The 57,336-nt window shown below is 70.5% G+C and carries 51 protein-coding genes (1 of these 51 only partly in view); 24 read left to right on the forward strand and 27 right to left on the reverse strand.

The window, feature by feature from the left end; all coding sequences use genetic code 11:
- Positions 1-198: the 5' portion of a cell division ATP-binding protein FtsE gene (gene ftsE, locus IPN03_09090; protein MBK9373866.1), read on the reverse strand. It extends 540 nt beyond the left edge of the window; 198 of the gene's 738 nt are visible here — the first part of the coding sequence; the start codon lies at positions 196-198; its stop codon lies beyond the left edge, outside the window.
- Positions 195-1,655 carry an Asp-tRNA(Asn)/Glu-tRNA(Gln) amidotransferase subunit GatB gene (gatB, locus tag IPN03_09095; protein MBK9373867.1) on the reverse strand — a complete coding sequence of 487 codons (1,461 nt, stop codon included), beginning with the start codon at positions 1,653-1,655 and terminating at the stop codon, positions 195-197. The genes ftsE and gatB overlap by 4 nt, the downstream gene beginning before the upstream one ends.
- Positions 1,656-1,764: 109 nt before the next feature.
- Here gatB and IPN03_09100 point away from each other — a divergent pair, with 109 nt between their 5' ends.
- The 3 genes from IPN03_09100 (at position 1,765) to IPN03_09110 (ending at position 4,608) form a co-directional block, all read left to right on the forward strand.
- A complete protein-coding gene (locus IPN03_09100; protein ID MBK9373868.1) occupies positions 1,765-2,727 on the forward strand; it encodes a lysophospholipid acyltransferase family protein in 963 nt (320 codons plus the stop codon).
- Between the two features lie 79 nt (positions 2,728-2,806).
- Positions 2,807-3,610, forward strand: coding sequence for a gamma-glutamyl-gamma-aminobutyrate hydrolase family protein (locus IPN03_09105; GenBank protein ID MBK9373869.1), 804 nt, complete (start codon positions 2,807-2,809; stop codon positions 3,608-3,610).
- Entirely contained in the window at positions 3,607-4,608 is a 1,002-nt protein-coding gene (locus IPN03_09110) for an MBL fold metallo-hydrolase (protein ID MBK9373870.1), read from the forward strand. The genes IPN03_09105 and IPN03_09110 overlap by 4 nt, the downstream gene beginning before the upstream one ends.
- Positions 4,609-4,840: 232 nt before the next feature.
- Here IPN03_09110 and queF read toward each other — a convergent pair whose 3' ends face one another.
- Positions 4,841-5,239, reverse strand: a complete 399-nt coding sequence (gene queF / locus IPN03_09115) for an NADPH-dependent 7-cyano-7-deazaguanine reductase QueF (GenBank protein MBK9373871.1) — start codon at positions 5,237-5,239, stop codon at positions 4,841-4,843.
- Between the two features lie 56 nt (positions 5,240-5,295).
- Here queF and lepB point away from each other — a divergent pair, with 56 nt between their 5' ends.
- Together lepB and IPN03_09125 are read left to right on the forward strand one after the other, a co-directional pair.
- Positions 5,296-6,000: a signal peptidase I gene (lepB, locus tag IPN03_09120; protein ID MBK9373872.1), complete on the forward strand. Its 705-nt coding sequence runs from the start codon at positions 5,296-5,298 to the stop codon at positions 5,998-6,000.
- A gap of 137 nt (positions 6,001-6,137) precedes the next feature.
- Positions 6,138-6,485: a transcriptional repressor gene (locus IPN03_09125; GenBank protein ID MBK9373873.1), complete on the forward strand. Its 348-nt coding sequence runs from the start codon at positions 6,138-6,140 to the stop codon at positions 6,483-6,485.
- Between the two features lie 675 nt (positions 6,486-7,160).
- Here IPN03_09125 and IPN03_09130 read toward each other — a convergent pair.
- Complete coding sequence (locus IPN03_09130; protein MBK9373874.1) at positions 7,161-8,453, reverse strand: citrate synthase; 1,293 nt, start codon at positions 8,451-8,453, stop codon at positions 7,161-7,163.
- A gap of 157 nt (positions 8,454-8,610) precedes the next feature.
- Here IPN03_09130 and IPN03_09135 point away from each other — a divergent pair, with 157 nt between their 5' ends.
- The 3 genes from IPN03_09135 to IPN03_09145 all read left to right on the forward strand — a co-directional run bounded on the left by IPN03_09135 (position 8,611) and on the right by IPN03_09145 (position 12,383).
- Positions 8,611-9,339, forward strand: coding sequence for a rhodanese-like domain-containing protein (locus tag IPN03_09135; GenBank protein MBK9373875.1), 729 nt, complete (start codon positions 8,611-8,613; stop codon positions 9,337-9,339).
- Positions 9,336-9,806, forward strand: coding sequence for a DoxX family membrane protein (locus tag IPN03_09140; protein ID MBK9373876.1), 471 nt, complete (start codon positions 9,336-9,338; stop codon positions 9,804-9,806). Before IPN03_09135 ends, IPN03_09140 begins: the two co-directional genes overlap by 4 nt.
- Before the next feature lie 72 nt (positions 9,807-9,878).
- Positions 9,879-12,383: a diguanylate cyclase gene (locus IPN03_09145; protein MBK9373877.1), complete on the forward strand. Its 2,505-nt coding sequence runs from the start codon at positions 9,879-9,881 to the stop codon at positions 12,381-12,383.
- Between the two features lie 13 nt (positions 12,384-12,396).
- Here IPN03_09145 and IPN03_09150 read toward each other — a convergent pair whose 3' ends face one another.
- Positions 12,397-13,227 (reverse strand): radical SAM protein, encoded by an 831-nt coding sequence (locus IPN03_09150; GenBank protein ID MBK9373878.1) that lies wholly within the window; start codon positions 13,225-13,227, stop codon positions 12,397-12,399.
- A 44-nt stretch (positions 13,228-13,271) separates the two neighbouring features.
- Between IPN03_09150 and IPN03_09155 the strand changes: the two genes are divergently transcribed.
- Entirely contained in the window at positions 13,272-15,404 is a 2,133-nt protein-coding gene (locus tag IPN03_09155) for a serine/threonine protein kinase (GenBank protein ID MBK9373879.1), read from the forward strand.
- A gap of 66 nt (positions 15,405-15,470) precedes the next feature.
- On the opposite strand, the gene IPN03_09160 is transcribed toward IPN03_09155, so the two are convergent.
- Entirely contained in the window at positions 15,471-16,376 is a 906-nt protein-coding gene (locus IPN03_09160; protein ID MBK9373880.1) for a hypothetical protein, read from the reverse strand.
- Positions 16,377-16,577: 201 nt separating this feature from the next.
- Between IPN03_09160 and IPN03_09165 the strand changes: the two genes are divergently transcribed.
- Positions 16,578-17,657, forward strand: a complete 1,080-nt coding sequence (locus IPN03_09165) for a ketoacyl-ACP synthase III (protein MBK9373881.1) — start codon at positions 16,578-16,580, stop codon at positions 17,655-17,657.
- A 24-nt stretch (positions 17,658-17,681) separates the two neighbouring features.
- On the opposite strand, the gene IPN03_09170 is transcribed toward IPN03_09165, so the two are convergent.
- The 9 genes from IPN03_09170 to IPN03_09210 all read right to left on the reverse strand — a co-directional run bounded on the left by IPN03_09170 (position 17,682) and on the right by IPN03_09210 (position 26,911).
- Positions 17,682-18,242 (reverse strand): DJ-1/PfpI family protein, encoded by a 561-nt coding sequence (locus IPN03_09170; protein ID MBK9373882.1) that lies wholly within the window; start codon positions 18,240-18,242, stop codon positions 17,682-17,684.
- A 70-nt stretch (positions 18,243-18,312) separates the two neighbouring features.
- A complete protein-coding gene (locus IPN03_09175; GenBank protein MBK9373883.1) occupies positions 18,313-19,536 on the reverse strand; it encodes a hypothetical protein in 1,224 nt (407 codons plus the stop codon).
- 89 nt (positions 19,537-19,625) lie between these two features.
- Complete coding sequence (locus IPN03_09180; GenBank protein ID MBK9373884.1) at positions 19,626-20,294, reverse strand: SOS response-associated peptidase; 669 nt, start codon at positions 20,292-20,294, stop codon at positions 19,626-19,628.
- Positions 20,295-20,298: 4 nt separating this feature from the next.
- Entirely contained in the window at positions 20,299-21,453 is a 1,155-nt protein-coding gene (locus IPN03_09185; protein MBK9373885.1) for an AI-2E family transporter, read from the reverse strand.
- 86 nt (positions 21,454-21,539) lie between these two features.
- On the reverse strand, positions 21,540-22,889 hold the full coding sequence (locus IPN03_09190; protein MBK9373886.1) for an OmpA family protein: 1,350 nt from the start codon (positions 22,887-22,889) through the stop codon (positions 21,540-21,542).
- A gap of 462 nt (positions 22,890-23,351) precedes the next feature.
- Entirely contained in the window at positions 23,352-24,245 is an 894-nt protein-coding gene (locus IPN03_09195; GenBank protein MBK9373887.1) for a DUF4388 domain-containing protein, read from the reverse strand.
- A 49-nt stretch (positions 24,246-24,294) separates the two neighbouring features.
- Positions 24,295-24,831, reverse strand: coding sequence for a crossover junction endodeoxyribonuclease RuvC (ruvC, locus tag IPN03_09200; GenBank protein ID MBK9373888.1), 537 nt, complete (start codon positions 24,829-24,831; stop codon positions 24,295-24,297).
- Between the two features lie 13 nt (positions 24,832-24,844).
- Positions 24,845-25,588, reverse strand: a complete 744-nt coding sequence (locus IPN03_09205; GenBank protein ID MBK9373889.1) for a YebC/PmpR family DNA-binding transcriptional regulator — start codon at positions 25,586-25,588, stop codon at positions 24,845-24,847.
- A 69-nt stretch (positions 25,589-25,657) separates the two neighbouring features.
- Positions 25,658-26,911, reverse strand: a complete 1,254-nt coding sequence (locus IPN03_09210; protein ID MBK9373890.1) for a MiaB/RimO family radical SAM methylthiotransferase — start codon at positions 26,909-26,911, stop codon at positions 25,658-25,660.
- Between the two features lie 164 nt (positions 26,912-27,075).
- On the opposite strand from IPN03_09210, the gene IPN03_09215 reads away from it, so the two are divergent.
- From IPN03_09215 to IPN03_09260, 10 genes are all read left to right on the forward strand, one after another.
- On the forward strand, positions 27,076-29,919 hold the full coding sequence (locus IPN03_09215) for a TonB family protein (protein ID MBK9373891.1): 2,844 nt from the start codon (positions 27,076-27,078) through the stop codon (positions 29,917-29,919).
- Between the two features lie 88 nt (positions 29,920-30,007).
- Entirely contained in the window at positions 30,008-30,229 is a 222-nt protein-coding gene (locus IPN03_09220) for a hypothetical protein (protein MBK9373892.1), read from the forward strand.
- A 94-nt stretch (positions 30,230-30,323) separates the two neighbouring features.
- Positions 30,324-31,178, forward strand: coding sequence for an ABC transporter substrate-binding protein (locus IPN03_09225; GenBank protein ID MBK9373893.1), 855 nt, complete (start codon positions 30,324-30,326; stop codon positions 31,176-31,178).
- The gene (locus IPN03_09230) at positions 31,175-32,164 is read left to right on the forward strand and encodes an iron ABC transporter permease (GenBank protein ID MBK9373894.1); all 990 of its coding nucleotides are present in this window, start codon (positions 31,175-31,177) and stop codon (positions 32,162-32,164) included. The genes IPN03_09225 and IPN03_09230 overlap by 4 nt, the downstream gene beginning before the upstream one ends.
- Positions 32,161-32,964: an ABC transporter ATP-binding protein gene (locus IPN03_09235; protein ID MBK9373895.1), complete on the forward strand. Its 804-nt coding sequence runs from the start codon at positions 32,161-32,163 to the stop codon at positions 32,962-32,964. The genes IPN03_09230 and IPN03_09235 overlap by 4 nt, the downstream gene beginning before the upstream one ends.
- Before the next feature lie 60 nt (positions 32,965-33,024).
- The gene (locus tag IPN03_09240; protein MBK9373896.1) at positions 33,025-33,828 is read left to right on the forward strand and encodes an acetyl-CoA carboxylase carboxyltransferase subunit beta; all 804 of its coding nucleotides are present in this window, start codon (positions 33,025-33,027) and stop codon (positions 33,826-33,828) included.
- Between the two features lie 44 nt (positions 33,829-33,872).
- Positions 33,873-35,027 (forward strand): bifunctional folylpolyglutamate synthase/dihydrofolate synthase, encoded by a 1,155-nt coding sequence (locus tag IPN03_09245; protein ID MBK9373897.1) that lies wholly within the window; start codon positions 33,873-33,875, stop codon positions 35,025-35,027.
- Positions 35,028-35,052: 25 nt separating this feature from the next.
- On the forward strand, positions 35,053-36,417 hold the full coding sequence (gene dgt / locus IPN03_09250) for a dNTP triphosphohydrolase (protein MBK9373898.1): 1,365 nt from the start codon (positions 35,053-35,055) through the stop codon (positions 36,415-36,417).
- A gap of 9 nt (positions 36,418-36,426) precedes the next feature.
- Positions 36,427-36,885: a ribose 5-phosphate isomerase B gene (rpiB, locus tag IPN03_09255; GenBank protein MBK9373899.1), complete on the forward strand. Its 459-nt coding sequence runs from the start codon at positions 36,427-36,429 to the stop codon at positions 36,883-36,885.
- Between the two features lie 29 nt (positions 36,886-36,914).
- A complete protein-coding gene (locus IPN03_09260) occupies positions 36,915-38,165 on the forward strand; it encodes a serine hydroxymethyltransferase (protein ID MBK9373900.1) in 1,251 nt (416 codons plus the stop codon).
- A gap of 236 nt (positions 38,166-38,401) precedes the next feature.
- Here the strand turns inward: IPN03_09260 and elbB are convergent, their stop codons facing one another.
- From elbB to IPN03_09285, 5 genes are all read right to left on the reverse strand, one after another.
- Complete coding sequence (gene elbB, locus IPN03_09265) at positions 38,402-39,067, reverse strand: isoprenoid biosynthesis glyoxalase ElbB (GenBank protein ID MBK9373901.1); 666 nt, start codon at positions 39,065-39,067, stop codon at positions 38,402-38,404.
- Between the two features lie 85 nt (positions 39,068-39,152).
- Positions 39,153-40,601, reverse strand: coding sequence for a glycosyltransferase (locus tag IPN03_09270; protein MBK9373902.1), 1,449 nt, complete (start codon positions 40,599-40,601; stop codon positions 39,153-39,155).
- The gene (locus IPN03_09275; protein ID MBK9373903.1) at positions 40,598-42,277 is read right to left on the reverse strand and encodes an NAD+ synthase; all 1,680 of its coding nucleotides are present in this window, start codon (positions 42,275-42,277) and stop codon (positions 40,598-40,600) included. Before IPN03_09275 ends, IPN03_09270 begins: the two co-directional genes overlap by 4 nt.
- Positions 42,278-42,309: 32 nt before the next feature.
- Complete coding sequence (locus tag IPN03_09280) at positions 42,310-42,951, reverse strand: RDD family protein (GenBank protein MBK9373904.1); 642 nt, start codon at positions 42,949-42,951, stop codon at positions 42,310-42,312.
- Positions 42,952-42,961: 10 nt separating this feature from the next.
- Positions 42,962-45,031 (reverse strand): hypothetical protein, encoded by a 2,070-nt coding sequence (locus tag IPN03_09285; GenBank protein ID MBK9373905.1) that lies wholly within the window; start codon positions 45,029-45,031, stop codon positions 42,962-42,964.
- A gap of 101 nt (positions 45,032-45,132) precedes the next feature.
- On the opposite strand from IPN03_09285, the gene ftcD reads away from it, so the two are divergent.
- On the forward strand, positions 45,133-46,053 hold the full coding sequence (gene ftcD / locus IPN03_09290; protein ID MBK9373906.1) for a glutamate formimidoyltransferase: 921 nt from the start codon (positions 45,133-45,135) through the stop codon (positions 46,051-46,053).
- 7 nt (positions 46,054-46,060) lie between these two features.
- Here ftcD and IPN03_09295 read toward each other — a convergent pair whose 3' ends face one another.
- From IPN03_09295 to IPN03_09305, 3 genes are all read right to left on the reverse strand, one after another.
- Positions 46,061-47,746, reverse strand: a complete 1,686-nt coding sequence (locus tag IPN03_09295; GenBank protein MBK9373907.1) for a serine hydrolase — start codon at positions 47,744-47,746, stop codon at positions 46,061-46,063.
- Positions 47,743-49,290, reverse strand: coding sequence for an amino acid carrier protein (locus IPN03_09300; GenBank protein MBK9373908.1), 1,548 nt, complete (start codon positions 49,288-49,290; stop codon positions 47,743-47,745). The genes IPN03_09295 and IPN03_09300 overlap by 4 nt, the downstream gene beginning before the upstream one ends.
- Positions 49,291-49,363: 73 nt before the next feature.
- On the reverse strand, positions 49,364-51,226 hold the full coding sequence (locus IPN03_09305) for an ABC-F family ATP-binding cassette domain-containing protein (GenBank protein ID MBK9373909.1): 1,863 nt from the start codon (positions 51,224-51,226) through the stop codon (positions 49,364-49,366).
- Positions 51,227-51,363: 137 nt separating this feature from the next.
- Between IPN03_09305 and IPN03_09310 the strand changes: the two genes are divergently transcribed.
- Positions 51,364-52,413 carry an NAD(P)-dependent alcohol dehydrogenase gene (locus IPN03_09310; GenBank protein ID MBK9373910.1) on the forward strand — a complete coding sequence of 350 codons (1,050 nt, stop codon included), beginning with the start codon at positions 51,364-51,366 and terminating at the stop codon, positions 52,411-52,413.
- Positions 52,414-52,479: 66 nt separating this feature from the next.
- Positions 52,480-52,851, forward strand: coding sequence for a 5-carboxymethyl-2-hydroxymuconate Delta-isomerase (locus IPN03_09315; GenBank protein ID MBK9373911.1), 372 nt, complete (start codon positions 52,480-52,482; stop codon positions 52,849-52,851).
- A 13-nt stretch (positions 52,852-52,864) separates the two neighbouring features.
- Here the strand turns inward: IPN03_09315 and IPN03_09320 are convergent, their stop codons facing one another.
- Positions 52,865-53,704 carry a carbohydrate kinase gene (locus IPN03_09320; protein ID MBK9373912.1) on the reverse strand — a complete coding sequence of 280 codons (840 nt, stop codon included), beginning with the start codon at positions 53,702-53,704 and terminating at the stop codon, positions 52,865-52,867.
- A 123-nt stretch (positions 53,705-53,827) separates the two neighbouring features.
- Here IPN03_09320 and IPN03_09325 point away from each other — a divergent pair, with 123 nt between their 5' ends.
- Entirely contained in the window at positions 53,828-54,346 is a 519-nt protein-coding gene (locus IPN03_09325) for a DinB family protein (protein MBK9373913.1), read from the forward strand.
- Between the two features lie 69 nt (positions 54,347-54,415).
- On the opposite strand, the gene IPN03_09330 is transcribed toward IPN03_09325, so the two are convergent.
- Genes IPN03_09330 through IPN03_09340 form a run of 3 tightly spaced genes read right to left on the reverse strand, consistent with a single transcriptional unit; the run spans position 54,416 to position 57,307 of the window.
- Positions 54,416-55,381 carry an FAD:protein FMN transferase gene (locus tag IPN03_09330; protein MBK9373914.1) on the reverse strand — a complete coding sequence of 322 codons (966 nt, stop codon included), beginning with the start codon at positions 55,379-55,381 and terminating at the stop codon, positions 54,416-54,418.
- Positions 55,382-55,386: 5 nt separating this feature from the next.
- A complete protein-coding gene (locus IPN03_09335; GenBank protein ID MBK9373915.1) occupies positions 55,387-56,601 on the reverse strand; it encodes a DUF3570 domain-containing protein in 1,215 nt (404 codons plus the stop codon).
- Positions 56,588-57,307, reverse strand: a complete 720-nt coding sequence (locus tag IPN03_09340) for a redoxin family protein (protein MBK9373916.1) — start codon at positions 57,305-57,307, stop codon at positions 56,588-56,590. The genes IPN03_09335 and IPN03_09340 overlap by 14 nt, the downstream gene beginning before the upstream one ends.
- Between the last annotated feature and the right edge of the window lie 29 nt (positions 57,308-57,336).

Consider the following 57,336-nt stretch of genomic DNA (forward strand, 5'->3'; position numbering starts at 1 on the left):
CCCGACGTTCCTCCCGTTGACGAGGATCTGACCTTCGCCGGGTCCCTCGGCGCGGTAGAGGAGCTTGAGGACGGTCGTCTTGCCGGCGCCGGAAGGGCCGGTGAGGAAGACGAACTCTCCCTGCGCCACCTTGAAGGAGAGGTTCCTCAGGACGCGCCGCCCGTGGTACTCCTTCGAGACACCGTAGAACTCGATCACGCGTCGAGCGTCTCCCTGAGGAGGCGGTTCACGAGCGTGGGGCTCGCCTTCCCGCCGGTCGACTTCATGACCTGGCCGACGAACCAGCCGAACGCGGCCGCCTTCCCGCCGCGATAGGCCGCGACCTGCGCCGGGTTGGCGGCGACGACCTTCTCGACGGTGCCGCGGATCGCCCCCTCGTCCGTCACCTGGACGAGACCCTTCTCGCGGATGAGGGCGTCGACGTCGGCGCCGTCCTCGCACAGGAGCGGGAAGAGATCCTTGGCGATCTTCCCCGAGATCGTCCCGTCGTCGATCCGCGCGACGAGGCGCGCGAGGACGGCCGGCGCGACGGGGAGGCGCCCCTCCTGCCGGTCGGCGTCGGTCATCCGCGCCAGCAGGTCGCCGAGGAACCAGTTCGCGAGGCCCTTCGGGTTCGAGGGGTGGAGGGCGACGGCCTCCTCGAAGGCGTCGGCGAGGGGCCGCGTCGTGCAGAGGGTCGCGGCGTCGGACGGCGGGAGGCCGAGCGTGGAGGCCAGCCGCGCGGCCCTCGGCTCCGGCAGCTCGGGGAGCGCGGCGGCAACCTGGGCGCTCCAGGCCGCGTCGACGACGAGAGGGCCGAGGTCGGGATCGGGGAAGTAGCGATAGTCCATCGCCTCCTCCTTCGACCGCATCGGGCGCGTCGCTCCGCTGCCCGGGTCGAAAAGGCGCGTCTCCTGGACGATCTCGCTTCCCCGCCGGAGCGCCTCCGTCTGGCGGGAGATCTCGTGCTCGAGCGCCTTCTTCACGTGGGCGATGGAGTTGAGGTTCTTGATCTCGACCTTCGTCCCGAGCGTGGCGGCTCCGGCCGGGCGCAGCGAGACGTTCGCGTCGCAGCGCAGGGACCCTTCCTCCATGTTGCCGTCGGAGGCGCCGACCCAGCGGACGAGCCGGCGAAGACGCACGAGGAAGTCGTAGGCCTCCTCGGGCGAGCGCAGGTCGGGCTCGGTGACGATCTCGGCGAGCGGCGTGCCGGCGCGGTTCAGGTCGACGAGGGAGACGCCCGTCGGGACGTCGTCCCAGGGGACCTCGTGCATCGACTTGCCGGCGTCCTCCTCGAGGTGGATCCGGTTCAGCCGGATCGCGCGGGGCGCTCCATCCTCGCCGCGCACCTCGACGACGCCGCCGGTGGCGAGCGGCCGGTCGTACTGCGAGATCTGGTAGCCCTTCGGAAGGTCGGGGTAGAAGTAGTTCTTTCGCGCGAAGACGGACGTCTCGTGGATCTCGCAGGCGGTCGCGAACGCGAGGCGCAGGGCGAGGCTCACCATCTCGCGGTTGAGGACGGGGAGGGCGCCCGGGTAGCCGAGGCAGACGGGGCAGACGGCGGTGTTGGCGCTCGCGCCGAAGACGACGGGGCACGCGCAGAACGCCTTCGTCCGCGTCTTCAGCTGCGCGTGGACTTCCAGCCCGATGACCGTTTCGAACGCGTGTGCGGACATTGGCGGACCAGTCTAGCCGAGCCGGCTTCGGGCGCGCCGCGCTTCGGAGGGGTCCCGCATGCGGAGGAGTCTAGAATCACGGCCCCCGCGTCGCGAGGCGCCGCGTCTCATGCCGTCGAATCCCGTACATTCCCCGCACGCGCCCGGCCGAGCCACCGACGTCCCGCCGATCGTCTCGCGCATAACGCACCTGACGTTCGGTCTCTGGTTCCCGTTCTTCCGCTGGCTGGTCCTGCGCTTTCCGCCGGAATGGGTGGCCCGCCTCGCCGCGGCGACCGCGGAACGGGCGATCTGGGCGCGCGAGCCGGTACGCGAGGCGATCCTCGAGAACCACGCTGCCGTCCTCGGGCTCCCGCCGTGGCGGCGCGAGGTCGAGGAGTCGGCCCGGGCGATGCTCGGGCACCACTCGCGCTCCTGGATCGACCTCCTCCGCTTCTCCGCGCGGCCGCCGACGGACCTCGAAGCGATCGTCCCGCGGCGCGTGGGGACCGAGCACCTCGTCGCGGCGCGTGACGCCGGGAGGGGAGCGATCCTGCTGACCGCGCACGTCGGGAACTTCGAGATCGGCGGCTTCTTCCTCGGGGCGCTCGGCCTGAAAGTGGCGGTCGTCTACCTGACCGACCCGTCCCCCGTCGTCGAACGCGACCGGACGGCGGCGCGCGACCAGCTCGGTATCCGGTCGCTGGCGATGACGTCGGACTTCTCCGCGGTGAAGATCCTCCGGAGCCTGGAGGAGGGGTACTTCGTCGCGATCCAGGGAGACCGCGACTACGCCGGGACGGGGCGGACGCTTCCGTTCCTCGGCCGGGACGTGTCGTTCCCGGTCGGCCCGTTCCGGATCGCCGCGGCTTCCGGCGTGCCGCTTCTCCCGGTCTTCGTTCTCCGGGAGGAGGACGGGACCTATCGCACGGTGGTCGAGGCGCCGATTCACGTCGTGGCTTCTCCTCGCGGGCAGCGCGAGGGGGCGGAGCGAGCCGCCATGATGGAGTTCGTCTCGATCCTGGAGCGGACGGTCCGGGAGCACGGCGAGCAGTGGTACATGTTCTCCCGCTTCTGGGAGCCGCCGGTCTGAGGCCGGCCGGTCCCTGGAATGCCTCTTGCTAGACTGGGTTCCCTCCGGTGAAACCCGCCGGAACGACCCTTCTCGAAACATGAAGATCGTCCTCGCCATCGACCCCGGACAGCCGCACGCCGGTTACCGGGGCGCCCTTCTCGCCGCCGGGGCCCTCCCGGACGAGGTGGAGATCGTCCAGCCGGGGGACGCCCTTCCCGGGGAGTTCGACGGGCTCCTCCTGTCGGGCGGGAGCGACGTCGACCCGTCCCGCTATGGCGAGTGGCCGGTGAACGGCTCGGTCCACGTCGACACCGGGCGCGACGCGCTCGATTTCGATCTCCTCTCGCGGGCCGTTCGCCTCGAAGCTCCCGTCTTCGGCATCTGCCGGGGGCTCCAGGTCGTCAACGTCGCGTTCGGCGGGACACTCTGGCAGGACCTTCCCTCCCAGCGCGCGCGCGGCATCGAGCACTCCTTCCCGAGCCGGGAAGGGCACGATCGGGCCTACCCCGCGCACGTCGTGCGGGTTTCCCGCGACCTGCCGGGCACTCTCCCGTTGGCCGCGGTCCTCACCGCGGCGGACGGCGTCTTCGTGAACTCCCGGCACCACCAGGCCGTCAAGGACCTCGCCCCGGGCCTCGTGGCGCTCGCCGCCTCTCCCGACGGCCTCGTCGAGGCGTTCGCTCGCGAGGGCGGCCCGTACCTCGCCGCCGTGCAGTGGCACCCGGAGAACCTCGTCGACAGGCCGGACCAGAAAGCCCTCCTGGTGGAGTTCCTCGCCGCGTCCCGACGGCGTGCGACCCGCAACGACCATCACGACGAAACCCAGCTCGGAACCCTCGACGCCGGCGCGTCCTCCTCGACGCCGGGTCACGGTTCCGACGAGAAGCCGGAGCCTGCATGACCATCCGCACCGTCCTTTCCGCCGCACTGCTCTCCGTCACCGCCCTCGCGCACGTCGCCTTCTCCCAGACGCCGGTCGCGGTTCCGACCCCACCCCCTCTCCCGGAAGGCGTTCCGGCTTTCGAGGTGGCGCAGTACAACTCCTTCACCTGGTACGGCCGATTCGGTCTCACGAACTGCGCGTTCATCGACACGGGGGACGGCGTTCTCGTCATCGACACGGGCTGGACGAAGCAGGATGCCGAGAACCTCAAGGCGCAGATCAAGGAGAAGACGAAGGGCAAGCCCGTCCGCTGGATCGTGCTGACGCAGACGGACATCGACTCCAACGGCGGGATCGAGGCATTTCTACCGACGGACGCGACGATCTTCGTCCACGCGCGCGCCGCGGACGTGCTCTCGGGCAGCCTGTTCCGCTCCGCCGCGGGCCAGAAGCGTCCGACCGTCGTCGGGGTGACCGACCAGCTCGTCGTGAACGCGGGAGAGCGCCGGTTCGAGCTCGTCGCCGCTCCGGGCTCCGCCCACTCGGCCTACGACCTCGCGATCCTCTGCAACGACAACGCTCTCGCGTTCGTGGGCGATCTCGTGACGCCGGGCCGCTGCGTCAACCTCCAGGGGGCGGCGGCCGACCCCGTCGGCTGGCTGGAGATGCTCGATCGCGTCGGCAAGCTCAACCCCGCGGGCCTCGTTGCGTCCCGGAGCGAGCCGACGAAGCTGGTGTTCCAGGAGCTGGAGCAGGCGAGGAGCTACCTCGAACGGGTCGTGAGTTTTCTCGGCGAGCAGAAGGCGAAGGACGCGGCGGAAGCTCGCGTCGCCGGTGAGCTGTCCCTCAGGAAGCTGGGCGACTACTGCCCGGCCCGGGCCGACAACGCCAATATCCTGGCGCTCTATCGCCGGATGCGGCCCGACGGCACGTTCGCTCCACCGGCGTCGGCTGCGGCGAGCAGGCCGGTTCCGGCCATGCTCCCGCCGCCCGCTCCGTCCCAGGCACCGCGCTGAGCCCTGCGGGGTACCGAAAACGAGAATCCCGGCCGGTTGATCACGCCGGCCGGGACGTTACCTGAGAGCGACGGGTCCTCCGAACTCACGATCGCCCTCGTTCGATTGAGCCGCGTCCGCGGCCCGTCTTCCCTTCGCGGGGTCGATCTCGGATCGCCCCGGAAAGAACCTCTTCTCGCGGGAAAGAACCCCCTCGACCTGCTTGAGAATCTGGGCTCCCAAACGGGCCCTGTCAACCCCCGGAAGCGCGTGGCCAGCGCGCTTCGACCGTCGTCTGGATCCCTCCGCGTGGCGTGAAGACGCCGCGAACGGTCATCCGCCGCGGGTGTGTCGCGGCCACGAGATCGGCGAGGACCCGGTTCACGACGTTTTCGTTGAAGATCCCGAGATTCCTGAAGGCCAGGAGGTACTCCTTGAAGGACTTCAGCTCGACGCAGTGGGCGTCGGGCACGTACGTCACGACGAGCGTCGCGAAGTCGGGAAGGCCGGTCTTCGGGCAGATCGAGGTGAATTCCGGGATCGTGATGGCGACCTCGTAGTCGTCGCCGTACTGGGAGGGCCACGTCTCGAGGTCCGGGAGCGTTACCTTCGTTCCGGCGGCGGCGTGGTCGTCGGTGTAACCGGTCGTCATGGCGGGAGGATAGCCCGCCCTGCCCCTGGCCCGGAATGTGCGACACTCCGCGGCCGATGGCCATTTCGCCCGAGAAACGCAAGCAGATTCTGAAGGACATCCGCCAGCTCGTGTTGATGGCAGCGGTCATCCTGACGGGGCGGTCGGTCCTCGCCGACTGGTACGTCGTCCCGACCGGCTCCATGAAGCCGACGATCCTCGAAGGGGACCGGGTCTTCGTCTGGAAGTCGGCGTACCAGATCCGCCTGCCGTTCTCGAAGGTCCGGCTGATGAAGACGGGAGTTCCCCGGCGCGGCGACGTCGTCGTCGTGAGGAACCCCGACGGCGGAAGCGTTCCGTTCGTGAAGCGGCTCATCGGGCTCCCGGGTGACGTCGTGGAGCTGCGGAACGAGGCGCTCCTGGTCAACGGAAAGCCCCAGAAGGTGGAGTTCCTCCCCCCGCGGACCCTCGAGGACGGCGAGATCGAGATTCTGGGGACGGAGGGCATCGACGGGAGGACGCACCCGATCCGAATCCTCCCCGAGAAGCCCGCGCTCCGGAACTTCGGCCCGATCACGGTGCCCGAGGGCGAGGTCTTCCTGATGGGGGACAACCGGGACGAGAGCCGCGACGCGCGCTTCTTCGGCACCCGGCCCGTCGTCGACCTCCTGGGCCGTGCCGTCGGCGTGATGTGGAGCTGGAAGCTCCCCTTCATGGACGGACCGCGCTTCTCGCGGTTCGGCCGGGCGTTCATCACGTCGGCCACCGAAGCGAAATCCTGAACCTTTCCCCCACGGGGAGGGAACGCCGGTATTTGCGCTTTCGCTCGTTTGGAACTATTCTAAATCTCGTGAGGGCCGATTCCGAGACTCTGAAGGGGCTGTTGCGTGCACGCGGGCTGCGCGTAACGGAGCCCCGGGTGGCGGTCCTCGCCTACCTCGCCTCGACGGACCGGCACCCGACGGCTGAAGACGTCGAGACCGCCGTCAACGCCGGCGGCCCGGTCCTCTCCCGCGCGTCGGTCTACAACGTCCTCCACTCCCTCGCGCGCGCGGGGCTCGTGGCCGGGATGAGCGTGAAAGACGGCGCGACCCGCTACGACGCCTACGTCGTCCCGCACCACCACCTCCTCTGCCGCGCCTGCGGCCGGGTGGAGGACGTGGCGTGGCAGGACTTCGGCGTCGCGGAACGGGGAGTTCTCCCCGACGGCCGAGCCGTCCGGACCCTCGCTCTGACGCTCGACGGCGTCTGCACCGACTGCGGCTGAGCCCGCCGGGAGATCGGGGAACCGGGGAATCAGGGAACCGGGGAATCAGGGAACCGGGGAGAACCAGCTTCACCGTCACGTCGCTTCGACAGGGGGCCGCGGGCGGTGCGGTACGTCTCACGGCCGCCTGCTGCGCGCCGCCGACCCGCTTCCGACTTCGCTGCGGCCGGGCGGGGGGCCCGCGCGAACTCGCTTCGCTCAAACACGCGCGCGGGCCTGATCCCCGCCCGGTCCTCGCGAACTCGAGCGGGTCCCCGCCGGTGCTCGGGGGCGGCTCGCGAGACGCACCGCCCCGCCCGCGGCCGGCGAGCTTCACGAACCAACGGGGTCCAACCAACGGGGTCTGGTCTACGCTTTACACTCTGCGCGAGCCATAATATAAAATCAAGACCGACCCGGAAAGGAACCCCTGCTGGGCTGAGGGGGGAGGGTGTCCGGCGGGGGGGGGGGGGGGGGGGGGGGGGGGGGAGCGGGGGGGGGGGGGGGGGAGGCCCCGGCGAGCGCCGCCGTGGGACGCCCCTCCCCCCCGCGACTCGTGCGGCACGGTGAGGTGAACTGGAGTGCCCTCGGGTCCTCGGGTCCTTCGGTTCTTCGGATGCGCCGCGGGAAAAAAAGAAAAGGGAGAGGCGATTCCGCCTCCCCCTTTGAACGGACCGTGTTCGTTCGAGTTCGAGATCAGCGGCTCTCGAGCGGGACGTAGTCGCGCCGCGCGGGCCCGAGGAAGACCTGCCGGGGGCGGGCGATCTTCTGGTCGGTGTCGTTGACCATCTCGTGCCACTGCGCGAGCCAGCCCGCGGTCCTCCCGATCGCGAAGAGGACGGTGAAGTAGTCGGGCGGGAATCCCATCGCCTCGTAGATGAGGCCCGAGTAGAAGTCGACGTTCGGGTAGAGCTTCCGCTTCACGAAGTAGTCGTCCTGCAGGGCGATCCGCTCGAGCTCGACGGCGATCGTCAGGAGCGGGTTCTTCCCGGTCACCTCGAAGACCTGGTCGGCAAGCCCCTTGATGACCTTCGCGCGCGGGTCGTAGTTCTTGTAGACCCGGTGCCCGAAGCCCATCAGCTTCTTCTCGCCCTGTCCCTCCTTGACCTCCTTGACGAAGGCGGGGACGTTGTTGATGGTCCCGATCTCGCGGAGCATCGTGAGGACCGCCTCGTTCGCGCCGCCGTGGAGCGGCCCGTAGAGCGCGGAGATGGCGCCGGAGAGGCTCGAGTAGGGGTCGGTCTGGGCGGAGCTGATCGCCCGCATCGCGTTCGTGGAGCAGTTCTGCTCGTGGTCCGCGTGGAGGATGAACAGGACGTCGAGGGCCCGCTCGAGGACCGGGTTCACCTTGTACTTCGGCTCCGACATCTTCCGGAGCATCGAGAGGAAGTTGCCGACGTACGAGAGCTCGTTGTCGGGGTAGACGTACGGGAAGCCGATCGTGTGGCGGTAGGCGAACGCGGCGATCGTCGGCATCTTCGCGATGAGACGGATCGTGTGGTGGGCGCGCTGCCGAGGGTCGTTCACGTGCTTGGCGGTCGGGTAGAACGTCGAGAGCGCGCCGACCGTCGACTGCAGCATCCCCATCGGGTGCGCGTCGTGCCGGAACCCCTCCATGAACTTCTTGATGTTCTCGTGCAGGTAGGTGTGGTGCGTGACGTGGCGGGTGAACTCGGCGAGCTCGGGCTTCGTCGGCAGCTCGCCGTTCCAGAGGAGCCAGGCGACCTCGAGGAAGCTCGACTTCTCGGCGAGCTGCTCGATCGGGTAGCCGCGGTACTCGAGGATTCCCTTGTCGCCGTCGATGAAGGTGATCTTCGACTTGCACGACGCGGTGTTGAGGAACGCCGGGTCGTACGTCATCAGGCCGAAGTCGTCCGGGTTGACCTTGATCTTCCGGAGGTCCATCGCCCGGATGGTGTCGTTCTCGACCGGAACGACGTACTCTTTGCCGGTCCGGTTGTCCCGAATCGTCAGGCTGTTCTCGCTCATCCTTCTCCCCTTCCTTGGCACGCTGGACTGGACCGGCAATTCTAGCCCCGGAAGGGCCTGTATCGCGGCCCTTGCGCGCCTTTCCGGCGCAGCCGGGCAGGGCGAGGGGCTTGCATAGACCTTCCGGCGGGCCCGATCGCCCCCACGGAGACGCTGAATGAACCTTCGACGTTTTCTCGCCGAGGCCGGAACCCTCGTCGGTCTCTCGGTCGCCTGTGCGCTCGTGTCCAACGCTCTCGCCGGCAAGGAGCGCCGGCTGGCGATCCCGGGCGACTACCCGAACGCGACGACGGTCACAGCCCGGCCCGAAGCGCGGCCGCTGGCCACGTTCGAAGAGCCTCCCGCCCCGCCGGTGCCGGCCGCAGTGGCACCCACGCCCGCAGAAGGGGTCCCGGCGAGCGGCACCGCGCAGGCTCCCGCCGCCCGTCCGACCCCGATCGCCGCCGTGCCGGCAACCGTCCGGGACGTACCGCCGGACCCGGGGTCGCAGAGTCCCTCCGCCGAGCTTCTCGGCCGGTTTCCCGTGCACGGCCAGCCTTTCGTCGAGATCACGGGAGAAGCGGCGGCCTGGCTCCACGCCCGCGGCGCCCTCTTCCTCGATGCACGCCGTACGAAGGACTTCGCAGAGGGACACGTTGCCGGGGCTCGTTCCTTTCCGGTCTGGGAGTCGGAGGTCGTGAGGGAACGGGTCGCGGAGCTCGTCGCCCAGGGCCGCGATCCCTCTCTTCCCGTCGTCCTCTACTGCTCCGGAGGCGACTGCGAGGACTCGCACATGCTCGCCCAGACGCTCTTCGGTGCGGGCTTCGAGAACCTCCTCGTCTACAGGGATGGCTTCCCCGACTGGGTGAAGAGGGGCGGGGCGGCTCGTACCGGGGGCCCGGCGTGACGGTCCGGGAAGCCCTGACCCATCCCTGGCTCACGGTGCGGACCCAGATCGCGCTGGGAATCTTCTTCGTCGTCGCGGCGCTCCCGAAGATCGCCGACCCGCCCTCCTTCGCCCACATGGTCTACAACTACCGTCTGCTTCCGGGCCCCCTCGTGAACCTGGCGGCTCTGACGATGCCGTGGGCCGAGCTGCTGATGGGGATCGCCCTGATCTGCGGAATATGGCGAAGGACGGCGGCGTGCCTCGTCGGCGCGCTGCTCGCCGTTTTCATCCTCGCCATCTCGATCAACCTCCTCCGGGGTAACGCCATCGACTGCGGCTGCTTCGACGTCGCGGCGGCCGGGCTGAGCGTGGAGGAGCGGCTTCACGAGATGTGGATGGTGATCGTGCGGGACGTCGGAATGCTCCTTCTCGTCGCGCAGGGACTCCTCGGGGCGGACCGGGCGGAGGGGGACCCTGCAGCCTGACGCGCTCCGCCCCTGGTGCACGGAACCCGGCTATGATCCGGGCCAGAGCAATATCCGGAGAACGTCGAAGCCGTGCCGACCAATCGTGACCTCGCCCTCCTGAAGGCGTTCGAAACCGTTCTCACCGAGGGGCGGTTTCTGGACGAGTCGATCGGGACCATCCTGGACACCGCACTGCGCTTCTTCGACGCGGTCGCCGTCGCGCTCCAGCCGGCCGGGGGAGCGCCGCCGATCAGCCGGGCGGGTTCCTCCATCGTCGCGACGGCTGCCGAGCAGCGGCTCGGCCGCGTCCTCGAAGGGCTCCTCGCGGAAGGGCGCGAGAAGCGCGTGGCCGAGTCGGGACTCATCTTCGTCTGCGCCCCGGTGAAGGTGGGAGAACAGGTGAGCGGCGCCTTCGGCGTCTCCCTTCCCCTGTCGGCGGGGAAGGGGGTCGACGTCGACGAGGGCATCCGCTCCTTCGCGCAGATCTTCGGACGGATCCTGGAACGCGAGCGGAGCGTCGCGACGCTCGTGAAGCGGCGCGAGGAGGCCGTCGCCCTCTTCGAGCTCGCGTCCGGTGCCCTTCACACGCTCAACGCGGACGAGGTCGTCCGTCTCACGGCGGCCTCGCTGCAGCGACAGCTCGAGTTCGACCAGGTCCAGGCCTACCGTTACCACGCCGAGCAGAAGGAGATCGAACACATCCTCGGGCAGGGCACGTCTCCGGGTTCCGGTGGCGGGTTCGTCCCCGGCCAGCGCCGGCCGATCGACGCCGACGGCATTCTCGTCCGGGCGCTCGCGGCGCACGGCCCCGCGTTCGACGACGATGACGATGACGACGACAGCAAGGGCCCCCGCCGCCGCCGCCGGCTGGCCATACCTCTCGAACAGGGAGACGTCGTCTTCGGCTTCCTGACGATGTCGCGCCGGGGCGCCTTCGTCCTGACCCCGCAGGAGATGCGCCTCGTCCAGGAGCTCGCCCGCCTCGCCGCCGGAGCCCTCGAGAAGGCGCGCCTCATCGACGCCGAGCGGCGCAACGCCGAACGGGTCGCCTTCGTGAATCGCGTCCACGCCGCCCTGGGCGGCCTGACGGAGCTCGACGCAATCCTGGAGAGGACCGTCCAGGAGATCGGTTCCCACTTCGACCTCGACCTCTGCGCCGTTCAGCTCCACCCGCTCGACCAGCTCGCAGGGCCTTCGGCCTTCTGCTGGAAAGGGGGGGCGCCGCCCGGGCGGGGCCGCGATGAGATTCCGAAGGCGCTGTTCGAGGTCCTCTCGGCCGAAGGGTCCTACGCCCTCCTGCCCGACGTGGCATCCGGAGAGCAGGGGCTCGACCTCGTGCCGGTGCCCGACGCGGCCAAGGACCTGCCGCGGCCCCTCAGCCTCGTCGCCGTACCGCTCGCGTCCCGGGGCGAGATCGTCGGTGCCCTCGTCGGGTTGGGCGCCGGCCGTCCCTGGGCCTTCGGCCCTCCGATGCTCCGTTCGTTCCAGGCTCTCGCGGTCGAGGTCTCGCTCGCCGTGACGTCGGCCCGCCTCCTGCAGCGGGAGCGCGAGTCCTACCGGTTTCTCGACCGCCTGCGCGAGGTCGGGCGCTCCTTCACGACGACCTTCGACGGCGCGCGCATCAAGCAGACCCTCTGCGAGCAGGCCGTCGCGCTCCTCGCCGGCACGAGCGCCCAGTTCTGGGACGCCGACGCCCAGACGAAATCGCTTCGCGTCCTCGCGCACTGGGGCGGCGACGGAGGCGCCGAGGGGCATCGTGCCGTCCCGACCGAGAGCACCGAACACCCCGTCGTCCGCGCCTGGCTCGAGAAGGCGCTCGTCCTCGTCGGAGAGACGGAGGTCGCCGCGCTCTACCCGCCTGCGTCGGGCGCGACGTCCCCGGCGACCCTGCGCGCCGCGGCCGTCCCGCTCCTCTACCAGGACGAACAGATCGGCGTCCTGACGTTCACGTTCCGCTCGCCCGGCAACACCTGGCCTTCGGAGCTCGGCGGGAGGCTCTCCCTCCTCGCCGACGCCGCCGCCGTCGCTCTCCACAACTCGCGGCTCATGAAGATCATCGAGCAGCAGACCGAGCGCGACGGCGTCACCGGTCTCTACAACCAGGGGGCGATCCTGAGGCGGCTCGAGTCGGAGCTGAGGCGCGCGGAGCGGAGCGGACAGCCCCTTTCCGTGGCGCACATCCGTGTGGACGGGCTCGCCGAGGCGGGCCAGCGTTTCGGCGTTCCCTACGGCGATTCGCTCCTGCCGAAGGTGGCGGCGCAGCTCGTCCGGGCGACGCGGTCCGTGAACATCGTCGGACGGGGAAAGGGCGACCGCTTCTGGATCCTCGTCTTCGAGGCGAACAAGGCGACGGCGCAGCGCGCCGCGGAGGCGATCCAGAAGAACTTCATGTCGGCTTTCGACCCGAGGCTCGAGGCGACCGGCCTGAAGTTCTCCCTGACGATCGGGCTCGCGGCCTACCCGGAGGACGCGTTCGACACCGCGAGCCTCCTCTCGCGCGCCGAGGAGGCGCTGGACGACGCGAACCGCGCCGGTCCCGGAACGATCTCCCAGTACGGGGCCCTCGCCGAGGCGGACCTCGGCGACGCGTTCTAGCGCCGAAACCGTTTCACGCGAAGACTTCGACGGGAACGGCGTGCACCGTGAGGCGCGCGACCCGGGCGATGTCCTCGAGGGCATCCGTCGAAAGCGGATGAACTCCCGCTTCCATCGTCTCCCGCGCCACCGTGTAGACCTGCACCGCCGCGAGCGAGCCGCCGGCCCGGACGACGTCGGCGAGCCGGCCGGCCCAGGCCGCGACCTCCGCGGTTGAAGGGATCCCGAGCGCGTCCGAACGGAAGAACATCGACTGGACGACGACGGGGTGCCGGCGCGCGGCGGCGGTGAGGTTCGCCAGGACGCGCGCGAAGGGAACCGACGTGCGGCAGACGGCGCGGTAGAACGGCTCGGTTCCCGCGTCGAGCTTGACCCAGAAGCGGCCGCCGCGGGAGGCGAAGAGGTCGTGGGCCTCCCGCATCTCGGCCCGGCCGAGCCCGGAGCCGTTCGTGATGAGGATCACCGGGACGCCGGAGAGGCCTGCCGCATCCCGCGCGTCGAGCACCACGCGTGCGAGCGGGAGGAACCCGCGGAAGGTGGACGGCTCGCCGTCCCCGGCGAAGGCGACGTCGCGAGGGGCCTCGCCGCCGCCGCGAAGAGCGACCAGCACCGTCGAGAGCTCGGCCGTCACCTCGGAAGCCACGATCGCCGGGCGTCGCACGTGGCGGGCGATCGCGCGCCGGTCGATCACCTCGCAATAGACGCAGTCGAAGTTGCAGGTCTGCTGCGGGTCGAGGTTGATCCCGACGGAAAGACCTCCCGACCGTCGCGAGCGGACGACGTAGACGAAGCGCCGCCCGTTGGCGGCGCGATCGTGACGGTGCGTGACGCGCTTCTCACTCACGAGGGCCCCCGGGTCGTATGCTAAGGCCGAGAAACGAGGACGCCATGGCCGTAACCCCCGGAACCCTCCTGGGTCGATATCGCCTACTCGAGCGCGCGGGCGCCGGCGGAATGTCGGAAGTCTGGCGGGCCGAGGACCAGACCCTCCACCGCACCGTCGCCGTCAAGGTCATCCACGATCCGATCGCCGCGGACCCGACCTTCGCGGAACGCTTCCTCCGGGAAGCGCGCCTCGTGGCGGGGCTCGAGCACCCGAACATCCTCTCCGTCTACGATTTCGGGACGGCGCCCCTCGGGGGCAAGGACGTTTCGTACCTCGTCATGCCCCTGGTCTCCGGGGGCTCGCTGAAGGAGCGGATCCGGGGGCCCGTGCCACCCGCCGAGGCGGTGCCCTGGCTCGCCGCGATCGCGGCCGCCCTCGACCACGCTCATTCGAAGGGGATCCTCCACCGCGACGTCAAGCCGGGGAACGTCCTCCTCGACGCCTCGGGACGACCGCTCCTGGCCGACTTCGGCCTGGCGCGCAGCGCCGACTCGGTGTCGGGGCTCACGGCCACGGGCACGGTGATGGGGACGCCGTCGTACATGGCGCCGGAACAGGCGATGGGGAAGGCGCTCGACGCGCGGGCCGACCAGTACGCCCTCGCCTGCATCGCCTTCGAGATGCTGACGGGGCGCGTTCCCTTCAAGGCGGACACGCCTCTCGCGGTTCTCCACCAGCACGTCAGCGTCCCGCCCGAGCCGGTGACCTCGTTCATCGGAGGGTTGCCCCCGGGCGTCGACGACGTCCTCTCTCGCGGGCTCTCGAAGAACGCCGCCCAGCGCTACGGCAGCTGCACGGAGCTCGTGTCGGCTCTCGCCGCCGTCTTCGGGCTCTCCCTCGGATCGATCGCCGCGACCTCGGCTCCGGTGCGCGCGGTCCCGCCGCCGCCACCGGGAGCGCCCACGATCCACGGCGCGCCGACGTTCCTCGAGGGCCGCCGGGACGCGGCCGTCGAGAGTCTTCCGACGGTGGTTTCCAGGCCCGCCAACGTCGTCTCGGGCGGGAACCTGTCGTCGCCCGAAGCGAAGATGGCCGCCGCGGCCTCGCTTCCGCCACCGCCGCCGGCTGCCCGGCCGAAAAAAGGGCCGAGCCCCGCCGTGCTCGCCGTGGCAGCGGCTCTCGTCCTCGCGGTGCTCGGCGGCGGCGGCTGGTTCGCGTGGTCGCGCCTGGCGCCCGGGAAGGACGGCGACGCCCCGCCCGCGACGGCGTCGACGCTCGCGAGCGTCGAAACGTCCACAGCGCCGGCAGAAGCTCTGCCGTCGGGCGGCGGGGCGAGCGGGGTAGCGGGAACGGTCACGGAAGCGGGGACGGCGGGCTTCGCGTCGGCCGGGTCCGACCCGGCGAAGCCGCCGGACGCCCCTGAATCCCCGGCTGACGCCGGGTCGCCGATGGGGCAGGTCGCGGATACGGGCTCGACGGCCGCTACGACCACGACGGACCCCGCCGAGGGGCGGCCGCCGGCGGCCACGGGAGGCTCGACGATGTCCCGCGGCGAGGACCGGCCGCGGCGTCCTGGCGTGGCGGAGCGCGAGATGACGCAGGCGGATGGAGGAGAGCTGGCGCTTCCGAGGCGCGAGGCTCTCGTGGACGGGGGAAGCTGGTCCCTGGACTCCCGGGTCGAGCGGGCCTACGTCGCCCTCGACACGACCCGGACGAAGGGAACGCTGACCCGGGAGGCCCTCGCCGAGGCCGGGGGTGCGGCACGTGAGATCTCCGCCACCAGCGACGAGCCGGAGGCGTTCTTCATCGATCTCTACACGCGGGCCGGGAGCGCCTTTCTCAACGGTGACAACGCCACGGCGTGGCAGCAGCTCGCCGAGGCCTTCAGGGTCGACGCCGCCGGGGCCGCCGGAGGGCGCGTCCTGCGATTCGTGAGGAAGGTGATGCGCGGGAAGGGGCGGAACCCGGGACCGGACGCGAACTGGATCCTGGGCCTCGCGTTCGGAGACGTGCGGGGCGATCTCGACGAAGAGCTCGAGGCGGCCGCCGAGCGGGCGCCCGGCAACAGGATGGTCCTCTTCGCGCGGGCGCTCCGGGCCGTCGAGGTCCGCGACAGCCGAAAGGCCACGGCGCTCCTCAGGGAAGGCTGCTCGGGCGGCATCGAAGAGGCCTGCCAGCTCCTCGACCGGCGGTAACCCCGGAAACGCGAACGGGCGCGGCGGGGAACCCGCCGCGCCCGCACCTGGCCCTCTCCGACCTCGTCAGTTCTTGATCATGTCGCCGGACTTGAAGCCCGAGCCGCTGACGATCGAAGCCGTCGAGAGGCGGGCGCCCATCACCTTCGTGACCTTCACGCGGCCGACCTTCGTCTCGTCGGAGCCGAGGACCTCACCCGTGTCGGGGTCCTTGATGACGTTGCCGACCCGGTAGACGTCGAACGCGTCGCCTTCCTTGACGCCGGCCTCGGCGCCGACGTTGAGGAAGACCGAGCCCCCCTCGACCTTCGCGATCTTGCCGGCGATTCCGGAGGCGTCTCCCGCGCCGCCGAGGCCCGAGGTCGGGGCCGAGGCTTGCGCCATGGACGCCGCGAGCTTCACGACGACGGGCCTCAGAACCCGATCGAGCTTGCGCTTGTCGTCGACGCCACCGCCGGCGCCCGCGACGTAGACGCTCGCGTCGGAGGTCGTCTCCTTGGCGGTGTCGGCCCAGACGATCTCGCCGGTGGTCGTGTTGATCATCCGGGCGTCGATGGAGGCGTCCATCTTCTGCGAGCCGACGCGCACGGACGGCATGCCGAAGACACCGGGGACCCGGGCGCCCCGGTCGGCGACGCCCAGCTCGGTCAGCGCCCCGGTGACGAGGTACTCGACCCCGAGGAGCTTTCCCGCCTTGACGGCCGTCTTGGGATCGATGTCACCGGAGAGGGAGAGGCCCTTCTCCTGCATGATCGCGGCGAGCTGCTCGCGCTCGATGACGCGGTACTTCCCGCTCTTGACGAGCTCGGTGACGAACATGTCCTGGGCGGCCTCACCGGCGCGGTACCAGCTGTAGTGGGACGTCTTGTCCTTGAACTCGATGACGGCCACCCGCGGCTTGGCTGCGGCTGCCGCGGCGGACGAGGCGACGGCCGCGAGGAGGCCGAGCGCCACGGCGAGGTTCTTCTTCATCAATCGATCCTCCGTACTGCGGGCATTCTCCGCCCGCCCGCTGTCCCCTTCAACCGGCGTGCCGGCCCGGGCGCCGTGCGGCCGGACACGAAAGAGGACGTTCCGTGCCCGGCGGGCGCCGCGCCCGGAGGAAGCGGGAGATCGCCTGCGGTACCCGCCCTCGCGCCGCCGGGACGGCCGGGCTAGACTCCCCGCCCTCGCATGAGCTCCAGACAGAGAACGACCGTCATCCGCAGCTCCGGCAGCTACCTTCCGCCCCAGGTCGTCACGAACGAGATGCTCTCGAGGATCATGGACACCACCGACGCGTGGATCGTCCCGCGGACGGGCATCCGGGAGCGCCGGTTCGTCGCGCCCGGAGTCGGCCCTGCCGAGCTCGCCGAGCACGCGGCCCGAACGGCCCTCGAGAAGGCCGGGTTGACGCCCGGCGACGTCGACCTCGTCATCTTCGCGACGATGACCCCGGACCACTACTTCCCGGGAAGCGGCGGTCTTCTCGCGGCCCGGCTCGGGATGACGAGCACCTTCGCCCTGGACATCCGGATGCAGTGCGCCGGATTCCTCTCCGGCCTGCAGACCGCCGACGCCTTCATCCGTTCGGGGACCTACGACCGGGTCCTTCTCGTGGGCGCCGAGGTCCACTCCGGGCTGATGCCGTGGCCCGAATCCGTCTGGGACGTGATGCTCGGTCGAGGCGAGGGGCCGTGCGACCCCTACTGGTACGAGAGGGCGACCGGGATGCGGGACCGTGCGGTCCTTTTCGGGGACGGCGCGGGCGCGCTGGTCCTCGAGGCGAACGAATCGGGCGACGGCCGCGGCTTCCTCGGCTTCGTCATGAAGACGGACGGCGCCCACTGGGACAAGCTCTACGTTCCCGGCGGCGGCTGCAAGTCACGCCCATATTTCACGCCGGAGATGTTCGACGCCCTCGGGACGATCCCCATCGTCGAGGGCCGGCAGGTCTTCCGCCTCGCGAGCCAGCTGATGCCGGAGGCGGTGCGGGACGTTCTCGCGAAGACGGGCCACGGTCTCGGGGAGCTGGACCTCCTCCTGATGCACCAGGCGAACCTGAGGATCAACGAGTCGGTCCAGAAGGTCCTCGGACTTCCCGACGAGAAGGTCTTCAACAACATCCAGAAGTACGGCAACACGACGGCCGCGACGCTCCCCCTCGTCTACGACGAGGCCGTGGCCGCGGGGCGAATCGGTCCGGGCGCGCTCGTCGGCTTCACGGCCCTCGGCGCAGGCCTGCACTGGGGCGCCGCGGTCGCGCGCATCTGAGCGCTCGGCGCCCTGCGAGAACGGTCAGCGCGTGACGCGCCCCGACCGTGACCTGGAGCCGTCGAGAAGCTCGGCGAAGATGTTGCCGAAGCTCTCGGCCGAAGCCGGGCCGTCGGCCGTGAGGATGCCTGCGGCGATGACGACGGGCTTCTTTTCGTAGCGGGCGCCGCCGTCCTTGAGGGCACGCAGGGCGTCGGGCGTGAGCCAGATCGTCGCCGCCTTCCCTTCGAGGAGGCCCGCCTTCGCGAGGAGCCCGACGCCCAGGGACAGCGCGCCGATGGGCTTGCCGTCGTTGGCGGCCATGCGGAAGAACTTGTGGGCGATACCGTTCTCCCAGAGGTCGACGGAGCCCATGCCCCCCACGACGACGGCCCCGGCGAAATCGGTGGGGCGCGCTTCGACGATGGACATGGCATCCAGGACGAGGCCGCCCTGGCCTGAGGCGGGGCCGGCCAGAACCGATGCGACGACGACCTCGGCGCCTGCCGCTTCGAGGATCCGGCGGGGCTTCTCGAGCTCCTCGTCCTGGAAGCCCTTCGGCGCAACGAGGAAGAGGACCTTCAGGCCTTTCAGGTTCTGCGTCACTTGACCTCCCGTACTGACCGGGACGATCTCCGCCCGCGCGGTCCCTGTCAAGCGGCTCCCCGGGGCCTCCTCAGGAACCGCTCTGGGGCCGGAGCGCCACCGACGAGCCGACCCAGGTGAAGTCCTTGTTGAAGTCGACGCCGAGCATGCGGCCGCGCGAGAGGCGGCAGAGGTTCAGGCCGAGCGTGAAAGAGGTCTCGCCCTCGGGGCGGAAGAACATCATCCGGATCTCGACCTTGACGCCGCCGCCGTCGGTGGCGCGCAGGCACGGCGCGTAGGAGATCTTCTCCTGAAGGCACCAGGCGTCCCGATCGGACTCCGGAATCCGCGAGACGTCCTCCGGGGTCGGCTCGATGTTCACGCCTCCTCCGGCGAAGGAGAAGAGCGGCTTGAGGACCCAGCCGGAGGAGAGGTCGGCAGGGAGCTCGTCGATCTGCGAGAGAGTCCGGGCGCGCGGTGCCGCCGGGTGGTCCAGGAGGGGGAGGGCCGCCTTCGACCATACCCAGAACCAGTTCGGGTGCGGCGCCCAGGTGACGTCGAGCTCGTCGCGGAAGTCGAACGGGAGGGATTTTCCCGAACGGATGAGCTCGTCGAAGACGACCCGGTTGTAGATCCTCTCGATCGGGATGCGCCGCCCGCCCTTCCTGCGGAAGAGCCGCCGGCCCTCCTTTTCGACTTTCGTCGCGCACAGGGACTCGACGCCGAGGAGCTTCTGGGTGGCCGTGAAATCGACGTACGTCTTCTGGGATTCGGGGTCCAGGTCGAGGAGGACGACGTGCTCGGGGTCGTGCCCGCCGACGACGGTACGCCGGAAAAGGTCGACGAAACCGCTGCGCGTGAGCCCCGAGAAGTAGGGGCTGAACCCGGTGGCCGGAAGTCCCGGGATTCCTTCGAGCGCGTCGCTCCAGGCGTCGGCCTGCATCACCTCGAACGCCGAAAGCGAGGGGAAGCCCTGAAGCTCGATCAGCTTCGGCGACAGGGAGCCGTCCGGGCCGGTGACGATCGCCAGGTCGACCTGCGCCAGGGACGGGAGGGCGTCCATCCCCGGGGCATCCCACTCGCGCGGGACGAAGCGTCGGAGCCGGGCGATCGCCTCGGGCCTCGAGATCTGCGCGAGGATCCCGTGCGCTGCCGAGACGAGGCGTTCTTCCAGCTCGTGCGTGAGGAAGACGGGCGTCTCGGCGAGGCGGAAGCCCGCCTCGGCCCCGGCGCGGCGGGCGAGGTCTGCGGACTGCCGCCTGTAGAGCTCTTCTGTGAATGCGCTGTTGTAGGCGTCGCGGCAGGCAGGGTGCATCGCGGCGCAGTCTAGGAGGACGAACGGCCCATGGGAAGGATCGCGTTTCGCACGAAGCGGGGCGGACCCAGGCCAGAACCGCCCGGGCGTCAGCGCGCCGGTTCGATGCAGCGGGGCCCGTCGTGAGAGGCGGCGTTGACCCAGGTGGAGACGGGCCACGCCTCCATGGCCCCCGCGTCGAAAGGCGCGAAGCACCGCTCGAGCTCGGCCGCCGAGAGCGGCCCCTGCCGCCGCCAGAGCGCCTCGGTCTCCGCGTCGAGGAGGACCGGCATGCGCGCGTGGACGGGCTGGACGAGCCCGTTCGCGGCCGTGGTGACGATCGCGAAGCTCTCGAAGGGCCCGGCGCCGGGGGCCTCGCGACGCTCCCAGAGCCCCGCGAAGACGAACGGTGCGCCCCCCGCGAGCCGGAAGAGCCAGGGGGTCTTCCCCCGTCCCTCGACCTTCCACTCGTAGAAACCGTCCGCCGCAACGACGGCCCGCCGGTGCTTCAGCGCGGCGCGAAACATCGGCTTTTCGGCGATTCCTTCGGCCCGCGCGTTGATCGGCCGGAGACCGGAATCGTCCGCGGCCCACGAGGGGCAGAGCCCCCACGTCAGGCAAGCCAGGACGGGACCGGCGCCGTCGTCACGGACGAGCGGGGCGCGCGTTCCGGGCGCGACGTTCCATCGTGGCGTCCACGCGATCCCCTCGGGAAGCCGTGCTCCGAACCGGGTCGCCAGGGCGTCGGCCGGGCTCGTCTGGACGTAGCGGCCGCACACGGCGCTACCCGGCGGCCTTCTCGTCCGGCTCCCTCTTCTCCTCCACGGGCTCGGGTTCCGGGTCGGGCGTCCGGTCGCCGAGGAGCGCGGCCCAGGGAGCGAACCGCTCGAACCGTTCGCCGACCACCTTGATTGCCGCGGTCAGCGGGACGGCCAGGATCGCGCCGGGCAGGCCCCACAGGATTCCCCAGAAGAGGAACGCGACGAGGACGGCGAGGGGGTGGAGCCGCACGCGGCTGCCGACGATGAACGGCGTCAGGACGTTGCCTTCCAGGAACTGCACGATCGAGTAGAAGAGGATGACCTTCAGCGCGAGGAACGGCTCGTCGGTCCCGAGGAATGCCACGAAGAGCGCGGGCGTCGTCGACAGGATCACGCCGACGTACGGAAGCAGGACGCAGAGGCCCGCGAGGGGGCCGAGGACGTAGCTGTAGGGCACCTGCAGGATCAGGAGCCCCGCCGTCGTGATGCAGGCCGTGATGAGGACGACGAAGAGCTCGCCGAGGACGTAACCCGAGAGGACGTGCGCGACGTTGACGGCGAAGTCGGACGCCGCCCGGCCGCCTTTTCGCCGGAGGATCCGCGTGAGCGCCCCGGCGTACTTCTCGCGGTCCTTCAGCATGAAGAAGGCGAGCATCGGAACGGCTGCGGTGTAGAGGGCGAGGGAGAAGATCGTCCTCATCTGGAGGACGACGCGGGCGACGGAGTCGAGCATCCCCTCCTCGAGGCGGACGGCTCGGACGCCGGCCCGCTCCCCGTCGGAGAGGAGCCTGCGGGTGCCTTCCTCGATGCGCGAGAAGAGGCCGCGTGCCTGCGCGGTCAGCCCCTGGATCTTCCGTTCGTACGAGGGCCAGTCGCGGGAGAAGGCCTGCGCCTGGTCGAGGGCGTTGACGATGAAGAACGCCACGAGCGCGCACAGGAGAAGGAGGATGACGAACGCGGCGAGCGGCCTGGGCACGCGGATCTTCTCGAGGAGCTCCACGAACGGGTGGAGCGCGAAGGAGAGGAAGAGCGCGAAGAAGATCGTGACGAAGAGGACCTTGCCGGCCCAGAGGAGCCCGACGACGGCCGCCGTCGCGAGGACGACGAGCGCGCGGGAATGAAAAGCCCCGCCAAGCGCGGGGCTCGTTCCGGTCGTGAAGGCGCCGCTGCTATCCAATGCGGGTCCAGTTTAGCGCGACGGGGACAGACGCGAGCGGCCGGCGCGAGGCCGGCCGCAGGGAGAGGTTCGGGGAGCGGGCGAGGCTACGGGAAGGTCACCGTGACGACGGCGCGGCGGTTGCGCGTCGCGTCGTCCCCGGCCTCGGTGTCGCCCCGGGCGTCGACCTGGATGCGGGCGGCGTCGATGCCGTGCCTCTTGACGAGGTAGTCCTTGGCGGCGTCGGCGCGGGCCTTGCCGAGGGCGGCATGGTCGCCCTTTTCCTTCGGGTCGGTGAAGCCGACGATCGTGCAGGTCGCCGAGAGGTTGTTCTTCAGGCGGAGGGCGACGCCGTCGAGGATCGCCTTTGCGATGTTCGTGAGCCGGCTCTTCGCGGCGTCGAAGAGGATCTCGTCGGTGGTGGACGTCTCGGGTTTCGGAGCGGGAGGCGCCTCGACGACGGGGGCCGGGGCGGGCTCGACGACGGGGGCGGGCGCCGGCTCGACGGGAGGCGGCTCGTGAGGAGACGGGACGAGCACCGGGGCGACGGCCTTCTCCGGCTGCGGCAGCCAGGAGAGCTGGACGATGCCTCCGAGGTTGCTCGGGGAACTGCCGTACTTGACCCAGTTGTCGATGTTGGCCCTCAGGCCGGCCCCTGCGACGAGGCCGCTGTCGCCGAGAGAGAGCCGGGCGCCGAGAACGGCGTCCGTGTAGTCGTGCGGTTGCGTCGTGCCACCGTCGTACATGACCCGCTGGATCTCGAAGATCCCTTTCAGCGTGTCGGGGATGATCGGAACGCCGACGCCCGCGGACCACCGCATCTCGTTCGAGATCTCGTATTCCTCTCCCTCGACGGCCCAGTCCGCCGTCCAGAGGTACCCGAACTGACCGGTGAAGATCCCGTACGTGCCGGAGAATCCCCACTCCCAGTCGGACCGGTAGGAGGAGAGCGCCTGCGTGTCGCTCCGGCTCTGCGTCGGGATGTAGACCGCGCCGAAGAGCGCGACCTTCACGGGATCTCTCGGATTGAGGATCACCTTCGAGCCGATGCGGAACTTGTCGGTCTCGTCGTGGTCGATCTCGCCGTAGCGGTTCCGGCCGTTGATGTTGCCACCCCAGGACCGGCCGTCGGCCGAGAAGTACCGCTGCCCGGAGCTGAACGATGCTTCCCAGTTCGGGAGGAGGCCGAACGCCATCGTCAGCCCGAGCTTGTCGGAGCTGTACTGCATGGGGTCGTCCGGGTAGGGCACGACCTGCGGCACCGGCGCAGCCGTCCGGTCGTACATGCTGTAGAAGATGGAGAACGCGAAGCGCCCCTGTGGGACGGTCTGCGCGTCGTAGATGCCGAAGAGCCCGGTCTCGCCGGTGAGGGTGGGAGCCACCTGAGCGCTCAGCGGAGAGGCCGCGAAAAGTGCCACGGCCAGCGCGAGGAGGAGTCCGGTCCGCATCCGTCGCATCGAGTCTCCTTATTTCCAGCCGGGGACCGGAGGAGTCACCCCCATATCGGGGAAGGTGAAGCGGTTCCGTGTCCTAGGCTCGGATCAGTTGTCAAGAGTCTAGCAGCACGGGATTTCCCGTCAAAGTCAATTGACCATCCGGACCGTCATCGGGGAATCGGGGGGCCCGGGTGACGAGGTCGAGCCCCCTGGCGCGGAAGGGTCCGGGAAACCCGGCCGCGAATCGAACGGAGGCAGGAGGAAGAGGGATCCGACGTCGTGCCCCGGGGCGCGGAAGGGTCCGGGAAACCCGGCCGCGAATCGAACGGAGGCAGGAGGAAGAGGGATCCGACGTCGTGCCCCGGGGCGCGGAAGGGTCCGGGAAAGCGCGAACGAAGGAGGCAGGAGGAAGAGGGATCCGACGTCGTGCCCTGGGGCGCGGAAGGGTCCGGGAAACCCGGCCGCGGGTTTCCCGGGATTACTTCAGAGCAGGGGGGCCATCTTCTCGCGGAAGGCGAGGCTCGCCTCGCGTCCGCGGAGAGCGGCGACCGTCTGCTCGAGGCTCCGGATCAGCTCCCTCACGACGTCCAGACCGCGTCCTTTGTCGACCTCGCCGAGGGCGGCGCGATAGAGCCGGTCGATCGCGGGATCTCCCGGTGCGAGGGCGGCGCTCTCGGCTTCCTGCTTCACCTTCGTGCAGAGGATCTGGAGGCTCCGGCGTTCGTCGCCGCGGGTGACCGCGTTGAAGACGCCGCTGTGCGTCGTGACGACCGGGCCTGCCGTCGACGGGGCGGGTGCCGCGGCCGGGGCGGCGGTCGCGGAAGCCGCGCGCGCCTCGGCCTTCGAGCGGATCCCGACGAGATCGGCGGTGATGAGACCGTAGAGTGTCTTGGCGACGTCGAACGCCGACAGGCGCGCCGCCCGGGCGATCTCCTCGATGGACTTGATGCCGTCGATCCCCGTGACGATGAGCCACTCCGCCGGCGTCAGCGTCACGGGCTCGCTGAGGCCCTCCCGGCAGACGAGCTGGGGAACGGCGTCGGTCGTGGGGATCTTCTTCGAGAGGATCTTCCACTCGTCGCTGCGCCGCGCCGCCTCCATGAGGAGGTTCGTGTTCGAGCGGGTGATCGTCCGAACCTCGGGCTCGATGCCTGCGGAGAACTGGAACTGACCTTCGTTCCAGAGCGCGAGAGCGTAGATGGCGTCCTCGCCTCCGGTCTCGTTCACCCTCGCGTGGGTGATCTGACCGTTCTGGATGTAGACGGCGCCCTGCTCGGCGCCGCGCGTCAGGGAGAACATGCCGGTCTTCCCCGATACGGCGACGAGCTGCACGATATCGGCGAGGGGGAGCTCTTTGAGGGATCCTTGGAAAGACATCTGTACGCAGTCTCGCGACGGTGGACGATAACACCCGCTCCCGGGATGCTCAACCGCCGACGCGGGGTCTGACGACTGGGAACGCGGCCGAAACGAGGGTCGATCTCCGTCCTGCCGCCGTCCGGAACCCGTGAGTGAGTGCGGCGGCGGCCGCGTCGGCGGCGTCGAGCGCCAGACGCGAGAATCCGGAGGGGGAGCCCAGCAGTGAGAGGACCATCCTGCGGACCTGCTCCTTCTCGGCCTGTCCCGTACCGGTGACGGTCTTCTTGATCTCGGCGGGCGTGACCTCGTGGATGGGAATCCCGGCGCGGGCCAGCGCGAGCAGGAGGACTCCCCTGGCCTCGCCGAGGGTGATCAGGCTCTGGGGGTTGACGCCCGAGAAGACCCGTTCCACGGCGGCCTCGTCGGGGCGCTCCCGCTCGACCACGGCGAGGAGGCCGTCGTGGATCGCGAGGAGCCTCTGGGCGAACGGCGTATTCGTCGCGGGGCGCAGGACCCCCGCCGCGACGAGCCGCGGCGGGCCTTCGAAGGAGACGAGAGCCCAGCCTGCGGCGCGGCTCCCCGGATCGACGCCGAGGATCCTCACCCCGGCCCGGCGCTCAGGCGTCCTGGAGGTACTGGTCGTCGATGTCGCCGCTCGACCAGACCTTCTGCACGTCGTCGTTGTCCTCGAGCATGTCGAGGAGCTTCAGGAGGGCCGGAGCCTTGTCGCCGACGGCGACGGTCGTCGAGGGGATCATCTGCAGCTCGGCGGTCTGGAGCGCGAACTTCTTCGCCTCGAGCTGCGCCTTCACCGTCTCGAAGGAGGCCAGGTCGGTGATGATCTCGTAGATGTCCGAATCCTCGGCCTGGAAGTCCTCGGCGCCGGCCTCGAGCGCCGCTTCCATGAGCGCGTCCTCGGAAGCGGCGCCCTTCTCGACGGCGATGTAGCCCTTCTTCGAGAACTGGAAGGCGACCGACCCTGTCGCTCCCAGGTTCCCGCCGTACTTCGAGAGGAGGTGGCGGACCTCGGCGGTCGTCCGGTTCTTGTTGTCGGTCATCGCCTCGATGAGGATCGCGGCGCCTCCCGGGCCGTAGCCCTCGTAGGTGATCTCCTCGTAGGTGACGCCCTCGAGCTCGCCCGTTCCCCGCTTGATCGCCTTGTCGATGTTGTCCGAAGGCATCGAGGCTTTCTTCGCGGCGAGGACCGCGCTTCGGAGGCGCGGGTTCGAGTCGACCACGCCGCCGCCGACCTTTGCGGACATCGTGATTTCCTTGATCAGCTTCGTGAAGAGCCGGCCGCGCTTGGCATCGGCGGCGCCCTTCTTGTGCTTGATCGTGCTCCACTTGCTGTGACCGGACATGGCTCACCTCGAGGAATTTGGGCCGCTGGGGCCGGGATTCAGAAGCCCCGAAGTCTATCAGGAGGCCCGTCAGGCCGGTTGAGCCTCGAGCGTTCCGTCGGCGCGGAGCGCGAGGCGCGCGCGGAATCGTGTTCCCGGCGGCGGGCTTCCCGCGGGGAGCGCCGTCTCGACGTAGGTCTCGGTCAGTCCGACGCCCCCGTTGAGGGTGACGAGGTCGGCTTCGCGTCCGTCGTGAGAGCGGGCGAACCGGCTGCGGAGCTCGGAGTCCAGGGCCCGGAGTCTCGCGGCGCGGCGCGAGACCACGACCCCGGGCACGCCGGTGTTCGGGACGAGGCTCGCGGCGGCGGTACCCGTGCGGGGAGAGAAGGGGAACACGTGAAGAGACGCGAGGGGGAGGTCCCGGAGCAGGGCTTCCGTCTCCGCGAACTCGGCGTCCGACTCTCCAGGAAACCCGGCGATGACGTCGGTCGCGAGATGGATCCGGGGGTTCGCCCGCCATGCGCGGAGGAGCAGGGTGCGGAACCGGGCCGCGGTCATGCCCCGTCGCATCCGGCGCAGAACGGTGTCGGATCCGGACTGGAGCGGCAGGTGCAGGTGGGGTGCGACGACGCCACCCGCGGCGACGAGGTCGACGACCGCATCCCCGGCTTCCATCGGCTCGAGGGACGAGAGACGGACCCGGCACGGCGGCGGGTGCGACCCGAGCCTCCCGAGAAGCGCCGCGAGGCTTTCGCTCCTTTCCGTTCCGAAAGCGGCGAGGTGAACCCCGCACAGGACGATCTCGGGAACGCCCTGGCTGCCGAGGGCGTGGATGGCTTCCTCGACCTCGGCCAGCGGTGCGCTGCGTTCGTCACCCCGCAGGGATGGCACGATGCAGAACGCGCAGCGCCGGCCGCAACCGTCCTGGATCTTCAGGAACGCGCGTGTGCGGCCCGGTCCCGTCGTCCACGAAAGAGGCGAACGCAGGACCTCCTCCGGAGACACGCCGAGCGCGGCGACCTTTCCCGGGATGAGCCCCGCGGCCGCCTCCGCGATCAGGCGCGGCAGCGCTTCCGCGGTTCGGTGCCCGGCGACGAGATCGACCTCGGGACGCCGCGCCAGGGCGTCGGGGGCCCGCTCGGCGAGGCACCCCGTCACGGCGAGGAGCGCCGCGGGGTGTTCGCGGCGGAGGCGTCGGAGCAGCCGAAAGGCGTCGCGGTCCGCTCGTTCGGTCACGGTGCAGGCGTGGAGAACGACGACGTCTGCAGAGGCCGTCGGAGCAGCTCGAGAGATGCCGGCGGTCTCCAGTATCCGGGCGAGGTGACCCGCCTCGATCTGACTCACCTTGCATCCGAGAACCTGGACGACGTAGCCTCCGGACGCGCGTCCGGACGGGCGGTCCGAGGCGGTAAACTTCGTTGACAGGCCCACTTCCGGGGCGATAATAGGTGACTTTCCGGAGGAGACTTCGGAGTGCGGGGGGGACCGGGCCACAGGCCCCACGACGTATGGCGAAGACGATTCTCCTGATTGAATACGAGCCGAGATACCTCGACCGCATAAAGGGTTATCTCGCCGGGAAGGACTTCGATCTCGTCGTCGCCAAGGACGGCGAGGACGGACTCGAGGCGTACAGGCGTGCCCGGCCCGACCTCGTTCTCATCTCGACGGTCCTGCCGAAGCTGCGGACGCGCGACGTCATCCGCGGGATGCAGGCCCTCGGGGCCACGCCGCCGGTTCTCCTGATGGCGTCCGGCTACAAGGGCAAGGACAAGAAGGCCGACGCGGCCCGTGAGGGTGCGACCGGAATCCTGGAGAAGCCGTTCGCCGAGGAGGCCCTCCTCGCCGAGATTTCCGCCGCGCTCGGCGGCAGAAGCCACGACCCCTTCCCGGGAGCGGGTGCGCAGCCGCTCCTTTCTGCGGACGACATCTTCTCGGACGTCATCTCCGGCGTGGAAGCGGCGGAAAAAGAGGAGAAGGCGCGCCCCGCGCCGGCCGGAACCGACCCCGGGATCAACCGTAAGCTCGAGCAGACGCTCTCGGGCATCCTGTCCCGTCCTACGACGAAAGCGCCCTCGGCGTCGACGCCGAAGGCGGACGCTCCGGCACCGGCGCGCTCCGAGCCGGTCTCCGACAGGACCCTCAGGGTGGACTCCGGCTCGCTGCCCATTCCGGCCCCGAAGCCGAAGGTCGATACGGCCGTCGACCGGATGCTCACGGACACGCTCTCGGGCCTGCGCCCGATCAAGCCGGCGGAAAAGGCGGAGAAGCCCGCCGCCGCCCCGGCGCCCGCTCCGAAGCCGGCGCCCGCGCCCACGCCGGAGCCCGCTCCGGTTCCGAAACCGCAACCCGCCCCCGCTGCCCGTCCCGTGGAGCCGCCGGCTCCGAAGGGCAGGCCGGGCGCCGGCGGCCCCGGGGGCTTCGGCCGCTACCAGCTCCTCGAGAAGATCGCGGCCGGCGGGATGGCCGAGGTCTACAGGGCCCGCATGCGCGGGGAGGAAGGCTTCGAGAAGATCGTCGCCATCAAGCGGATCCTCCCGCACATGGCCGACAACGATGACTTCATCACGATGTTCATCGACGAGGCCAAGCTCGCGGCGCAGCTGACCCACAACAACATCATCCACATCTACGACCTGGGCAAGGAAGACGCCTACCACTACATCGCGATGGAGTACGTCGAGGGCAAGGACCTTCGCTCCATCCTGAAGACGGCGTCGGAGAAGGGCTATCCGCTCCCGGTCGAGCTGGCTCTCTTCATCGCCTCCAAGGTCGCCAACGCCCTCGACTATGCGCACCGGCGGATGGGGCTCGACGGCAAGGAGCTGAACCTCGTCCATCGCGACGTGTCCCCCCAGAACGTCCTCATCAGCTTCGAGGGAGACATCAAGCTCTGCGACTTCGGCATCGCCAAGGCGGCGACGAAGGTCCAGCAGACGCAGGCGGGCGCGCTCAAGGGAAAGCTCCAGTACATGTCCCCCGAGCAGGCCTGGGGAAAGAAGGTCGACCGCCGGACCGACATCTTCTCGCTCGGCATCGTCCTCTTCGAGATGCTCGCGGGCGAGCGCCTCTTCAGCGGCGACACCGACCTGACGATCCTCGAGCAGGTGCGCGACGCCCGCTCGGAGCCGCCGTCGCTCAAGAACCCCGACGTCCCGAAGAAGGTCGACCAGATCGTCCTCAAGGCCCTCGCCAAGAACCCGCAGGACCGCTACCAGAACGCCTCGGAGATGGAGAAGGACATCAACTCGGTCCTCTACTCCTTCCAGCCCGCTCCGGGTCCGGCGGACCTCGCGATCTTCATGCACCGCCTCGTCGAGGCGAGCGCGGCGGCGTCGGACGCACAGATCGACGCGGCCTTCGCGCAGGTCGCGGCGGCGCCCGCACCCGAGGAGAAGAAGAAGGGCAAGGGGCTCGTCATCTCCAAGAAGGAGAAGGCGGCCGAGCCCGCGCCCGTTCCGGAACCGGTCGAGGTCTCGCAGCCCGCGATGAGCCTCGGAGACGAGCCCGGCAAGAGCCGGACCGGCCTCTTCGCCGGCATCGGTGTCGGGGTCCTCGTCCTCGCTGCAGCTGCTTACTTCATGACACGCGGCAAGGCGCCGGAGCCGGTTCCGGTCCCCGCCCCCGTTCCCGCCGCCGCCACCGAGGCCGCGCCGGCGACGACGGCCGTGGAGCCCGCCGCGCCCGAGAAGGTCATCGACCCGAAGGCTCTGGAGGCCGAGCTGCGCAAGGCCACGGCCGAGGAAGCCAAGAAGCTCCGCGAGGCGGCGCAGAAGGCTGCAGCCGAGCAGGCCAAGCCCGCCGCTCCGGGCGCCGTGCAGCCGGCCGCTCCGGCCGTGTCACTGGCGCCGAGCCAGCCTCTACAGCCGCCGAAGGCCGCGCCGGAGCCGACCCGGGCCCCGGAGCCGCCGAAGGCGGCCGAGCCGACGCCCGTTCCGCCGAAGCCGACCGAGCCGCCCGCCGTCGTCGAGGTACCGCGCCCGGCGGCTCCGGCGCCGGCCGCTCCCGCAGCGGCCTCCGCGGCCGTACGCGAAGGCGATCTGGTGGGGCCGGGAGCGGGGGTCGTCGAGCCGCAGATCGTCAAGCTCGGCCGGTTCCCGCCCCTGCCGCCGCAGGCCAAGCAGATCCAGGCCAGGCGCAACGACCCGTCCGGCCTCGGCACGGTTGCGATCATGGCTCTCGTGACCGAGACGGGCCAGGTGAGCGACGCCCGGGTCGTCCGCTCGTCGACGTACAAGTTCGTCGACGAGGCGGCCCTCGCCGCTCTCAGGGGATCGCAGATCAAGCCCGCCACGAAGGGTGGCGTCCGGGTGAAGATGTGGAAGACTTTCTCCATCACCGTCAAGCCTTGAAGCGGACGGGGCTGGCGAGACGAGACAGAACGTGGCGCCCGGGGCGCCGTGAGAAAACCGGAATGGGAATTCGAGAAGGAGTTTCCGCATGAGTCTCAACGACGAACAGAGGAAGTTCTACGAGAACACGCTCCGCGTCACGAAGAAGGAGATCAGCGACCTGGAAGCCCAGATCCAGGAAGAGCTGGCCAAGGTGAAAGAGCGTCTCGCCGAGCTTCAGAACGGCCAGAAAGCGGCGCGCCAGATGTACGCCGCGGCGTGCCTTCGCCTCGGCATCCAGAACGATCTCGAGGAGTCCGAGGAGTCCTGACGGGCTCCCGGCGCTCGTCGTCCCGACGGTCGCTGACGGGCCCCGGCACCCACATCGCGTGACGGTGCCGGGGCCTTTGCCTTCTCTCCCCGTCGTGCGCCTTCCGCCCGGCTCTCTCCACGGGCTCGCGCTCGCGCTCCTCGTGGTCACGATGCCCACCGTGGCCGCAGGGCCGCAGCGCGTCGTCGCGCTGGCACCGTCGGCGGCCGAGATCATCTATGCCCTTGGAGCGGCGGAGAGGGTCGTCGGGGTATCGGATTTCGCGGCGGATCTGGCGGAGTCGAAAGGGAAAGCCAGGCTCGGGGGCTTCTCCCCCGATCTCGAGCGGATCGCGGCCCTTCGGCCCGACCTCGCCGTCGTGTCCCGGGACGGGACCGACCGGCGCGCAGCGGATCGTCTCGCCTCGCTCGGCATACGCGTGGTCGTGACCGACGCCGATTCTCTCGCCGGGGTCTTCGAGGACATCCGGACGGTCGGGGAGGCCCTCGGAACGACCGTCGCGGCGGATCGCCTGGTGTCCTCGCTGGAGCGCCGTGCCGGAGCGGCCGAAGCCCGCTCGCGAGCCCGGAAGGGCAGCGAGCGTCCGAGCGCCCTCGCGTTGATCTGGCCGGACCCCCCGGTCGTCGCGGGTCCCGCGACCTTCATCGGGGACCTCCTTCTCCGGGCGGGGGTCGACAACGTCGTTCCGAGGTCCGCCGGACAATGGCCCCGCGTCTCGCACGAGACGCTCGTCTCGTGGAGCCCGCGCGTCCTCGTCCGCCCCGAGACCATCGAGAATGGAGCCGCCTTCAAGGCGGCCTTTGCACCGGGGAGCCGGTGGCATCTCCTTCCGGCGGTGCGCGACGGCCGCGTCGTCGTCCTTCCCGGGGCGTGGCTCGAGCGCCCGGGTCCGAGACTCGTCGACGCCCTGGAAGCGCTCGTCGAGAAGCTCCGGGAGCTCGGGCCGTGAGACGCACCGGCCCCTTCCTCCTCGCCCTTCTCTTCCTCGCACTCGCCGCGCTCCTCGCTTCGCTGCTCGTCGGAAGCGTTTCCGTCGCCCCCTCCGACGCCCTGGCAGCGCTCGCGGGAACGGGCGAACAGGCCACCGTGACGATCGTCCGCGACCTCCGCCTCCCGCGCGCCCTGCTCGGCCTCCTCGTCGGCGGCGCGCTCGCCCTCTCGGGCGCGGCCCTCCAGGCCCTCCTCGGCAACCCCCTCGCGGACCCGTACCTTCTCGGCGTCTCGGGGGGCGCAGCCTGCGGCACCCTGTTCGCGGTCATCCTCGGCGCCGGAGCGGGCGGTCTTCTCGGCTCGTTCGCGCTCCCGATCGCATCTCTCGCGGGCGCGCTCGGTGCCGTCCTCCTCGTCGGTCTCGGCGCGTCGGTGGGTGGCAGGCTCGACCGCGGGCGACTTCTCCTGTCGGGCGTCGTCGTGAACGCTCTCGCCTCGGCGATCCTCCTCTTCCTTCTCTCCTTCAGCGACGCGGCCGGCGCGCGCGGCTTCGTGTTCTGGATGCTCGGCTCGCTCTCCGGCGCCACGGGAGACGCCGTGCTCTCCCTCGCCGCGTACGCCGCGATCGGCCTCGCCGTCCTGCTCCCGCTCGCGCGCGCCTTCGACGCGCTGACCCTCGGCGAGGAGACCGCCTTCACGCTCGGTGTCCCGGTGGAGCGGGCCAAACGGGTCGCCTACGTCGCCGCCTCCCTCCTGGCGGCGGCGGCCGTCGCGCACGCGGGAATCATCGGATTCGTCGGCCTCCTCGTCCCCCACCTCGTGAGGCGCCTGACGCGGGGCCACAGGGCGCTCCTTCTCGGCTCCTTCCTGGGAGGCGGAATACTCCTCGTGGCCTCCGACCTCCTCGCGCGGACGCTCTTCGCCCCGAACGAGATCTCGATCGGCGCGGTGACCGCGCTCCTCGGCGCGCCGGCGTTCCTCGTCCTCCTCAGGAGGCGGGCCTGACGCCCCTCGCCCTTTCGGGCGCCTTCGCCGGATACGCCCGGGGGCTCGACGTCCTCTGCGGCGTCACGCTCGCGTTCGGCGCAGGGCGCCTCGTCGCGCTCCTGGGTGAGAACGGCTCGGGAAAGTCGACGCTCCTGAAGGTCCTCGCGGGCCTCCTCGTCCCCACCCGCGGCGAGGTTCTCCTCGATGGGGTGCCGCTGGGAAGCGTCCTCCGCCGGACGGCGGCCCGCGCCATCGGGTACCTTCCGCAGGGGTTCGAGCCGTTCTTTCCGGCGACCGCGCTCGACGTCGTCCTGCTCGGACGCACCCCCTTCCTCGGTCCGTTTTCCACGCCCGGCCGAGCGGACGTCGACGTCGCCCGGGCGGCGCTTCAGGAGGTCGACGCCGCGGGACTCGAGGAGCGCGACGTGCGGAGCCTCTCCGGAGGCGAACGGCAGCGGGTCTACCTCGCCCGCGTCCTGGCGGGGGAGCCGCGCGTCCTCCTCCTCGACGAACCGACGGCGAGCCTCGACCCGCGCCACCGCTTCCTCGTCCTCGACGTCCTCAGGCGCCGGGCCGCGACGGGAGTCACGTGCGTCTTCTCGACCCACGAGGTCGATCTCGCCGCCCGGGCGGCCGACGACGCCGTCCTCCTGGCGCGAGGCACGGTCCTCGCCTCGGGCCCGGTTCGCGAGAGCGTCACGGAAAACTCGCTCTCGCAGCTCTTCGGCGTCCCGGCCTGCGTCACGCCGCTCGCCGACGGCACGCCCCTCGTGACGCTCGGAACCCCGCCGGGCGGCCTCCCTGCCGGGAGAGGGTAAGATCGCCGCCCCATGGCACTCTGGTTCCGGAAGGACAAGGCACCCCGCGCCCTGCGGGACATGGGGAAGGCGACCTCGCTCGGCGAGGGGCTCTTCCTCAAGTGCGACGGCTGCCGCGAGACCCTGTACGCCAAGGAGGTCGAGCGGAACCAGCGCGTCTGCCCGAAGTGCGGGTTCCACTTCCGCCTCCTGGTCGAGGAGCGGCTGAAGCTCCTCTTCGACGACGGGGTGTTCCAGCCCCTCTTCGGGGACCTCCGGGCGACCGACCCTCTCCGCTTCCGGGACACGAAGCGCTACCGCGATCGCCTTCGCAGCTACGAGGCGTCGGCGGGCCGGCCCGATGCCATCGCGGCCGGCGAGGGGAAGCTCGAGGGATCGAGAGTCCTGGTGGCAGCCCTCGACTACGCCTTCATGGGAGGGTCGATGGGCTCGGTGGTCGGCGAGGTGCTGACGCGCATGGCCGAACGGGCGCGCACGGAGAAGGTCCCTCTCGTCGTCGTCACCGCCTCGGGTGGAGCGCGGATGCAGGAGGGGATTCTCTCTCTCATGCAGATGGCGAAGGTCTCGGCGGCCCTCGGCCGCCTCGCCGAGGCGCGTGTCCCCTACGTCACGGTCCTGACCGATCCGACGACGGGCGGCGTCACCGCCTCCTTCGCGATGCTCGGCGACGTGACGTTCGCCGAGCCGAAGGCGCTGATCGGTTTCGCCGGTCCGCGCGTCATCGAGCAGACGATCCGCCAGACCCTCCCGGAAGGCTTCCAGCGCGCGGAGTTCCTCCTCGACCACGGCTTCATCGACGTCGTCGTCCCACGCAAGGAGCTGAAGGCGGCGCTCGCGAACGTTCTCCGGCTCCTGGCCGCGTGAGCCCCGGGCCCGGCCGTCGCTGGCTCGACGCCCTCGGGCCGCAGATGATCCGGCCCGGCCTCGCCCGCACGCGGGCCCTTCTGGCGGCGCTCGGGAACCCGCAGGCGTCGTTCAGGACCCTCCTCGTCGGCGGGACGAACGGCAAGGGGTCCACGGCGGCAGCCGCCGCGTCGATTCTCGAGGCGGCGGGACTGCGCGTCGGCATGACGACCTCGCCGCACCTCGTCCACGTGAACGAACGGGTTCGCCTCTGCGGCCGCGACGTCACCGACGCCCAGCTCGACGCGGCCCTCCGGCTCGTGGCCTCGGTGTCGGGCGAGGGCGGCCTCAGGCCCACCTATTTCGAGGCGCTCGTCGTTGCCGCGTGCGAGCTCTTCCGGCGCGCCCGCGTCTCGGTGGCCGTCGTCGAGGTGGGGATCGGCGGGCGGCTCGACGCCACGAACGTCCTCGACCCCGAGGTGTCCGTCGTCACGAACGTCGCGGAGGACCACCTCGAGACGCTCGGCCCGTCGCTCGCGGACGTGGCGCGCGAAAAGGCGGGGATCTTCCGACGGGGCCAGCCGGCGCTCACGGCGGCGGCGGGCGAGGGGCTCGCCATCCTCCGCGTCGAGGCGGGTCGGATGGGCGCGCGACTCCTCGAGATCCCTCCGTCGCGCGCGTGGGACGACGTGTCGCCGCTCGCCGGCGCACACCAGCGCTCGAACCTCGCCCTGGCCGTCGCCGCGGCGCGGGCGTTCGCGCCGCTCGACGACGCCACCGTCCGACGCGGCATCGCCGCGATCCGCTGGCCGGGGCGGCTCCAGACCATCCTTCGCCCGGGGCTTCGCCCGCTCCTGGTCGACGGCGCCCACAACCCGGCGGGAGCCGCCGCTCTCGCCGCCCACCTCGACGTTGCCGGCCTCGCGGGGCGGATCGACCTCGTCTTCGGCGTTCTCGGCGACAAGGCCTTCGGGGAGATGTTCGCGCCGCTGGCCGCGCGTGCACGCCGGGTCGTCCTCGTCGCGCCCGCCTCGCCCCGCGCGATCCCGCCGGACGCCCTCGCGGCCCGCCTCGGGCAGCCGGAGCTTCCCCGCGCCGCCTCGCTCGCGGACGCCCTGGCGGGCCTCGAGGGCGGCGGGGGAGACGCCCCTATACTCGTTGCCGGGTCGCTCGTCCTCGCCGGCGAGGCCCTGGCGCTCGTCGAGCCCCGGGAGCCCTGAGGCGGAGGGGCGCCCGGAGGATCGGATGGCCGCAGGCAAGCCCGGGGGGGCCGTCGCGTACACGAAAGGGGAGCTGGAGGCGTTCGAGGACGCGCGGCTCGCGATCTACGCCTCGCGTGCCGCCTCCTCGGCCCGCCGCCGCCGGAACGCACCCGAGGCCGACGGAAGCGACTACAGGACCGAGTTCCAGCGCGACCGGGACCGGATCGTCCACTCCAAGGCCTTCCGCCGGCTCAAGCACAAGACCCAGGTCTTCATCCCGTTCGAGGGGGACCACTACCGGACGCGCCTGACGCACACCCTCGAGGTGACGCAGGTGGCGAGGACGGTCGCCCGGACTCTCGGCCTGAACGAGGACCTCGCCGAGGCGTGCGCCCTCGCGCACGACCTCGGTCACACCCCGTTCGGCCATTCCGGGGAGAAGGCGCTGAACCGGATCCTGACGGGCGGAGAGCCGGCCGTGGCGCTCTCGCCGAAGGCCGTCGCGGGCGTCGGCGCCTTCAAGCACAACTACCAGTCGGTCCGCGTCGTCGACCTCCTGGAGAAGCGGTACGAGGAGCCGGGCCTCAACCTGACGGACGAGACGCGCGAGGGGATCCTCAAGCACACGACCTGGAAGCGCGATTTCCCGTTTCCGGTCCTCGATCCCGAGGGTCTGCATCTCGGCTCGGGCTGCCACCTGGAAGGGCAGGCCGTCGGCTGGGCCGACGAGATCGCCCAGCAGGCGCACGACCTCGAGGACGGCCTCGGCCTCGTCGGCATCGGCAAGGCGGAGGAGATCCCGCTCGCGCGGGAGATCGTGGCGGGGCTCGGCGCCCGCTGGCGGGACGCCTCCGACCCGGCGGTCCAGAAGGCGCTTCTCATCCGGGGCCTGATCCACCACCTCGTCACCGACCTCATCGTCGCCTCGCGCGGGGCGATCGAGAAATGGCTCACCGCGCAGAAAGTGACGACGCCGGCGGAGTTCGCCGCCCACAGGCGGAAGCTCCCCGGCTCCCTCGTCGCCCCCTCGCGCGACGGGGAGAAGCGGTACCTCGAGCTGAAGGAGTTCGTCTACCGCCACATCATCCACAGCCAGGCGGTCTCCCAGCACGACTCGCGGGCGCAGCTCGTCGTGAACCGCCTCTTCGACGCCTACGCGAAGAACCCCCGCCTCCTCCCCGACGCCGTCCTCGCGCGCGTGGCCGAGCTCTCGGGCCTCCCGTTCCTCAGGGAGATCCCCCTGAAGAAGGTGGAAGCCGTGATCGCCGGCCGCTGGCGCGAGGAGCCCGCCGTCCTGCGTTGCATTGCCGATCACATCGCCGGGATGACCGACAGCTACGCCCTCGGCGAGTACGACGCCCTCTTTGCCCCCTACCCGCGGCGACCCGCGGGGACGCCGGCGGGTTAGGATTCGCCGATGCGCATCGCCTTCGGCGCCGACCACGCGGGCTTCGAGCTGAAGGAGCTCCTCGCCCGCCGCGCGGGCGAGCTCGGGCACGAGGTCGTCGATCTCGGCACCCTCTCCACCGTCTCCGTCGACTACCCCGACTTCGGCTTCGCCGTCGGCCGCGCCGTCTCGGCAGGGCAGGCGGAGCGCGGCGTCGTCGTGTGCGGCACCGGCATCGGCATCTCGATCGCCGTCAACCGGGTGCGGGGCGCGCGGGCGGGCGTGGCGACCGACCTCTACTCGGCGCAGCTCATGCGCGAGCACAACGATGCGAACGTCCTCGCCCTGGGCGCGCGCATCACCGCCATCCCCCTCGCGATGGCGATCCTCGACACCTTCCTCACGACACCGTTCGCCGGCGGGCGCCACCAGAAGCGCGTCGACAAGCTCGACGACGCCCCGCCGCGCGCCGAAGGAGACCACCGATGACGACGACTCTCACCCCGAGCCCCCGCCTGATGGGGCGTTCCCTCTCAGCGGTCGACCCGGAGATCGCCGCCGCCGTCGACGCCGAGTTCGCCCGCCAGCGCGACGGCCTCGAGCTGATCGCCTCGGAGAACTACGCCTCCCGCGCCGTCCTCGAGGCGACGGGCTCGGTCCTGACGAACAAGTACGCCGAGGGCTACCCGGGACGCCGCTACTACGGCGGCTGCGAGAACGTCGACGTCGCCGAGTCGCTCGCGATCGCGCGCGCCAAGAAGCTCTTCTCGCCGGAGAGCCCCGACGCGCTCCACGCGAACGTCCAGCCGCACTCGGGCTCGCAGGCGAACACCGCCGTCTACCTCGCGTGCCTGAAGCCGGGCGACACGATTCTCGGGATGTCGCTCGCCCACGGCGGGCACCTCACCCACGGCCACCCGCTCTCGATCTCGGGCAAGCTGTATCGCGTCGTCTCCTACGGCGTGACGCGGGATACCGAGACGATCGACTACGACGAGCTCGCCCGGATCGCCGAGGCCGAGAAGCCGAAGCTCATCATCGCGGGCGCCTCGGCCTACCCGCGCATCCTCGACTTTCCGCGGTTCCGGCAGGTCGCCGACTCCGTCGGCGCGCTCCTGATGGTCGACATGGCCCACATCGCGGGCCTCGTCGCGACGGGCCTCCACCCCTCGCCCGTCGGCCACGCCCACTTCGTCACGACGACGACCCACAAGACCCTCCGCGGGCCTCGCGGAGGCCTCGTCCTCTGCACGCCCGAATGGGCCAAGGAGATCGACAAGGCGGTCTTCCCGGGCCTGCAGGGCGGGCCGCTCGAGCACGTCATCGCCGCCAAGGCCGTGTCGTTCCTCGAGGCGCTCTCGCCCGAGTTCACGACCTACCAGCAGGCGGTCCTCGAGAACGCGAAGGCCTTCGCGGCCGCCGTCGCCGGCCAGGGCTTCCGGATCGTCTCCGGCGGGACCGACAACCACCTCTTCCTCGTCGACCTCGGCCCGAAGAAGCTGACGGGCAAGGTGGCGGAGAAGGCGCTCGACCACGCCGGGATCACCGTCAACAAGAACGCCATCCCGTTCGACCCGAACCCGCCGATGGTCACGTCGGGACTGCGCCTCGGGACCCCCGCCGTCACGACGCGCGGCATGGGTCTGGCCGAAATGAAGACGATCGCAGCCTGGATCGGCGAGGTCCTCGCCGCGCCCGAGGACGACGCGGCGAAGGCCGCCGTCAAGGCGAAGGTCAAGGAGCTGACGGCCGCGTTCCCGATCTACTAGCGTTCTCGGGAAACCCGGGAACACCCGCGTAACGCGTAACGCGTAACGCAAAACGCGAAACGCGAAACGCGGGGTCAGTTCCGTTTTCCGTGAGCCGTCAACGAGAATCCGAGGTTTCTTAGGTTTCGGAGGTTTCGTGCCAGGCGTGAAATCGTGTATTGTTGTCAACAATACACGATTTCACGGGGGGGGGGGGGGGGGGGCGGCCCGGATGTCCGGGCTTCGGCGCGAGAGTCTCAGCCCCGGGCCATCCGGAGGAGCTCGGTGACGAGCTTCTCGATGCCGGCCGACACCTCGGAGATCGGGCTGTCGAGCATGTAGGCCGGGGTCGTGACGAGGAGGTTCTCCTCGTCGACGACGGCCTGGCCGCCGCCGCAGGAGACGTGCTCTCCCCCCATCTTTCCGATCGCCCTGGCCGTTCCGGAGTCAGTCCCGATCGTCAGCTTCGGCTTCCCGCTGCCGAGGAGCCTGGCCAGCAGGACCGGGGCGATGCAGAGGGCGCCGATGGGCTTGCCCGCGCCGTGGACGGCCCCCACGACACGCGCGACCTCGGGGTGGACCTCGCAGTCGGCCCCGCGGAACGCGAAGTCACAGAGGTTCTTGGCGGCGCCGAAGCCCCCGGGCAGGAGGAGGGCGTCGAGCATCGAAGGGTCGAAGCCGGAGAGGCTCTTCACCTTTCCGCGTGCGATCCGCGCGGCCTCGACGAGGACGTTCCGCGTTTCCCCCTCGGCGGGCTGCCCCGTCAAGTGGTTCACGACGTGCTTCTGCGCGATGTCGGGGGCGAGGCAGACGGCCTCGGCCCCGGCCCGGTCGAGGGCCAGGAGCGTCAGGACCGACTCGTGGATCTCGGCGCCGTCGTAGACGCCGCAGCCCGAGAGGAGAACTCCGACTTTCGGCTTCATGCTGCACCTCCGGTGTCGGCCGGAGATCGTATCGGGAGACGAGCCGGAAGGGGAGTGCGCTGCACGCCGGACGTGCGAGGTGGGTTCAGCCCTGCGGAGGGGCCGGCCTCGCGCGCATCGTCCGGGAGACGCGCCAGCGGATCCGGAAGAGGGCGGCGAACGCCTCCAGCCCTCCGCCGAGACCGACGCGGGTGTCCGGGGAGTTGAACCAGAGGACCGGGACCTCCGCGATCCGGTAGCCGAGGCGTCTTGCGAGCAGGAGCGCCTCGACGTCGAACGCGAATCGATCGACGGTGGCGCGCGAGAAGACTTCCCCGGCCGCGTCCCGGCTGAAGAGCTTGAAGCCGCACTGGGTATCGCGGATGCCGGAGACGACGAGGAGCCGGACGAGGAGGTTGAAGAGCTTTCCGCTCGCAACCCGGAAGAGCGACTGCCGTTCCTTCACGAGGGTCGCGTCGACGCCCCGGGAGCCGATGGCCACCGGCGCGCCCGCCGCCAGGAGCTTGTCGACCTCCTCGATGGGCGTCGAAAGGTCGGCGTCGGTCACGAGGACGTGCTCGCCTGAGGCCGCGAGAACGCCGGCCCGGACGGCGGCCCCCTTTCCGCGGTTCTGGGGCAGGCGGATCACGCGGAAGGTGAGTCCGAGGCCGGCTGCGGTCTTTTCTGCCGTCGCGGCCGTCCGGTCCGAGGAGCCGTCGTCGACGACGATGACCTCGGACGGCAGAGCCGGCGTACGGGACCCGAGCCAGTCGGCGATCCGCGCGAGGGCGACGGGAAGCCGCTTCTCCTCGTTGTAGGCGGGAATGACGAGAGAGAGGGCCGGGAACGTCATCACGGCGAGCCTCGCTTCGTAGACGATCTGGTATCCGAACATCCCCGGCCAGGCGGCCGCGAGGAGCCTCGCGGCGGTCCGGGCCGGACCGGCGAGCGGGGGTCTGCCGAGCGCGGGCAGGGCCAGCTCGAATGGCATCGCTGTCGGAGTCTCTCCGATAACGGCGAAGCCGTGCCGCTCGAGGAGCTCCCGGCCGGTCCGGCGGGTGAAGAAGCGCAGGTGGGTCCGGTCGAGGATGCCGCGGTCCGAAAGCGGAAACCGTCCGAAGAGGAGCCCGAACCGGACGGTGACGTTCGCGACGTTCGGAAGCGACACGAGGAGGAGCCCCCCGGGCTTGAGGAGTGGACGGAAGCGTGCGAGCGCGAGCCCCGGCTCGGGAAGGTGCTCCAGGATGTCTCCCGCGACGACGACGTCGAAGGGCTCCCTCCAGGGCCCGCCGAGACCGGAGACGACGTCGTCGACGACGGGTTCGTCGAAGAAGCCGGCCCCTTCCCTGGCGGCGTCGGGATCCAGCTCGATTCCGGCGAGGTAGCGGCAGCGGGAACGAATCCTCCGTGCGAGATGTCCCGCTCCGAAGCCCACGTCGAGCACGGCGAGGCCTTCTCCGAGCGCGTTGATCCTCGAGAGAAGGACGTCGTGGGACGAGCCCGGGATCTCCTTCCACGGGTACCGCGGACCTTCCAGCGCTCCCGTGTCGCTCACGCCTTCGAGACCTGCGCGATCGGGATGCGGCGGCCGCTCCCGAACGCCTTCGTCGAAACTTTCAGCCCGGGAGCGGCCTGCTGCCGCTTGTACTCGGCCCGGTCGATCTGCCGCGCGATTCCGGCGGCGAGGGCCTCGGGCGCTCCCGTCTCCCGGGCGACTGCGGCAGGGGTCCGGTTCCTCTCCACGAGGCCCTCGAGTACGCGATCGAGGAGCTCGTAGGGTGGGAGCGAATCCTGGTCGGTCTGTCCGGGCCGCAGCTCGGCGGAAGGGGCCTTGTCGAGCGTCGACGCCGGGATGACTTCGCGCCCGGCCCGGCGGTTCAGATGCCGGGAGAGCGCGTAGACGCGCATCTTCGGAAGGTCGGAGATCGGCGCGAGCCCGCCGGCCATGTCGCCGTAGAGGGTGCAGTAGCCGACGGCCAGCTCGCTCTTGTTCCCCGTCGTCAGAAGGAGAGGCCCGAGCTTGTTCGAGAAGGCCATCAGGAGCATCCCGCGGATGCGGGCCTGGATGTTCTCCTCGGTCACGTCCTCCGGGCGTCCGGCGAAGAGAGGGGCGAGCGCAGCCTTTGCGGCGGCGACGAGCGGCTCGATCGGTACGACCTCGAGGCGGATGCCGAGGGCCCGGGCGAGCGCCCGCGCGTCGGTGACGGAGCCCTCCGAGGAGTAGCGCGACGGGAGGGCGAGCCCGGTGACGTTGTCCGCGCCGAGGGCGTCCACGGCGAGCGCGCCGACGAGCGCCGAGTCGATGCCACCCGAGAGGCCGACGACGGCGGTCCGGAACCCGCACTTTCGGGCGTAGTCGCGGATGCCGAGGACGAGGGCGCGGCGGAGGGACTCGAGCGGCTCGTCTTCGGCGTCGTCGGGAAGGTCCGCCGGTTCCGAGCCGGTGACCGGCGCGACGTTGCTCTCGTCGAGGTCGACGACGACGAAGTCCTCCTCGAAGAGAGCGGCCCGGGCCCGGACGCGTCCCCGCCCGTCGAGCGCCATCGACCCGCCGTCGAAGACGAGCTCGTCGTTGCCGCCGACGAGGTTCACGTAGGCGACGGGGACGCCGCCGTCGCGGGCGAGCCGCGAGAGCATCCGCCGCCGCAGCCGGGGCTTTCCCTCGGAGAAAGGAGAGGCCGAGACGTTGACGATCAGGTCGGCCCCGCGCGCGAGGAGCGTCTCCCCGGGATCGTCGCGATACAGGCGGCGCTGGCGGAAGAAGTCCTTGTCGTTCCAGAGGTCCTCGCAGATCGTCAGGCCGATCCTCCGGCCGGCGAGCCGGACGAGGGTCGGGGTCTCGGCCGGTTCGAAGTGCCGGACTTCGTCGAAGACGTCGTAGGCGGGGAGGAGGCACTTCCTCGCGACGGCGGCGACGCGCCCGTTGCGCAGGAGGACCGCCGCGTTGAAGAGGGGCTTTCCGGTCCTGGAGGGATTCGGGAGGAACGTCCCGGCGAGCAGGGCGGTCTTCCCGGCGCGTCGCGCGAGCTCGCCGAGGACGCGGGCCGCCTCGGCCTGGAACGAGGGGCGGTCGAGAAGGTCTCTCGCCGGGTAGCCGCAGAGCGCCATCTCCGGGACGAGGAGGAGATCTGCCCGGGCGGCCTCGGCCTCCCGCCAGAGGTTCTCGATCTTCGCGGCGTTACCAGCGAAGTCGCCGATCGTGGCGTTCATCTGGCCGAGGGCGAGCCGCATCGGGCGGATGGTAACGCCCACTCTCCGCCGGCTCAGCGGGCCGGGACCAGGGTGGTGCCGGAAACGAGGTCGGACAGGGTCCGTCCCCTCCGGTCGAAGGCGGCCACGAGGAGGGGAACGCCCGCGAGCGCTCCCGTCAACAGGGCTCCCACGAAACGGAGAGACGCGGCCGCGAGGGTCGGCGATCCGCCGTCGGCGGCCGCAACGCGAAGGTCGGCGAGCGCCATTCCGGGAGTGGCGCCCCAGACGAACGGCACGAGGACGAGGAGGACGAGCGCGGCCAGGAAAAGGAACGCGCCGAGGCCGAGAAGCGCGGCGGGAGGGAACCGCAGCTCGAGGAGAATCGCTCCCGCGGCCAGCTCGAGGGCGCCGAAGAGGGCGAGGATGACGACGTCGGCGAGACCGGCGGCGAAACGCCGTGCGAACGCGACGGACACCTCGGCGTCCGGCTCGTCCACGATCTCCCCGGGCTCGTCGACGTCCGCGGCGGCCAACGACGCGGATGGCGGAGACGTCGGCTGCGGGTCGGAGCCGGCTGATACCGGGGAGGGCGAGAGCGGCGCCTCGGAGACGTCGGGGAAGAGGCTCAGCGTCTTCCCTCGGCCCTTGGCCTGGGGAGAGGGCTCACCTCCGAGCGGGTGCTCGGCGAGCGGGTCGTGGCCTTTCTCGCTCATCGACCCACGCTCACGGCCGTGGGGAGGCGTGCTTGACGTAGATGCGCGCGAGCAGGTCGTCGGTTCCCCCTGCGTACCGCCGCGAGAACTTCAGGTGCCTCTGGGTCTCCACGTCATCCGGACGAAGAGCGGCCGCCTCGCGGAAAGCCTCTGCGGCCTTCTTCGTGCCCCCCGATTGCAGGTTCAGGATCCCGTCGTTGAAATAGCTCTTGAAGAGGTACTCCTCCACGTCCTGGTTCTTCGGGTCCTGCTTGCGCAGGTCCCAGAGGAGCCGGAGGGCGCTCTCGTAGTCCTGCTCGTTGTAGGAACGGATCGCCGAGCCCAGGGCCGAGACCGAATCGCGGGCGCGCGCGAGCGCCTGGCTCGCCTCGGTGTCGTCGGGCCGGGCCTTGACCACGAGGTCGAGGGCCTTCACGGCGTCGATGTAACGGCCGGAGGAAAGGCTGGCGAGGCCCGCCACCCTGGCCTCGTCGACCTGGGCGTCGCTCACGGCGGCGCCGGTCGCCGGACGCGGCTCGGCCGACGACTTGAACTGGTCGAGCAGGACGAGTGCCTGGTCGTGGCGCGGGTCGCTGGACGGTATCGCCGTCAGGATGCCGAGGGCCTCGTCGACCTTCCCCTGCTTGAACAGGGCCTGCGCCTTCTCGAGCGGGTCCTGCTGGGCCGGGGCCGGCGAGACGGGCGCCTCGACGGTGCCGGAGGCCGGGGCGTCGGCCTTCGGCTTGAACACGAACCACGCGGCCACGGCGACGCCGACGAGCACCAGCGCCGCCAGTCCGATCAGGACCCGTCCGTCGATTCCGCCGGCGCGGGCCGGAGTGGCGCCTTCGCGCCGGCTCGCGCCGGTCCCGGCTGCCGAGCGGCCAGCGTCCGCGCCAGGCTCCCCGAGAAGCGGGAGGTCGTCTGCGAAGGACGGCCGGACGGGCGACTCGAGCTCGTCGCCCATGTACGGCGTGTCGGAGAGGGACGTCTCGGGAGACAGGGACGAGCTCGCGGAGGGCACGTCGAGGACGGCGTCGATCTGGTTGAGGTAGTTCCGCGCCGTTGCGTCCGACTCCGAGAGGGTCAGTACCTTGAGGAAGGCGTCGCGCGCCGCCGGGAGGTCTCCTGCCTCGTAGCGCTGAACGCCCTCGCTGAGGAGGACGTCGAGCTGGCGAGCGGCCTCGCTCTGCTTCTCGCGGGCCGCGTCGATGCGCCGGGACGCCTCTTCGTTCGAGAGGTCGATCAGGAAGACGCGGCTCCAGAGGTCGATGGCCTCCTGCAGGTGGCCCCGGGCCGCAGCGTCGTCCCCCTGCCGGAGGAACTGGGAGATCCGCGGGTCTACGGAGGCGACCGGGCCCGGAGCGGGCGACTGGTCGGTGAAAGAGGGGGGCGAGGCTGACGCAAAGGGGTCGGCGGGAGGCGCCAGGGAGGCGAAGGGCTCGGACGGGGAGCCCGACAGGGAGCCCGAAAGGGAGAACGCGTCCGCTGGAGGGGTGGGCGAATCAAAAGGGTCGCCTGCGGAGGTGGGCGCCTCGGAGAACGAGAGCTCTGGAGCGGACCCGCCGAAGGAGTCGGCTCCCTGAGCGTCGAAACCGAAAGAGGGGGAGGAGAACGGCGCAGCCTCCGCGGGGGGCGGGGCGGCGGGTGCGGCCGGTGCCGCCGGCGCGAATGGGTTGGGGCCGAGATCCTCGAAACCGAGGTCGTCGAGGCCAGAGCCGCTGGACCCGAACGGATCGGGGGCTGGAGGAGGAGCCGCGGGGACGGCCCAGCCGGCGGCCGGCGTCGCGGGACCGGTGGCCGGTATCGCCGTCGGGGCGGGCGCTGCAGGCGCACGCGCCGGCGCCGGCGCGGAGCCGAAGGCGTCGAAATCCGCGAGGTCGATGACGGTTCCCCCGGCGATGCCTCGAAGGGACGCCAGGAGGCGCCGGGCGGGTGCGAACCGCGGGTCCATCTTCAGGATGAAGTCGCAACCCAGCAGCGCGTCCTCGTTCCGGCCCGTCCGCGCCATGTCGAGCGTGTGACGGAACGTCTGGAGAACCTTCTCGCGGGCCTCGGCGGAGAGGGAGGGACTCCCCTGGTAGGAAACGGGCTCGGGCATGGGAACCTCTCGAACTCAGCGTAACAAGCCGTCATTCCGGCGGCAAGCGCCGCGCGCTCCCCGCGATAAGATCCCCGATCCCGATGCGGGGAGGGTGTCCGATGACGACTCTGATCGAATGTATCCCGAACGTCAGCGAAGGGCGCCGCCCGGAGGTGGTCGCGGCCATCCGAAACGCCGCCGTTTCGGCGGGCCCGGGGGTCCTCCTTCTCGACTGGACGTCCGATGCCGACCACAACCGCTCCGTCCTGACGTTCCTCGGGGACGGACCGGCCCTCGTCCGGGCAATGGAAGCGATGGTCGCCGAGGCGCTCCTCCACGTCGACCTGACGAAGCACGAGGGGGCACACCCGCGGCTCGGGGCCGTGGACGTCATCCCGTTCGTTCCGATCCGTGGCGCAACCGCCGCCGACTGCGTCGCTCTCGCCAAGGAGCTCGGCGCCCGGCTCGCCGGGAAGCACGGCCTGCCGATCTACCTCTACGAGGACGCCGCCACGAGCGAGGCGCGCCGCAACCTGGCTACGGTCCGCAAGGGGGAGTTCGAGGGCCTCGCCGAAAAGATGAAGAGCCCCGAGTGGAAGCCCGACTTCGGTCCGGACGCGCCGCACCCGACCGGGGGGGCGACGGTCGTCGGGGCGCGCTCCCCCCTCGTCGCCTACAACATCAACCTCGGAACGGCGGACCTCTCGATCGCGGACCGGATCGCGAAGTCGATCCGCCACCTCTCCGGGGGATACCGGTTCGTGAAGGCCATGGGGGTCAAGCTGGAAGCCCGCGGCATCGTCCAGGTCTCGATCAACATGACCAACACCGAGAAGACGCCCCTTCACCGCGTCTTCGAGACGGTGCGATCCGAGGCCGAGCGCTTCGGCGTCCCGGTCGTCGGCTCCGAGATCATCGGCCTCGTCCCGCAGGCGGCGCTCGTCGGCGCCGCCGAGCACTACCTTCGGCTCGAGTCGCCCGCCTCGTCGCAGGTCCTCGAGAACAAGCTGCTCGACGTCGCCCTCGCGGCGAAGGAGTAGGAGCCCGTCACTTCCTTCGCTTCGCGGGCATCTCGCGCCCGCCCTGCCGGAGGACCAGCTCGTTCACCTTGCCGTCGGCTCCCTTCACGAACGTGATCCTCGCGTCGACGACCTTCAGGAAGAACTCCGTTTCGGACGCCGGGAAGACCTCGAACTCCTGCTGGCCGGTGGCCTGCGTCAGGAGCCGGGCTCCGTCGCGCCGGACGGTCAGGACGAACCCCGGCGCGAGCTCGTACTCCCCGGCGTAGAGGTCGTAGAGCGCGGGGTCGACCTTCACCTCCGCCGGGGCGGACGGGACGTCCCCCTCCCGGACGCCACGCTCGGGCCCGTCGGCCCCATCGGGGAAGAAGAGGACCTCCTTCGCCCTGCCGTCGGGACCCGCGACGAACTGCAGGCGCGTGAGCGAGCCCTCGTAGAAGAATTCGGTCTCCGACGACGGTTTCACCTCGAGACGCGGCCCGCCCGAGCGCTGCGAGTAGATCTTCCCCCCCTCGACGGTCACCGTCCGTGTCGTCTGCGGGTCGAAGCGGTAGACGCCCGTCCAGCGCGCCAGGACCCCCGGGGCGACCGCGACGGGGGCCTGCTCCGGGAACGGCTTGCCGATGAGGAGGGCGGCGATCTTCTTTCCGAGCATTCCCGGGTCGGCCTTCGGGCTGTCGCTGTTGGCGAGGACGGCGACGTAGACCTTCTCGTCCGGGAGCCGTATGCCGTACGTCGAGAAGCCGAAGATCCCTCCCCCGTGCGCGATGGCGCGGGCGCCCCGCAGGGTCGAGATGCCCCATCCGTATCCGTAGTGCGTCGGCTTGCCGTCGCGCGTCACGGCCGGCGTCCAGGCCTTCTCGAGCGACGCCTTCTTCACGAGCTTCTCCGTGTAGAGGGCGGCGTCCCAGGCGGCGAGGTCGTCGACGGTCGAGACGAGCGCGCCCGCCGAGTAGGGCTGGGACATGCTCAGGTACCGGGCGTTGAAGACCGTCTCGCCGTCGCGCGTGTAGCCGGCGGCTCTCTTCGGGAGAATCGGACCCTCGGCGCCGTAGGCCGTCGCCTTCATTCCGAGCGGCATGAAGATCCGTTTCGCGACGAACTCGGCGTACGTCGTTCCCGAGGCCTTCTCGATCACCGCGCCCAGGAGGACGTAGCCGGAGTTGTTGTACTCCCAGCGCTCTCCCGGCGCGAAGTCCATCGGCTCGGACTTGAAGGCGTCGATGAGCTGGGCCGGTGTGAGGTCCGCCTGGATCTTCGTTCCCATGTAGCCGGGGATGCCGGTGTAGCTCCGGATCCCCGACGTGTGGTTCAGGAGGTGCTCCACGGTGATCACGTGCCCGTGCGTCGGGTAGTCCGGGAGGAACTTCGTGATCGGGTCGGAGAGGGCGAGCTTCCCCTCCTCCGCGAGCATCAGGACCGCGGTCGCCGTGAACTGCTTCGTGATCGAACCGAGGCGGAGGACGGAATCGGGCGCGAGCGGGACCCCGAGCTCGAGGTTCGCCATCCCGTAGGCCTTCCGGAAGACGGTCTTGCCGTCCTTCACGGCGATGACGACGGCGCCGGGTCCGCTGGGGGGAATTGCCTTCGCGAGCATCGCGTCGATCGCCTCGGCGGTCGTCGCGGGCCTGGCGGCGGGCGCGGGGGCGGCCGCGGACAGGAGGAGCGTCTGGAGGGCGAGCGCCGGGGCGACGCGCCAGGGATTGGGGATCATCGGGATACCTCCGTCCAGTACGGCGTCTCGAGGCCGATGTCTCTCTGCGAGACGAAGCCCTCTTTTCCGCCGGTTCTCTCGTAGTGCCGGAGCGCGGCGAAGACGTGCCTGCCTCCGACCAGGATGATCGGGACGTTGGCGGAGGCGACGAGGATGTTCACGAGGTCGGTGACGTACCAGATGTTGCCGAGCTGCAGGTCGGCGAGGACCGTCAGGACGCCGAACGGCACGAAGAAGAGGGCGCCGACGGAGCGGAGGCCCATGATGAAGCGCGGCTTCCTCGAGATCATGTTCGCGCTGATCTCGGCGAAGACGATCATCCCGATCAGCGTCGTGAACGCGAACAGGGCATAGCTGACGGAGAGCAGGCCCTGGACCGTCGCGTCCAGTCCGGTGCCCGGGGTGAGGTGGCGGGCCGAGGACATGAAGACGACGAGCTTGTCGTGCTTCGTCGCCTCCCAGTCGAACACCCCGGGGACCATCCAGAGACGGGCCATGACCGTCACGAAGCCCGCCATCGAGCAGATGACGACCGTGTCGAAGAAGACGCCCATCGACTGGACGAGTCCCTGTTCGACCGGGTGCCGGTTGTCGGCGGCGGCGGCGGCCATCGTGATCGTCCCCTGGCCCGCCTCGTTCACCATGAGCCCGCGCTTGATCCCCTGCTGGAGGGCGATGCCGAAGCTCCCTCCGAAGATGGCCTCCGGCGAGAAGGCCCCGGCGAACACCGACCCGAAGAAGTACGGGACGACCCGCCAGTTGACGACGACGAGGATGAGAACGACCCCGCAGTAGAGAACCGCCATGAACGGCACGCAGAGATCCGTGAAGCGGATGACGCGCTTCAGGCCTCCGAGGACGAGCGAGGCGACCGAGACGACGAGGGCGGCGCCGATCGCGTAGTAGACCGCGGACGTCCTGCCGTAGGCCGTCCCGGCGATCGTGCTCGCGACCGAGCCGAGCGCCGTGAAGAGGTGGAACGTCTGGCTCGGGACGTTCAGGAGGGCGTACGTGATGAAGAGCGTCGCGAGCGTGACACCGACCCATCGCCGGTTCCCCAGGACCTTCATGCCGTAGAACGGCAGGCCGCCGAGGAACTCGCTCTCCTTCTTCTCCTTGAAGAGCTGCGCGAGCGTCGCCTCGACGAGGGCGGTGGCCATGCCGAAGACCCCCGCGACCCACATCCAGAAGAGCGCCCCCGGGCCCCCGACGGTCACCGCGCCGGTGACGCCCATGATGTTTCCGGGACCGGCACGCATCGCCGAGCTGAGCATGAAGGCGGCGAAGGGGCTGATGCCGGTCTCCGACGCCTTCCGGTCCATGACGATCCGCACGCTCTCTCCGAACCGCCGCAGCTGGACCGCGCCCGTCCGGACCGTGAACCAGACGCCCGTCCCGAGGAGCATGAGCATCGCGAGCGAGAACTGCCCGAGGACCGGGATCGCCGCCCACGCCGTGACGTTCTTCGGGAAGTCCCACAGGAGGTCCGAGACCGGGACGAAGAAGGCGAAGAGGTTGTTGACGACCTCGAAGATGTGGTTCATCAGCCCCTTTCCGTGCACGCGTCCCGAGCAGGGTTTCCGGTCTCGGGGGTTTCCGCCCCGGCGTCATTCTCCGTCAGCCGGACAGCTCGGCCCAGCGCGCGTAGAGCCGGTCGACCTCGGCCTGCGCTTCGTCGATCTCCCGCGCGAGGGCGACGAGCCGGGGACCGTCGCTGACGACCTCGGGCCGGTGGCACTCGACCTTCAGCGCCTCGAGCTTCTCCTCGGCCGTCAGGATCCTCGGCTCGATCCCCCCCAGCTCGCGCTGCTCGAGATAGCCGAGCCGGCGCTTGCCGGGCTTTTCCACGGGAGCCGCCGCGTCCGTCGCGGCTTCCCGTTTCGCGTCGCGTTCCTTCGTCGCCTTCGCCACCGCCGCGGCCTGCGTGCCTTCGCGCCGCTCCCTCCGCCACCGTTCCCACTGGTCGAGGCCGACGAGCGTCGTGACGCCGCTGCCCCCTTCCGGGTCGAAGGCGAGGAGCGAATCGGTGGCGCGGTCGAGGAACGCGCGGTCGTGCGATACGAGGAGCAGGGCGCCGGGGAAGTCGGAAAGGCTCTCCTCGAGGACGTTCAGCGTCGCGAGGTCGAGGTCGTTCGTCGGCTCGTCCAGGACGAGGAGCTGGGCGGGGCTCAGCATGAGCCGCGCCACGAGGAGGCGGCTCTGCTCGCCGCCCGACAGGCGCGAGACCTTCATCTCCGCCTGCTCCGGCGAGAAGAGGAAGCGGTCGAGCCAGCTGCGGACGTGGATGAAGCGCCCGCGGTACTCCACCTGGTCCCCGTCGGGGCAGACCGTCTCCTTCACCGTCGCGTCCGGGTCGAGCGAATCGCGCCCCTGCTCGAAGAGGGCGACCGACACGCCGTCGGCCCGCGTCACGGTTCCCGTGTCGGGCCGCTCGGACCCGAGAAGGACGCGCAGGAGCGTCGACTTGCCGCAGCCGTTCGGGCCGATGAGGCCGATCCGGCTCCCCGGCCGGAGGAGGAGGTCGAGGCCCGCGAAGAGCGTCCGTTCACCGTAGGTCTTCGAGATCCCCTCGGCCACGAGGAGACGTTTCGGGGCTCGGCCCGCGCCCGCGAAGTCGATCTTCGCCGTCCGCGCCACGTTCCGCTCGGCGATCGTCTCGATCTCGTCGCCGAGGGCCTCGGCGCGCTCGATGCGGGCCTTCTGCTTCGTGGCCCGCGCCTTCGGGCCGCGCCTCAGCCACTCCGTCTCGCGCCGGAGGACGTTTCTGAGCGACGACTCGCGGCTTTCCTGGGCGGCGAGGAGCGACTCCTTCGCCTCGAGCCACTTCTCGAAGCCTCCGGGCACCGAGAGGAGGCCGCCGGGGTTGCGCCGGTCGAGCTCGAGGATCCGCGTCGCGACGCGGGTGAGGAAGAGCCGGTCGTGGGTCACCGTCACCGTGGCGAAGGGGGCGCGCGCGAGCAGCTCCTCGAGCCAGACGATGCTCTCCACGTCGAGGTGGTTCGTCGGTTCGTCGAGGAGAAGGAGGTCGGGCTGCCGCACCAGCTCGCGCGCGAGGGCGACGCGCTTCTTCTGGCCTCCCGAGAGCGTCGCCACGAGGCTGTCGGGCCCGATCCCCCCCGTCGTCAGAGAGAGCTTCGCGAGCGCCTCGTCGGTCTTCAGCTCCGCTTCCCACGCCACGTCCTCGCCGTGAGAGACGTGGGCCTGAGCCCCCTCGAGGACGACGGACCTCACCGTCGCGCCCTGGGCGAAGCTCGGGATCTGGGGGACGAGGCCGACGGAGACGCCTCCCTGGAAGATGACGGTCCCGTCGTCGGGCGGCGTCTCCTGGGCGAGGACCGCAAGGAGCGTCGACTTCCCCGCGCCGTTCGGCCCGATCAGGCCGATACGCTCGTCCCGCTCGATCCCGAAGGAGAGGGCGGAGAAGAGGGTCCGGGCGCCGAACGCCTTCGAGAGGCGCTGCGCGGCGACGAGCGGCGGCACGGGGCGACCTTAGCAGAGGGGGGGGCGGGCCGGTGCCCGCTGGCGGGCGGGGAGAGTTCCGGGCTTTACGAAAGCCCAGGGAGCGTCGTATACGCTGTGGGCAGGGCGCGGCCGATCGCGCCGCAAGGAGACCACCCATGATCAAGGCCCTCGGCTACGGCGCCACCGCCGCCACCGCTCCCCTCGACCGCCTCGAAATCAACCGCCGCGACCCCGGTCCGAAGGACGTGAGGATCGACATCCTCTGGTGCGGCATCTGCCACTCCGACCTCCACACGGTCCGCAACGAGTGGCACGGGACGACCTACCCCTGCATCCCGGGGCACGAGATCGTCGGCCGCGTCTCGGCCGTCGGCGCCGAGGTGAAGGGCTTCAAGGTCGGCGATACCGCCGGCGTCGGCTGCATGGTCGACTCCTGCCGCACCTGCCCCGACTGCAAGGACGGCATGGAGCAGTTCTGCCGCAAGGGGGCGATCTTCACCTACAACAGCCCCGACGCGCACCTCGGCGGGATGACGTACGGCGGCTACACGAACGTCGTCGTCGTCGACGAGTCCTTCGTCCTCCGCATTCCCGACGGTCTCGACCCGGCGGGCGCCGCGCCGCTCCTCTGCGCCGGCATCACGACCTACTCCCCGCTGCGCCACTGGGGCGCCGGCCCCGGCAAGAAGGTCGGCGTCGTCGGCCTCGGCGGCCTCGGCCACATGGGCGTCAAGCTCGCGCACGCGATGGGTGCGCACGTCGTCCTCTTCACGACGTCGGCCGGGAAGGCCGCGGACGCGAAGAAGCTCGGTGCCGACGAGGTCGTCCTCTCGAAGGACGAGGCCGCGATGAAGCCGCACGCGGGGAGCTTCCACTTCATCCTCGACACCGTCGCGGCCCCGCACAACCTCGACGCCTACACCTCGCTCCTCGGCCGCGACGGCACGCTCTGCCTCGTCGGCGCGCCGGAGCTCCCGCACCCGTCTCCCGCCGTCTTCAACCTCATCTTCGGGCGCAAGAGCATCGCCGGCTCCCTCATCGGCGGCATCGCCGAAACGCAGGAGATGCTCGACTTCTGCGCCGCCAAGAAGACGCCCGCCGAGATCGAGATCATCCCGGTCCAGAAGGTGAACGAGGCCTACGAGCGGATGCTGAAGTCGGACGTGAAGTACCGCTTCGTCATCGACATGTCCACGCTGAAGTAGCGCGCCCGATCGCCGCCGCTCCTCCCCGGAGCGGCGGCGCCTCTCCCGAGGGAGGAGAATCGCGGCATGCCGCACCTCGTCCTGGAGTACTCGGGCAACGTTCCCGACCACCCCGATTTCCGGCGCGTCCTCCTCGACCTGCACGACGCGCTCGTGGCCTCGGCCCTCTTCGAGAGGAAAGACATCAAGAGCCGCGCCGTGAGGCACGACGTCTTCGCCGTCGCCGACGGGGAGGAAGACAGGGCCTTCGTGGCTCTCTCCATCGCGATCCTCGACGGTCGCCCGGACGAGGAGAAGGCGGCGCTCTCCGAGGCCGTGCTCGAGGTCCTCCAGCGTGCCTTCCCGACGCTCGTGGCGGGAGGGCGCGGGGCGATCAGCGTGGAGATCCGCGACCTGCACCGGGCGAGCTACCGCAGGGTGCGCGTCCGGGAGGGGTGAGCGGGACGGCTCCTCAGAGCAGCTCGAGGATCCGTTCCCGCGGCGGGATGCCGCCGAGCTCGGCCGCGGTCGTTCCCCACGCCACCGCCGTCACGAGCGCCGTCTCCATCGAAGCTCCATTGGCGAGCGCATGGACGAGCCCGGCGGCGAAGACGTCGCCGGCCCCCGTGCTGTCGACGGTGGCCACGTCCCGGGCCGGCACGTGGAAGCGGCGATCGGCCGCGTGCGCCTCGGCTCCGCCGGCCCCGCGCGTCACGACCATCCAGGTCAGCGTTTCGCCCGCCGCCCTCCGTCCCGTCTCCCACGGTGCGAGACGCCCTTCGTCCGGCAGGTCCGCCGCGGAGGCGACGAGGACGTGCGCGGGGCGGACGCCCGGGCCGTACGGCGGTACGTGCGCCACGACGAGGGCCGAGGCGAGCCGGGCGGCGAGGATCGACGCGAGGTCGATCTCGCGGCTCCTCACGTAGATCACGTCGGCCGGGAGTGTCCGGAGCCGCCGGGGCGGGCCCTCCTCGCGGCAGCGGTGGAGGTTCACGACCGTCCGTTCGCCGTCGGGCTCGACGAGGACGAGAGAGCGCGTGCTGGGGCCCGCGCGGCGCATCACCTGGGCCGTGTCGACTCCCGCCTCCGAGAGCCGCGCGAGGATCGTGCTCCCTTCCGGGTCGGTGCCGACGGCGGAGACGACGGTCACCGCATGCCCGGCGAAGGCGAGGGGGATCGCCGTGTTCGCCGCGCCGCCGCCCACGCGGCGACCCCGCTCGCGGCCGTCGAGGTGCGCCCCCGCGCGCAGCGGCTGACGCAGCGCGACGATCTCGTCGATGGAGACGGACCCGACGACGGTGATGCGAGCCATGGTAGGAGAGGCTATCCCTTCGGCTTGGGCGGGTCAGGCCGACCCGGCGGGACGGCGGCGAAAAAGTGCTTGCGTCGCGCCCGGTCTTACGCTTTACTTGCGCCTCACGTGAAGGAGGTCCCCATGAGCAGCCGAACGAACGGCATCGCCACGTCTCTTCTCCCGGAGTTCGACCTCGAGATGGCCAACACCCGCAAGGTGCTCGAGCGGGTCCCCGAGGCCGATTTCGCCTGGAGGCCCCACGCGAAGTCGTTTTCGATGGGCGAGCTCGCCGGGCACGTCGCCAGCATCCCGGGGTGGATGACCTCGACCCTCGTGGACGACGCGTTCGACGTCAGTCCCGGCGGCGTGCCGGCTTCGTTTCCGAAAGCCGCTACTGTGAAGGAGGCCGTCGCGATGTTCGACGAGGGGGTCCCGGCGGCGCGGGCCGCTCTGGAGGCGGCCAGCGACGCCGCGTTCCTGGAGAGCTGGTCTCTTCTCGCGAGCGGCGAGCCCCTCTTCACGATGCCGCGCGTCGCGGTCGTGAGGAGCTTCGTGATGAACCACCTGATCCACCACCGGGCGCAGCTCTGCGTCTACCTTCGCCTGAAGGACGTTCCCGTTCCGGCTCTCTACGGCCCCTCGGCGGACGAGCAGGGCTGAATCCCGGCTGAGACCTGCCGGGCCGGTGCTCCCGAGCGCCGGCCCGGCAGCCCACCGCGCAACCCAGGCTCAGAAGTACGGACTGTCGGGGAGGGCGCTGCCGGGCAGGTCCGACATGTACTTCATCCCGCGCGTCGCGTGGATCGCCCCGTCCTCGGCGATGAGCGCCCCCTCCAGCCCCTTCGTGCTCTCGAGGAGGGCGAGGCCCTTCTCCACACCGAGGAGGAAGGCCGCGCTCGCGAAGCGCCCGGCGGTGTCGGCCGATCCCGCGACGACGGTGGCGGACGCCACGCCCCGCGCGGGCCAGCCGGTCCTCGCATCGAGGATGTGGTGGTAGCGCGTTCCGTCCTTCACGAAGCTCCGCTCGTAGTCCCCGGAGGTTGCGACGCCGGCTCCGGCCATCGGGCGGACGGAGAACCGGATGCGGCGCGGGTCGCGCGGGTCGCGCACCCCGATCTTCCAGGGGTGGCGGTCGAGCCGCCGCCCGACGGTCCGCACGTCGCCGGAGAAGTTCACGACGGCGGCGCAGATTCCCTGCTCCAGAAGGATGCGTGCGACCCGGTCGGCCGCGTACTCCTTCCCGATGCCGCCGAGGTCCAGCTCCATCCCCTCTCTCCGGAGGAAGACGGTCCCGTCCCGTCGCGAGACCAGGGAAGCGTCGACGAGGGGACGGAGGGCGTCGACCTCTTCGCGCGAAGGGACCCGGCCGCTCCGGAAGTCCCAGGCGCCGCGCAGGACGCCGACCGTCGGGTCGAACCGGCCTTCGGTCCGCGCAGAGAGGTCGAGGGCCGCCGCCACGAGGGCGTCCGTCTCCTCGTCGACGGCCACGGGCGTCCGGCCGGCGTTGCGGTTGATCTCGGAGAGGACGCTCCCGTCGCGGTAACGCGAGAACTTCCGCTCGATCCGGAGCGCCTCTCCCTCCGCGAGCCGGGCGATGCGCGCGGCGTTCGCGCGCCCCCGTGCATCGACGAACTCGACGACCGCGCGTCCGCCCATCAGGGAAAAACACGTTTCGTAGTGGGCGAGGGCGTCCACTGCGGTCAGAACTTGAAGCTCAACCCGGCCGTGACGGTGAGGGTCGTCATGTCGGCGGCCGAGACCTTCGTGTCCCCCACGCCGCCGGGGGTGGAGGTCGCGGGTGTCACCCGGTCGCGCCCTTCCTGGATCTGGTAGGTGCCGCCGAGATTGACCCAGAGCGCATCGTTCACCCGGTAGGACCCCGTCAGGCCGCCGAGGAGGCTTCCGAGCGGCGAGAGGCGCGAGTCGGCCGACATGTACGTCTCCGGGACGGGGAAGAGGCTCCCGTAGAACGACGCGCCGGTCTGCGTGTAGAGCCTCACGCGGGGGGAGACGATCCACCGCGAGCCGAGCTTCTGGTCATAGGTGACGTCGAGCGTGTGCGCCTCGACCGACCAGTCGTCGCGGTAGTAGCGGTAGCTCGCCTTCACGGCCCCGTTCCAGAGGAAATAGTGACCGTACTTGGCGAAGAGGGCGAAGCGCTGCCGGCTGTCGGGGCGCATCTCGGGAACCGTCACGTTGTCGTCGATCGTCCCGATGGGGACGACCTTGTACGGGTCGTCGAGGTAGCCCGACTGGAGCATCAGCGAGGCGGAGACGTCGAGGAGGTCCCTCTCGCCGAGGACCCAGGTCCAGCCGAGGGCGAAGCCGTTCGTGTCCTTCGTGAAGCGATCGTCGTTCGTCACGGGGGTGACGACGTCGCGCGAGATCGAGGCGCCGTAGTGGAGCGTGCCGCGCCCGCCGGCCATCGTCCAGGAGTCGGAGAGGCCGAGGCTCTTTGCCTCGTAGTCGTTCTCCTTCGAGAAGGAGACGTCGATCGAGGGCATGTGCGCACCGAACTTGCGGCGGTAGGCGAGCGAGCCGGAGGCGCGGGAGTCGTCGTACTCGGCCTGCGGGAAGTTCTTCGTCGTGCTCGTCCATCCGGAGGCGGAGGTCGTCTGGTCGGCCGAGGGGTAGCCGCCCGTGGGAGATGCACCGGAGATCGTGTCGTACCCGAGCTGGACGTCGAGCTCGCCGTTGCCGAGCCCGAGATCCGGCTTGTAGAAGATGACCGGGTTGAGGACCTGGTTGCGCCCGTCCGACTCCTTGTAGAAGAGGAACCGGGCATCGAGTGTCGACTGACCGGCCGCCTCGCGGGCCGCGAGCGCGCCGAAGCCGGCGGCGACGCAGGAGAGATTGCGGAGCGGCCGGCGGGCGCGACGTTCCCTCCGGCGGGAAGCGCGGTCAGTTGCAGCCACAGCCGCCTCCCGAGGCGCCGCCGTCTCCGGCCGCCGCCTCCTTGCTCGAGTGGATGTGCTCCTTCAGGAGCTTCGTGAGCGGGTCGCCGTCGAGCTGCATGAGCGGATCGGCGAGCCAGCCTCTCCTCCACGCCTTCACCTTGCCGCCCGTCCTGCCGCCCGTCCTGCCGCTCGCCTCGACGCTCGCCGGAACGCGCACGCCGGTCCCGGCGCCGACGTCTCCACCGGCGAGGAGGGCGGCGACGGCGGTCTCGATCTTCGCGTGGACCTTCGGGTCGCCCCCCTCGAAGCGCGCCGCGATGCGACCCTCGCGGTCGATGAGGAACGTCGTCGGCATGGCCACGACGCCGAACGCTTCGCCGGCGCGTCCGGTGGCGTCGACGACGACCGGGAAGCGGACCGGCACCGCCTCGAGGAACGCGGCGATCGCCTTCTCCCTCTCCTCGAGCGTCAGGCCGACGACGGTAAGACCCTGCGACGCGTACTTTGCGTGCAGGGAGTCGAGGAAGGGAAAGCTCGCCCGGCAGGGCACGCACCACGGCGCCCAGAAGTCGAGAAGGACGACCCGGCCCTTCAAAGCCGAAAGCGCGAACGGCTCGCCGCTTCGGGTCCGGGCCGAAACCTCGGGCGCGGGCGAAGCGGCAGATGCCGGTTTCGATGCGGTGAGGACCGCGGAAAGGCAGAGCGGGAGAAGCCATCGCGTCATCTTCTGAACCTCGTGCACGCCGACCGCAA

Source organism: Holophagales bacterium (assembly GCA_016719485.1).
Lineage (GTDB): Bacteria > Acidobacteriota > Thermoanaerobaculia > UBA5066 > UBA5066 > UBA5066.

Coding starts and splice junctions, on each gene's coding strand:
- ftcD (MBK9373906.1), top strand. CDS start 45,133: ATGACGACTCTGATCGAATGTATCCCGAACGTCAGCGAAGGGCGCCGC.
- IPN03_09260 (MBK9373900.1), top strand. CDS start 36,915: ATGGGGCGTTCCCTCTCAGCGGTCGACCCGGAGATCGCCGCCGCCGTC.
- IPN03_09315 (MBK9373911.1), top strand. CDS start 52,480: ATGCCGCACCTCGTCCTGGAGTACTCGGGCAACGTTCCCGACCACCCC.
- IPN03_09280 (MBK9373904.1), bottom strand. CDS start 42,951: ATGAGCGAGAAAGGCCACGACCCGCTCGCCGAGCACCCGCTCGGAGGT.
- IPN03_09205 (MBK9373889.1), bottom strand. CDS start 25,588: ATGTCCGGTCACAGCAAGTGGAGCACGATCAAGCACAAGAAGGGCGCC.
- IPN03_09215 (MBK9373891.1), top strand. CDS start 27,076: ATGGCGAAGACGATTCTCCTGATTGAATACGAGCCGAGATACCTCGAC.
- IPN03_09340 (MBK9373916.1), bottom strand. CDS start 57,307: ATGACGCGATGGCTTCTCCCGCTCTGCCTTTCCGCGGTCCTCACCGCA.
- IPN03_09175 (MBK9373883.1), bottom strand. CDS start 19,536: ATGCACCCTGCCTGCCGCGACGCCTACAACAGCGCATTCACAGAAGAG.
- IPN03_09160 (MBK9373880.1), bottom strand. CDS start 16,376: ATGAAGAAGAACCTCGCCGTGGCGCTCGGCCTCCTCGCGGCCGTCGCC.
- IPN03_09220 (MBK9373892.1), top strand. CDS start 30,008: ATGAGTCTCAACGACGAACAGAGGAAGTTCTACGAGAACACGCTCCGC.
- IPN03_09135 (MBK9373875.1), top strand. CDS start 8,611: ATGAACCTTCGACGTTTTCTCGCCGAGGCCGGAACCCTCGTCGGTCTC.
- IPN03_09100 (MBK9373868.1), top strand. CDS start 1,765: ATGCCGTCGAATCCCGTACATTCCCCGCACGCGCCCGGCCGAGCCACC.
- IPN03_09310 (MBK9373910.1), top strand. CDS start 51,364: ATGATCAAGGCCCTCGGCTACGGCGCCACCGCCGCCACCGCTCCCCTC.
- IPN03_09295 (MBK9373907.1), bottom strand. CDS start 47,746: ATGATCCCCAATCCCTGGCGCGTCGCCCCGGCGCTCGCCCTCCAGACG.
- queF (MBK9373871.1), bottom strand. CDS start 5,239: ATGACGACCGGTTACACCGACGACCACGCCGCCGCCGGAACGAAGGTA.
- rpiB (MBK9373899.1), top strand. CDS start 36,427: ATGCGCATCGCCTTCGGCGCCGACCACGCGGGCTTCGAGCTGAAGGAG.
- IPN03_09195 (MBK9373887.1), bottom strand. CDS start 24,245: ATGTCTTTCCAAGGATCCCTCAAAGAGCTCCCCCTCGCCGATATCGTG.
- IPN03_09300 (MBK9373908.1), bottom strand. CDS start 49,290: ATGAACCACATCTTCGAGGTCGTCAACAACCTCTTCGCCTTCTTCGTC.
- IPN03_09110 (MBK9373870.1), top strand. CDS start 3,607: ATGACCATCCGCACCGTCCTTTCCGCCGCACTGCTCTCCGTCACCGCC.
- gatB (MBK9373867.1), bottom strand. CDS start 1,655: ATGTCCGCACACGCGTTCGAAACGGTCATCGGGCTGGAAGTCCACGCG.
- lepB (MBK9373872.1), top strand. CDS start 5,296: ATGGCCATTTCGCCCGAGAAACGCAAGCAGATTCTGAAGGACATCCGC.
- IPN03_09245 (MBK9373897.1), top strand. CDS start 33,873: ATGATCCGGCCCGGCCTCGCCCGCACGCGGGCCCTTCTGGCGGCGCTC.
- elbB (MBK9373901.1), bottom strand. CDS start 39,067: ATGAAGCCGAAAGTCGGAGTTCTCCTCTCGGGCTGCGGCGTCTACGAC.
- IPN03_09155 (MBK9373879.1), top strand. CDS start 13,272: ATGGCCGTAACCCCCGGAACCCTCCTGGGTCGATATCGCCTACTCGAG.
- IPN03_09130 (MBK9373874.1), bottom strand. CDS start 8,453: ATGAGCGAGAACAGCCTGACGATTCGGGACAACCGGACCGGCAAAGAG.
- IPN03_09320 (MBK9373912.1), bottom strand. CDS start 53,704: ATGGCTCGCATCACCGTCGTCGGGTCCGTCTCCATCGACGAGATCGTC.
- IPN03_09275 (MBK9373903.1), bottom strand. CDS start 42,277: ATGCGGCTCGCCCTCGGCCAGATGAACGCCACGATCGGCGACTTCGCT.
- IPN03_09240 (MBK9373896.1), top strand. CDS start 33,025: ATGGGGAAGGCGACCTCGCTCGGCGAGGGGCTCTTCCTCAAGTGCGAC.
- IPN03_09325 (MBK9373913.1), top strand. CDS start 53,828: ATGAGCAGCCGAACGAACGGCATCGCCACGTCTCTTCTCCCGGAGTTC.
- IPN03_09190 (MBK9373886.1), bottom strand. CDS start 22,889: ATGCGACGGATGCGGACCGGACTCCTCCTCGCGCTGGCCGTGGCACTT.
- IPN03_09285 (MBK9373905.1), bottom strand. CDS start 45,031: ATGCCCGAGCCCGTTTCCTACCAGGGGAGTCCCTCCCTCTCCGCCGAG.
- IPN03_09165 (MBK9373881.1), top strand. CDS start 16,578: ATGAGCTCCAGACAGAGAACGACCGTCATCCGCAGCTCCGGCAGCTAC.
- IPN03_09105 (MBK9373869.1), top strand. CDS start 2,807: ATGAAGATCGTCCTCGCCATCGACCCCGGACAGCCGCACGCCGGTTAC.
- dgt (MBK9373898.1), top strand. CDS start 35,053: ATGGCCGCAGGCAAGCCCGGGGGGGCCGTCGCGTACACGAAAGGGGAG.